Below are 57,671 nucleotides of genomic sequence, written 5' to 3' on the forward strand. Positions count from 1 at the left end.
TTGAAATCGATTTTAATTTCTTTGGCCCAATTCCTTCCACGAAATGTGAAGCCAATGCACTGCCAAATACGACTGCATTTCGATGCGCTAATTCCGACAGGTGATCGGAATAGGCTAAATATCCCATATAACCCCCGGCGAATGTATCTCCGGCACCGGTAGGATCTTCGATTTTATCCACTGGAAAAGCAGGTAAAAAGAAGAATTCATCATTCATTCGCATCATAACACCGTGCTCTCCCTTCTTGACAATAATTACCTTCGGGCCCATCTGCTGAAGAGAAAGCATTGCGGTCACGAGGTTGGTCTTACCGGTAAGTTGTTTGGCTTCCTCATCATTGATGATTAGGCCATCAACCCTGGAAATGACATCTTCTAACGAATCGATACTCCGATCTATCCAATAATTCATAGTGTCTAATGCGACAAATTTGGGTTGGTCTATCTGGTTGAGAACATTCAGCTGTAATTGCGGACCGATGTTTGCCAAAAACACAAATGGCGTTTTGCGAAGAGATTCAGGAATTTTGGGATCGAAATGCTCAAAGACATTCAGGTGAGTAAACAATGTCTCCCGACTTGAAAAATCAAGTGAATATCTGCCGCTCCAACGAAATGTTTCGCCACTCTCTTTTTCTACACCGCTAAAGTCAACATTTCTCTTTTTAAAGAACTCTAAATCTTCTTCTTTGAAATCATCGCCGATGACCCCGACAACATGAACCGGTGAAAAAAAGGAGGCTGCGGCGCTAAAATATGTGGCCGAACCGCCTAATAAATTGTCAAATTTCCCATTTGATGTTTCAACAGTATCATAAGCGAGAGAACCAACAACAAGCAATGAATTCATTTTAACTCCATCATTATAAAATACTTGTACCTAAACAAGCAGATTATTTTCACATTTTTTCCGGTGCAGAAATGCCAAGAATTTCAAGACCGTTTGCCAAAACCGATTTTACGGCAGAAATTAAGGCTAACCGAGCTTTGGAAAGGTCGGCATTGTCTGTAACAACTCGAAAATCGAAATAAAATTTGTGGAAGTTGGCTGATAACTCGGTCAAATATTGCGTTAAATTTTGAGGTTCCAAAGTATCGTGAAGGCGAAGTAGAGTACCAGGATAATCGATCATCTTGCGAATCAAATTCAGTTCGACTTCTTCTTTCAGCAATTCAAATTGAGCTGTTTTGTCGAATATAACTCCTTGATTAAGGGCGAATTTCTCAATATTACAAATGCGGGCATGGGCATATTGAATATAAAATACCGGATTTTCATCTGAGTGTGTCTTCGCCAGGGAAAGATCAAAATTCAAATGTGTGTTCATACCTCGCATTAAGAAAAAATAGCGCGTTACGTCTACACCCACAATATCCATCAATTCATCAAGCGTTACAAAATTTGCCTTGCGTGTGGACATTTTTACTTTCTCATTACCCTCTGTTAGAGTTACAAACTGATGAATGAGGACTTTGACGATGGATGTATCATAGCCGAGAGCTTTCAAGGCTGCAATGACATCCGGATAAGTTGCTATATGGTCTGCACCGAATATGTCCACAACCAGGTCATAATTCCTTTCAAACTTGGTTTTGTGATATGCAATGTCGGGTAATCGATAAGTCGGCTCACCTGTACTTTTTACGATCACACGGTCCTGCTCCAGACCTAACTCAGTTGTTTTTAGCCAGATTGCTCCATCCTTTTCATAAGTCAGGTGTTTTTGTTTGAAATCACTTATTACCTGGTCGATTTCACCGTTTTCATATAAAGATTTTTCATTGTAATAACTATCGAATTCAATGCCCAATCTTTGTAGCGTGTTCTTAATATCTTGAAAAATGGATTGTTCGGCTGTTTCTTTAAAAACTGAATTTTCAGAGTCTTTCCGGATTGAATCACCAAACTTAACTTTTAAGTTTTTTGCAATATCAATGATATAATCGCCTTGATAATGGTCTTCCGGAAAATCGATTTTATCACCCAATAATGCCAGGTAGCGAAGACGAACCGAATCGCCCAACACCCGCATTTGTCTGCCGGCATCATTGAAATAGTATTCTCGATCTATCTCGTAGCCGCATGCAGCTAATATATTGCTAATGGAGTCGCCAAGGCAAGCCTGACGACCATGCCCGATGGTTAGCGGTCCGGTCGGATTTGCACTAACAAACTCGACTAGCGCTTTTTTACCAGCTCCGATTTTGTTGTGCCCGAATTCCTTACCTGCTTTTAATATTTCTTCCAATTTGCAATAGATCCAGTTTGGATTATAGTAGAAATTGATGAATCCAGGCCCGGCAATCTCTGATTTCAAGATGAAATTTTTGTCAAGTTCTAATACTTGGAGTATCGATGTAGCAATTTCTCTTGGATTTTTTTTAAGTTGTTTTGCTAATTTCATTGCCACATTTGTCGCAATATCACCATGTTCCTTAGAGCGAGTCCGTACCAATTCTATTTTTATATCGCTACTATCCGAATTGGATATATTGCGAATCGATTTCTGAATGGCTGTACGTAGATATTCTTCGGCTGTCATTTTTTTTCTATTTTAGTTTACTTTCTTCCTGTGAAGAAACTACTTCCGGCTCTTCGCTAATCTCTTCGAATTTCGCATCTCCCCAAAGAGTTTCAAGACTGTAGAAATCTCTTGTATCTCTGTGAAAAATGTGCACTATCGTATCGATATAATCTAATAAAACCCATTTTGAGTTTGTATAACCTTCCCGGTTTAGAGCCTTCATTTTCCGTTTTTTCATCTTAAATTCAATATGGTCGCAAATGGATTTTACTTGGACTTCAGAATCGGCTGAGCATACTACGAAAAAATCTGTCATGGTCGTAAGTTTACGAAGATCCATGATCAGAATTTTATCAGCTTTTTTCTCTAAAGCATACTTAGCTAACTGTCGTGCCAGTCTCTTTGATTGACGTCTTACTGTAACAGCAGTTTTCATTCTTGAGTTTTTAACAGGTTCTATTTCTATTAAACTTGAATTCATACAGCCTCTGTATTATTGAGCAACATCGGAATAGCCTTTTAAATTAGTATAATCACTTCCCAATACAATTGTAGCTTCTACTGCCAAATCGTCGCTTAAAATGGCATTTACAAGATTATCGGGAATCCCTAAACTTCTGGCTATTTGCAGTGCGTTTTCAGACTTCAAAGAAACCCGGTCAATCACAAACGACGAATCCACATCGAAACTACGATAATTTTCAGTGATCACTACATCAAATCCTTGTGATCGCAAATAATCTGTAAATTGGATGGCGACCCCTGTAACACCACAGCCATTGAGTACTTCTACCCGGATCCTTTTTGTAACCGTTTGCCTTTGTGAAACCGTAGGTTCTTGGGCGAAGATGTTTTTTTTCGCAAAAGTGTATTTCCAGATTATTGAAGCCACAAATCCCAGTATCAGGACGATTAATATTACAATCACCCAATTCAACAATAATTCTGCCAGAGACATTGGCGGTTTGGAAGTACGCTTTCGAGGTGTTCTTTTTTTTAGAGCTTGGTTTTTTGGTTGGATACGAGTTCTTCGCAATATTTAGTCTTTCGCATACATAACTAGTTGAAAGTCAAAAAAAATAACCGAGAGGTTCTCTCGGTTAAAAATAAAGTAGTGAAGGGGGTTTGCAAATCGAATGACAGTATTTCATCAACTGAAATTAATTATCCCGCTTGTGTTCTCCTTTTCATCTAAAAGTATAAGGCATACCATACAGATATTGCCCGGGGTATTGCCGAAATTCAAGCTTAAACTCTGTATTTTCAGATGGAGCATACTTTAGTTGAGCCCCTGAAATGAATAAACCATTATTAAAAGGTAAGTTTGGTCGAAGGCCCAATTTATTATTAGAGCTAAGATTATTATTCATTTGAAGACCCCATTGCAAAGAAACACTCAACGGATTTGAGATTTGATATGTCATGGTATTTAAATACATGGTGCGGCTTAATGAGTTATTACCATAATTCATAAAAGAGACAGAATAACTTTGCGACATGTGGAATCTATCAGGGTTGAATATCGAACCTGAGACCAGTCCTATTGGATTTATCCCAAAGCGCAGAACATCTTTAACATCGATTCCATCCTCCGATTTAAGTTGTGCTGAGGCCATCATAGGTAATAATAAAAGTAAAAAAAGGCATACAAACTTTTTCATAAAACCTCCGGGGATTCAATTAGTAATTATTGTCATTAATCTAATAAATTCTCGGCAAAAGTCAAACGTTATTTAACATAAAATATTTTAATTTACTTATTTTGCAGTTATCCAATTCCTGAATAATATTAAAAAATACATTATTACTAGATTTTCATTCTATCCCGTTCTGTTTTATCTATCGAATTTCAAGAAAAGCACCCTCACGTTTCATCGGTTTTTTAAGATAATTTGCATTCAATTCATTTACATTGTGACCAATTTTATCTATCAGTTGCATAGGAATTAATAATGTCAGGAATTTAATCTCTGTCAAAATCATAAGCTCCATCCCATCAAATAAAAGCCCGAAATAAATCGGGCTTTTAATCCTTACACATTTTTTCTATTTAACGATTACCATCTTTTTGATCTGATTAAAATGACCGGCAGATATTCTATAGAATAAAACTCCAGAAGGTAAATTCTCTGCATCGAAAGTAACAATGTGTCGGCCGGTTTCTTTATGCTGATTCACGAGTGTGGCTATCTCCTGGCCGTTAATATTATAGATTTTCAAAGAAACAAACTCACTGTATGGTAAAGTATACGAAATCGTTGTTACCGGATTAAACGGGTTTGGATAATTATTTGCTAGATGAAATTGTAACGGCAGAATATCGGATTCAGCAACAGAAGTTAAGCTTGCAGCTTCTGCAATTGCAGCCTGGGCGTCGATTTTTCCATAGCCCCAGGTATTACTGCCTCCCACAGGAATTGAGCCAGTAAATGCATCCGTTCTGGAAGTTTTGGCAAAGATACTTGTAATGGTAGATTTTGTCAGGGTCGAATTTGCTTGTAGCATTAAAGCGACAATGCCAGCAGTCATCGGCGACGCCATGGAAGTTCCTTGCTGCATAACATATGGCCAATCATTATCAACTCTTGCAACAATATTCTGTGAGTCTAAAGTAAAATCGAAAGAAGAGCCTCCTGAAGCTAACATGGATCCTGGCGCTGTAATTTCCGGTTTCACCCTTTCATCTGCTGTTGGGCCTCGACTGGAAAAATCAGCAATGTTATGAAGTGTCGCGGAAATACCCAGGGTACTGCTATCAATGTCAGTCCACATAGTTTTGGTGGTATAGGCTCCGGCTGTAATTACACTGTTAGAAGTCCCACCGATCTCGCCAACCGTATAATCCGTGTTGCCATTTTGAAGATCTGGATCTCCCAGGTCTGAAAACGGTAATCCGTTTCCATCCCCGTGGTTCCACATATGAACGGTGGAATTTGCACTTGTTAGTACAAGAACCATCACATGTGTTGTATTATTACTCATTTGCAGCTGGATATTCGGTTTTTGATTCGTAGGCGAACTTGGAACAGCCGCAACTGAAACACTGGCAGTATCTCCATCGGATTCATAAATATTAACGGAACCGAAGACTGCACTGCTTGCGGCAAAATATTCAGAGCTGCCAAGATGCTCGTCTGTGGTGGTGTCTAAAAGGGCTACCGCAACGGAAAAATCACTATTAGGAGAACCCCAAATCTCCACTATTGTTTCTAAAAATCCCGTACCATTATCTGTAAGCTCAACAGCGGTGGCAATGGTGTCACTGCTAAAAGTGTGAGATATATGAAGAGGTGTGCTGCCCTCGTTTCCTGCTGCACCGACTAATATTTTACCTGGACCAGCAAGTGTGTCAAAGGCTTGATCGAGCGATGAAGTGCCATCGTGAGGACCGATATGAGTTCCAAGACTCATATTTATGACTGCGGGTTTGCCCACAGAAGCTGCGTAATTAAAAATGTAAGCTACGCCATCTATGATACCACTGCCACCACCAACGTGGACATACACAATTTCGGCACCTGGCGCCACACCGCCATACATACCACTAGAACCTTTGCCTGAGCCAGCCGCAATGCCAGTAACGTGGGTTGCGTGAGAGGCTTGGTCCGCTTCTGTATCCCCTTGTTGCGATAAAATTTCGGCTGGGTCAGCATACTCAGAGCCATAGGAATAACCGACAGGAGGCGTCCCGGAATCGTCTGCCTGATCCCAGACACGTGTGAGGCGGAGATTGCCATTTTGATCCTGAAGAGTCGGATGAGTAAAATCCAAACCACCATCTATAACTCCTACAATGACTCCTTCACCAGTGTAAGATTGGGGTAAACCAATTCCATTATGGACCAAATCTACTTTGGTGTCGGCCCTAGCTGAATCTAATTTTGTCTTAACCGGTGTATCGATCTCGATAAAATCCAATCCTCTTATTTTTCCTAATTGCGATAGTGATCGAACCGGAATTTCAGCCGTCCAGATATTCCCGATTTTGCTATTGATGGTAATTCCCAAATCTGACAAATTGGCTTCGTTAAGGCCAGAATTTACTAACATCAAACTTCGCACAATGAGGTCATTATTTATTTTTTTGACCAAAAATTCTTTCATCACACTTTTGGAAAATGTCAAAGGCCGTTTATAAAGCTGGGCCTTTTTTATATTCGATTCGACATGTGTGAGGAATCGTTTTGTTACGGCAGAATATCGATCCTGTGTTTGCCCTTTCGAAGCAAATACCATGCACAAACTAAATATTAGGATAAACTTGATTGTTTTCATGCGATCTCCTTTAGAATTGATGAAATTTGAACGAGCTTCTGAATAATAGGGTAAGTGATAATTTTATTTCTTTTTAATCGGCACATCTATCTCGATATAATTAACGCCTTTTATACTCCCAAGTGACTCCAGGGAAGTTAGGGGGATTACGACTGTCCAACGTTGGTCTAATTTTGTATTTACATTAATTTTCAGCGGTTTTAAATCCGATTCCTTAAATGTCAGTTCGACAACAATATTTCCATGAATCACATAAACGCCATTTTCGTTTTTTATGAGAAAATCTTTTTGGATTTTGTCTGATGGAGTAGGGTTTTTGGCTTGATTTTTAGCCTCAATTTCCAATTGCTTCAATAAATGCTGGGTAAAAGGCGAAAACAATGCTTTTTGGCTGGCACAATTTATCTGAAATGAAATAACAAGCATTAAGGGCAGGACAATCGTTGGTTTGTTGAATAAAAGACGCATAAATTTTAACCTTTGTATTTTGTGATTTATTTTTTATGTTAAGGATTTCCAAACCGGTCGATATAAGCAAGTAAGTTTTGGAAAGGCATTTAATTATAGAAAAAAATTCATAAAAGCAAGAATTTTTTAATATTAGGTGAATGTATTTCCGATGTTATAAAATATCAAATTTTAGTTTTGATTAAGAGAATTCTATCAAATCCATTGACTTCGCTGAAAAAAAAGGATATACTAACCAATTATGCTTTTTTTTACAAAAACAAATTTCTTAAGACGATTGATTTTAGTTTCAGTTTTGCTGGTAATCTTTTCTACTGTTATTTTGCCAGTTCGAGCTGATGACATAAATTTGTCCAGTGAAATAATAGCAAGTGAGGCTAAAGAATCGCCAAAATTAGATGGATATCTCAATGAAGTTGCCTGGAAAAATTCTCGTGTTATCGATCAATTCTTTCAGCGGGAACCCAATGAAGGTGCCGTTGCAACAGAACGTACGGAAGTACGAATTATTACTGACGATTATAACTTATATATCGGAGTTATTTGTTATGATTCAGCTCCGGGAAGCATTATTGCTAAAGAAATGGAACGCGATTCCGAACTGGGCCGGGACGATAATTTTTCCATCATTTTAGATACCTTCAACGATAAACGTAGTGGTTATTACTTTGCCATTAATCCTAATGGCGCCAAGTTCGATGCACAGGTTGGATCAAGTGGTCGGAGAGGGATGAATAAGGACTGGGATGGTGTATGGGATGTTCGGACACAAATCACCGATAAAGGGTGGAGCGCCGAGATTGTCATTCCTTTTAAAACGTTGCGATTTAAAAAACAAGATAAACAAACATGGGGTGTGAATTTTCGCCGCGAAATCGCCCGCAAAAATGAAGAAATACTATGGCAGGGCTGGCGACGAAACGAGGGTATATTTCAACTGGGTGCTGCTGGCGAACTGCAAATGCCGTCCAAGATTAAACAAGAGCGTAACTTTATGGTTCTTCCATACTTATCTTCAGGATATGAAAAAGGTTTTTCTCAATATGATTTTGAAACCGGTGGAACGGGTAAAATAGGTTTTGATGCGAAATATACACTAACCCCAACATTAACTTCTGATTTTACCGTCAATACAGATTTTGCCCAGGTTGAAGCTGATCAGGAAAGAATTAACTTAACACGCTACAGCTTGTTCTTCCCGGAAAAACGCGATTTCTTTCTCGAAAATGCTTCCAATTTTACCATGGGGAGCCGCTTCCGCGCTTTGGCTTTTTACAGCCGTAGAATCGGCATTGGTGAAGATCGAGAGCCGGTTTCAATCCTTGCTGGCGGACGAATTACCGGTAAAGTAGGAAATAACGACATTGGACTACTTTCCATTCGAACGCGTGATACCGGTGAAACCCCAGGCACACAGTACAATGTGGCTCGTTTCAAGAAAAATATATTCGAACAGTCCCATTTCGGCATGATTTATACGCACAAATCACCCGGAAGTGAATCATCCACTAACCAGGTTGTGGGATTCGATCTGAGTATGAGAACACGTAAATTCCGTGGCAATCGAAATCTGAATTTTTCATCCTATTATATGCAGAGTTTTTCACCGAAAACAAATTCTCTAAGCAATGCTTTAAACTTAAGTTTAAGTTATCCTAACGACCTGGTGAATGCAAATCTCTCCTATGCCCAGATAGGCGAAGATTTTAATCCGGAGTTGGGTTATGTGCGTAGAACCGGGGCTCGCATGTGGTTCGGATTTTTTAACCTGGCGCCGCGACCCAAGATGTTCAACCTGCGCAAAATACAACTCAATTTCCGCGCTTTTTATAATACAGATTATGATGGTATGTTGGATTCTGGCGGAATTACATTTCGTCCTATTGGTTTGGTTTTTCAAAGCGGCGATGAATTTGAGTTTAATATTGAAACAAAGAACGATTACCTGGATTCTTCTTTTGATATTTTTCAGGATATCGAAATTGCACCTGGTAGATATGATGCGCTTAGCTACCAATTAAAATTTGAAACGAATCGCAGTCGGCTGGTTTCTACAGAAATCAGTTATGATTTTGGTGAATTTTTTTCAGGAGATCAAAAGGGGATCAACCTGAAAACCCGATTTCGCCTCAACCGGCATCTGTCGATCAGTGGAGAATATCGCTATACAAAAACAGATTTACGGGAAGGAAGCTTTAAGACCCGGGAACTTGTTTCTCGAATGAACATCGCATTCAACACTCGCCTTACAGCCCGGTTTTTTCTGCAATGGAACAATAACGATGATGAAATCAGCATGAATTTCCGTGTCCGCTGGATTCCAAACCTGGGTAGTGATTTTTACCTGGTGTATAATGAAATTCAAGACACCGCACTAAGGGGAATTCACACAAAACACAGGGTATTGCTTACCAAGTTTAGCTATTGGTTTAGTTTGTAGATTTGTTTTTTATGGAGAAATTAAAGAGTGCATCTACCGCGTTGATGCATACATTTCTTGTCTGAGAACCAAATCCTTGGGACGATAATTCTTGAATACTACAGGAAAATATATTTTAGCGCTATCTTTTATTAAAAAAAAGTAATTAAATTTTAATTTAGGTCAAAAACTAATTTAATACCCATTTCAACTTTTTTTAGAAAAGCTTTGTTTATTGACCCAACACATTTAGTTAAAAATGATTTATCTAAGGTGATAATCTGCGAAATGTTGACCACGGATGTTTTAGATAAATTTGAATCATTTTTATGTAAAAGTACATTCCCAGGAGCTTCTGCTAATTTCAAATTAGAACTAATAATCACACAGATTATTGTATTTATTTTACTTCTTGTAAAAGAATCTGATTGGATTATTAAGACTGGTCTTCTATAGCCAGGTTCCGAAGCAACTGAACTTGGAAGTGATGCCCACCATATTTCACCCCTGACCATTACCAGTTTTCCTTTTCAAGGGTCTTAACTTGCAACCGGGTTATAATGGGGTCCATATCACTTGATTCTTTTGTGTATACTTGATTTAATTTTTCAGTAATATCAGCAGGGATGTGGTTTTCTAAATATTCTTGAATAGCACGACAAAACAAGCTACTCCTTGAGATGCCAAGTTTTTTGGCGGTTTCTTCAGCTTTTTTGAATAATGCATCTGAAATTGATATCGCAGTTTTCATGCATCAAGTATAACAATAGTATAACTCATTGTCAAGGAAATTCAAAAAAAGATCATATACGTGGGTAGTATATGAAGACTGTAGATTTTGGAGATATACAATGATGTTTGATATTTAATAATTCTTTCGCGTAGATTTTGTTTTAATTTATCCAATGATTATCTAGTGTTTGATCGAAAACTCAACAACTAGTGTCATTCCGGTAATCTTTTGAGCCGGAATCTAATCATTCCAAGCATTTAGATTCACGCTAAAAGCATGCGGGAATGACAGAATGGGTGCTTTTCGTTCAGACACTATCTAACCATTAATATTCAAAAAAAATATGCTTGCTTTTAATCTGATTGTTCATATATTACACTAAATTCACAATCATCAACAACATATAAAAAACCATGAAAAATTTTACTGCTAATTCCTCCTTTTATTATTTTTATTTTAGGTTTCCCTGATTGGGAGTAGATTAGTGGTTTATTTATTATAAGAACCCTCCCAATCGATTTCGTTGGGAGGGTTTTTTATTTTAATACACGGATAATCGTATGAATGAAAATCTAATTGTTCGGGGCGTTCGTGGCGCCAATTGTGTGAGGGAGAATACCACCGCGTGCATCCATGATTCCACACGGGAGTTGCTGCAGGCGATGTTGAAAGCCAACGAGGTCGAAATGGATAGCATCGTCTCTCTCTTTTTTACCCTAACGGCAGATTTGAATGCGGCTTTCCCTGCGGAAGCAGCCAGAAGGTTAGGTTTGAAATTTACCCCCCTGCTTTGCACCCAAGAGATTGATGTACCAGGAAGCTTAGCGAAGGTGGTTCGAATTTTAATGCTGATCAATACAAATAAATCCCTGGAAGACATTAACCATGTCTTTTTAGGAGAGGCCAAGGTTTTACGGGATGATTTATAATTTAGGAGGTAAAATGATCGTTGTGATTAAGAATGAAGAAGGAGACAAAGTCGTCTCATCTGTAGTTGAACAGATCAAAAAAATGGGATTTCAGGCCCATATTTCCAGGGGCACGGAAAAAACCACCATCGGTGTGATTGGCGATGACCGTTATATAGCGAAAGACAAAATTGCTGCCCTGGATGGTGTCGAAGCCGTTATTCCGGTATTGAAACCCTTCAAATTAACCTCGCGGGAATTTCAACCGGATACGACTTGCATAAAAATTGATGATGTGGTTTTTGGCGAAGAGTTTGTGACGATTGCAGGCCCTTGCTCGGTTGAGTCCAGGGAGCAAATCCTCGAGTGTGCCCATTTCTTGAAAGAGCAAGGTGTAAATGTACTGCGCGGCGGTGCCTTTAAACCGCGAACTTCGCCATACAGCTTCCAGGGTTTGGGAGAGCAGGCATTGGAGCTTTTGGCGCAAGCTAAAGAAATCACTAAACTTCCATTGTGTACTGAGGTATTAGCGCCCCAGGATGTGGGACTTATTGCTAAATATGTTGATATTATTCAGATCGGTGCTCGGAATATGCAGAACTTTCCTTTGCTGCGTGCGGTGGGACAATGTGAAAGACCAGTTTTATTAAAACGAGGAATGATGTCAACCATAGAAGAATTTCTTCTTGCAGCAGAATACATTATGAATGAGGGCAATAAACAAGTTATCTTGTGTGAACGTGGTATTCGCACGTTTGAAAATTATACCAGGAATACTTTGGACCTGGGGGCTGTGGCATTGATTAAGGAATTGTCCCATTTACCCATTATCGTCGATCCCAGCCACGCAACCGGTAAACGTTCCCTGGTAGCGCCACTGTCAAAAGCAGCGTTGGCCTTAGGTGCGGACGGTGTGATGGTGGAAGTTCATCCGAATCCGGCGGAGGCGTTGTCGGACGGCGCCCAGAGCTTGCACTTCGAGGAATTCGAAACCATGATGAATGAATTGAAGACAATCTCTCGTGCGCTGAAGAACGAAGAAGTGGCAAAAGAGAAATTCGCAGTATGAGGAGAAATTTTTGACCAACCAATCACAATCCTATCGTGCTGCGTACCAGGGTATTGACGGCGCTTACAGCCAGGAAGCTATCCACCAGTATTTCAAAAAACAAGTGCATACCATAGGCTGCTCAACTTTCGAAGAGGTCGTAAGAACCGTTGAATCCGGGAAAGCGGAATATGCTTTTATGCCGGCTGAAAATTCAATAGCCGGAACGATTGTTCAAACATTTGATTTATTGCTGGAATCAACATTAAGTATCATCGGGGAATTTTATCTCCCGATTCACCATAATTTGATGGCGTTGCCGGAAACCCATTTAAAAGATATCGAATCGGTTTATTCTCATCCACAAGCGCTGGCCCAATGTGCAGAATCCATCAAGAGATTTGGCTTAAAGCCCATTGTCGATTGGGATACCGCAGGAAGCGCAAAGCGAATTCGAGAAGAAAGCTTACAAAAGGCGGCGGCAATCGCCGGTAATTATGCGGCCGAGGTGTATGAACTTCAGCTATTGGCTTCGAATATTGAAGATATAGATCACAATACAACCCGGTTTTTTATTTTAAGCAAGCAAACTTCCAAACGCAGCAAACGCAATAAAACCTCAATCCTTTTTACTACACGCCATGCACCAGGTGCCTTGGTCGCATCGATGAAGGAGTTTTCCGATCGCAAGATCAATTTAACTAAAATCGAGTCCCGGCCGGATCGCAAGCATCCCTGGCACTATATCTTCTATCTTGATTTTGAAGGCCATATTGAAGATCCGTCTGTCGAAAAAGCCATGCTTAATATCCTCAAACGTGCTCAGATGGTCAAGATACTCGGCAGCTATCCTTGTGGAGATCAGCATGAAGGCTGATGAAAAAACAGCTGTTCTTATCGGTTTGGGACAGATCGGAGGATCGTTGGCATTAGCGCTTAAAAAAGCCGGTTATTTCAAAACGGTTGGCGGATTTGATGTTAATTCCGACAGATTACAAAAGGCTGGCGATTTCCTGGATTGCATGTATTCGAATTTGGATGAGGCCTTATCTGCCGGTGATTTGATTATCCTGGCAGCGCCGGTTTTGGAAAATATCCTAATCCTGGGAAAGGGCTTTCAAACCTATCCGGATAAACTGTACACTGATGTCGGAAGTACCAAAACTCAAATGATGGAAGAGAGCCGCAAAAAACCCGGAATACGGTTTATTGGCGGGCATCCGTTTTCAGGCACGGAGAAGGAAGGGGATTCCGGCTGGGACTCAAACCTGTTTTCCGGGAAACCCTATTTCTGGGTTCAGGAGAATAGCCAATCTATTGATGACCAGAGTTGCATCATCAATATGATTAAAGCAATCGGGGCTATTCCAAAAGCAATCGATCCCGAAGAACATGACCGGGCGCTAGCTTTAACCAGCCATCTACCCATATTGATTTCCCTGGGTTTGGCCGGAATGCTCGATGAAGATGTTTACAGTTCGGATTTTATTGGCAGCGGATTCCTTTCCACGACCCGCATAGCTGGCGGATCTGCCGAGTTAGGCAGGGATATTTTGATCAGCAATCGCGAGGCAGTTTTGAATGAAATGACACGGTTTAATGAGAATCTTGCTAAATTGGTTGAAAGTCTGGAAAATTCTAACGAAAATCAACTGTTGGAACTCATGGTTAAATTTAAGCAAAGATATTCAGCAATCTCTCATTAAATCATTAATTGTATTTTTTTATGATTAAGATCAAATCGCCAAATACAATATCCGGTAAAATTTTTGTTCCGGGTGATAAATCCATCTCGCACCGGGGTTTGATTCTGGCGTCGATGGCTGAGGGGATATCTGAAATTTATGGTCTGTCATCGGGGAATGATGTGCAAACTACCCAAAGTCTCATGAAAAAATTAGGCGTCGAAATAATTCAGATGGATGAAGACCTGATGGTTATTACTAGCAGGGGATGGGCAGGTCTGAAAGCATCCGATGCTATTCTTGACTGCGAAAATTCAGGTACATCCGCCCGGCTTTTGACCGCCATATTAGCCGGTCATAGCTTTTCATCTGTGATCGACGGGGATGAATCCTTGCGCCAACGCCCGATGGGACGGGTTGTGGAGCCATTGAGATTGATGGGCGCTGATATTACCAGTCAGAACTCGAATGATCTTCTGCCATTGGAAATTCAAGGAAAACAATTACACGGTATCGATTATCTAATGCCGATTGCGAGTGCGCAGGTGAAATCGGCAATTCTTCTTGCCGGATTGAATGCCGAAGGTGAAACAAGTGTAACAGAACCATTCCCAAGCCGGGATCACACCGAACGATTTTTCTCCTGGCTGAATTTGCCGTTGGAACGGAATCGACTAACCTATAAAATTTCACCATCGAAAGTGCCGGCTTTTTCACTTAAAATTCCGGGTGATTTTTCATCGGCGGCTTATTTTGTAGCGCTAGGACTCATTCACCCGAATGCAGAAATTACTATTAGCGATGTAAATCTCAATCCCACACGAGCGGCTTTATTGGATGTCCTGCGACGCATGGGTGGGTATATCAGTCTCACAGTCCTGGAAGATAAACCGGAATTGGTGGGGGAAATTACGGTTCGATCATCCGAATTAAAAAATACCACCGTTGATGTTTCGGAAATTCCGGCTATGATCGATGAACTGCCATTGTTGGCCGTGGTTGCAACCCAGGCTGAAGGCACATTAAAGCTTACCGGGGCACAAGAACTCCGGGTCAAAGAATCGGATCGGATTAGCGCTCTTGTGCCGCAGCTTCGGAAAATGGGAGCCAATATAGATGAGTTGCCGGACGGTTTTATTGTTGAAGGGTTAACGCCATTAAAAGGAGCGAAACTGGAAGCCTGTAAAGATCATCGCATCGCGATGTCCCTGGCTATAGCCGCTACAATTGCAGAAGGGAAATCGAAACTTGCTGGTGATGAGTGGGTAAAAATTTCCTTCCCGGACTTTTTTAAAATCCTGAAACAAATTGGCAATAAATGATTTATTTTAGACAGGATTTACGGGATAGCAAAGATATAGAGAATTCTGAAAAATACCTATAATGATGTCATTTCGAGGAGTTCACGACGAGAAATCTTTTGGCCGCTACAAAGATGACATTCTCTTAATTCTTCAGAAGTTTCATATTACAAATCGTGTTTATCATGTTAATCCTGTCCGGATTTTAAATAAATTGCAATGAAACATCTTGGCCTCCTGGGATACCCGCTTTCGCACAGCCACTCACCGGCAATGATAAACCGTTTGGCAAAGGCTAAAAATTGGGATTGCAGCTATCAGCCATATTCTATTGAACCGGAATATTTAAAAGAATTTATTTCTGAAGTTCGTCATCGGCCAATTTCGGGATTTAATGTGACGATTCCCCACAAACAAACCATCCTTTCTTTTTGCGACGAATTTTCTCCGGAGGTGCAAGCGATTCGAGCCGTCAATACGATCTGTAACCACAATGGAAAATTAATCGCACACAACACCGATGTCTTTGGTTTTAACTATGGATTGGAGCAACTGACAAAGGAGTTCACCTCGATCAAAAGAGCGGTACTATTAGGCGCGGGTGGGGCTGCCCGTGCCGCTGCTTTCGCCCTGGCAAAAATGGGGTGCAATAAGTTAATTATCGCTTCTCGAACAGATCATCGAAAGATCGAATGGCAAAGAGATTTTGTCGCAATCTTTTCCATGACAAACATTTCATTTTGTCCGTTGGATCAAGCCGAATTAGAAAAACATGTCCAGGATGCCAATATGGTTGTACAAACGACACCCGTCGGCATGTTTCCGGAAGAAGATGAAGCAGTGTCTTTTCCATTTCATGTGCTAACTCAAGATCAATTGGTATTTGATTTGATTTATAATCCGCCGAAAACAAAATTTCTTTACCAGGCAGAAAAACAAGGCACAAAGATTCAAAATGGATTGACTATGCTGGCTGCGCAAGCGGCAAAGTCATTGGAAATTTGGGGATTTGAAGTTGAGGTGGAGGAAGTTGTAGAATCCTTAGAAAAGGTACTTAACTAAAAAGATAGTGTTCTTGAGAAAATCTTGTGACTTTATGACAAGGTGATTATCTTATCAGAGTTAAAGACAATTAGAAGAAATGGTGTTATGCAATTATCATAAGATTCTTTTTTGATCAGTGGAAAACTGTGTCAATCCGTGGCTAAATGTTTTTTTCTCTCGGGATGATGTCCACTTATCACGAAACGTTATTCAATCAAATAGAAAAATTAAGGCATAAACCAAAACCATGTTAACTTACCACACTGCAGGCCATTCGCATGGAGAACTTCTTATCGGAATTTTACAGGGATTCCCTGCTCATGTTCCTATCGATGAAGAATTTATCAACAAAACTTTAGAGCGCCGGCAAGGCGGTTATGGCCGCAGTAAACGCATGAGCATCGAAAAGGACAGGATTGAGTTTGTCGCTGGTGTTTGGAAAGGTGAAACAACCGGAGCGCCGATCGGCTTGCTCATAAAAAACAAAGCGAGCAAATCCCAGGATCAAGTTCGCCCACGCACTATTCCCAGGCCGGGTCACGCTGATTTGGCCGGGGCGTGGAAATATGGTTGGGAACATGACTTTAATCCGGTCATCGAACGTTCCAGCGCTCGTGAGACAGCCATGCGGGTGGCTATTGGTTCCATCTGCCAACTATTGTTAAAAGGATTTGGAATTGAACTCCTCGGCCATGTTAAACAATTGGGATCCGTGTCCCCGGATATACCCGACCTCAACCTATCCCAAATGCGCAATCTTGTCGAAGTCTCGCCATTCTATTGCTGCGATCCACAGGCTGACCAAAAGATGAAAGAGCTAATCGACAGCAAAACCGAAGAAGGCAACAGTCTCGGCGGCATTGTTGAAGTACTTGTAGAAAATGTCCCGCCTGGTTTGGGTGGGTTTAAGCATTTGGAGTTCCGCCTCGACGCGCAAATTGCCCAGGCATTGATGAGCATCCCTTCGGTTAAAGCGGTTGAAATTGGTGAGGGATTGGCAGGGGCTGATAAACCCGGTAGTGAAGTTCATGATGAAATCAAAATACAAAATGGAAAAATTCAACGAAGCACGAATAATTCCGGCGGCATAGAAGGCGGTATGACCAATGGACAGCGAATCATTGTCCGCGCCTATCACAAGCCAATCCCGACGATGATTCGCGGCATAGCGAGTATTGATTTGCTTGACGGCTCGGCCACGAAAGCGCCCTACATTCGCTCAGATGTCGTAGTGATCCCGGCAGCATCGGTTGTTGCCGAAGCAATGGTTGCATTTATTCTAACCAAAGCGCTGCTGGACAAATTTGGTCACGATCATTTTGGCGACATTCGTGAAAATTTGCAAAAGTACCTGAAAAGAATTAAATACTATGGTTGATTAACCTGAGAAATTCATGAACCGCTAAGACGCGAAGACCGCCAAGAAAATAAGTAACACCCTGAGCGGAGTCGAAGGGTGATCAACCTTCGACAACCTTAAGGATCGTATAGAATTTAGGAGATCATAAAATGGCAGTAACAACATTTGCAGCAGGATGTTTTTGGGGCGTTGAGGCAGCCTTCCGTGATGTGGATGGCGTCCTCTCAGCAGAAGTTGGATATACCGGCGGCGAGACAGAAAATCCGACTTATCAAGATGTATGTTCCGGCACAACAGGACATGCGGAAGTCGTCCTGGTTGAATATGATTCCGGAAAAGTGACTTATGAGCAATTGTTAGATGTCTTCTGGAAAAATCATGATCCAACCACCCTGAATCGACAAGGACCCGATAGAGGTTCTCAATACCGTTCAGCCATCTTTTATCACTCCCCGGAGCAGAAAGAGGCAGCGATTTCTTCTAAAGAAAACCTGGGCAAATCCGGTAGTTTTAAAGATCCCATCGTAACTGAAATCGCACCGGCTTCAGAATTTTATCGTGCAGAAGAATATCATCAGCGCTATTTCGAAAAGCATGGCATTGCGCATTGTCGAATTTAGTGAACGGATCAAAGGGATATAACATGGAATAGGTGAACGACCCTGGAATCGGTTGGGAATGAGTAACAAAGTAAAATTTTGAAACTTCTGAAAAATAACTGTCATTTCGATGAATCCCTTCGGCTCGCTCAGGATAAACTCCGCGAGGAGAATTCTTGCCTTCCTCCAGTCTTTTTGGCCTTGATTAAAAGATTTCTCGTCGTAAAATTCTCGAAATGACAACCAGAAAGTTGTTTGTAGAAGGATTGGATTAAGATAGGTTTCAGAATAGTTAATCCTCAATAAAGGTACGATATTAGCCCCGCGATTCATCGCGGGGATTTTGAATGTCTTAAAATTCATAGTCCCAGCGGGATGAAATAAGGAAAAAGATTCAAAACCATTGAATGTGACCAAAGAAATGTCATGATTTAATTATATGTTCTCATTCGTCCTTAACAGGACTTTTGATCTTTTGGGGTATCAATGCCTACCAATAAATTGATGGGTTAGTAAACATTCATCCCTGGCGGGATTAAATAAGGAAAAAGCTGACATTATGGATAGCGAAAAACTAATGCCAATTCATCCGGGGGAGATTTTACTTGAGGAATTCTTGAAACCTATGGGCATCAGTCAGTACAGATTGGCAAAAGATATCAGCGTACCTGCCAGGCGGATCAATGAAATTGTGCAGGGTAAACGTGCCATTACTCCGGATACTGCACTGAGACTTTCAAAGTTCTTTGGCCTGTCGGAAAGGTTCTGGATTAACTTACAGGCAAGATTTGATCTCGAACTCGAAAAGGATAGACTCAAAAATCGCCTGGAAAAAGAAGTTCAAGTTTATACTTCAGCATAGATTTTATAGGTATTGAAGAAAAACAGTGTGACAACATAAATGGTTTTGGCTGAATCCATTTTTCTTTTGATTTTCCCAAACAATTGAGCATATTTCACCAACAGATCTTTAGTTAAAAGTGTTGTTTTTTATGCACTATAAATCAAATGGTTGCTATATAAACTAACTTTTGGGGACATATATGAAAACTTCAAGATATCAGGCAGTTACGATTATTTACGATGTGGGAGAAAAACCGGGCAGCGCCATTGCCTCCGTGCGGATATTGTGAAAAAGGTGAAAACACAAAATATACCCAGGTTGATAGAGAGAAAGTGGCTTGCTTTTGGAATGGAGATGAGTTAGATGATTTGCTGAAATAAAAAACAAACGCTTGCCGTTCGTTGTGCAAGACATAGTTGAGACAATAAATGCTACGGGTTTATTTATGCGGAATAAAACAGTAGAATTTAGGCAGAATAAATTTTGGTTTTAGCTGAACTATAAATTTATGGAAATCTTATTAGCAGGGCCAGGGACAGGCAAAACAACAAAAGTAAAAACCATAATCCGCGAAGATTATGCCCATGCTAATAAGATATTAGTTTTATCTTTTACTAATGCCACAATCAACGACTTGAAAAAAAGTTTTAAAGACTTTAAGAATGTTGATTGCTACACCCTTCATAGCTACGCGTTGAAAATCAATCACTTACCTCGCCTTCATGTCTTGGATGATTTTTCCGAGGTCCCGATAGTTGAACAATACACCACGAAGTTAAATATTCCTTTTGTTGATTTATGTAAGTTTTTACAATGTATTAGATTTCCAGAAATGATCAAACAATGCATTGAATTTGTAAAAACAAATTCAGCGTATGCAACAGAAAATATTGGTCAATTAGATTTACTAATTGTTGATGAATTCCAAGACTTCAATGAAGTTGAGCGCGAACTAGTTTATTTATTATCAAGTTTTGCAAATAATACATTAATACTAGGAGACGACGACCAATCTATATACGGATTTAAAGATGCTGATCCAGATGGAATTATTTCTTTATATCAGAAAAAAGATATCGAAAAAATTCCCTTTGATAATATCTGCTATAGATGTCCCGACATTATTGTTGAATACTGCTCAAAATTAATAAAACATAACCAACATCGAGTGGAGAAAAAATGGAAGAAGTCTAATAGAAGTGGTGCAATTATTTTTGAACAAAAATTAACTCAAAAGGAAACTCATGAATATATCACCACAGAAATCAAATCAATCAAAGACACTACACCCCAAAGTAGCATTTTAATTTTAAGTCCTGTCGGTTTCTACATTGCCCAATTAAAGGAAACTCTCGATGCTGAAAATATTGAATATATCGATTTCTGGTCTACAATAATCCATCCCGAGTTGCGCCAAAAAATTTGGTGGTTAAAAGCACTATATGGAAAACATAAAATCTTATTCTTGCTTCTTTTGGGTAAGACCTTGAAACTTCACACAAAAACATCCTTTATAAAAATGTTAGATGATTTCTTTAGAAAAGGATTCGAGGAAGAATTATTAATTCAAGAAATAACAAAATTTTACCCGAACCCTTTTTCTGATTATTTGTCAAGTCCTATTCCTATTTCAGCCTTCTTCGAGCGCCATAAAGATTTTCAAGAATTGAAGGAGTATATTGATGAAGATAATATTATCGAATCTCTAAATACTCTTGAGAAATCAATAAATCCTTCACACTCCTTCAAAAATGATGTGGTAAACATTATGTCTATTCACAAATCCAAAGGTCTTCAGGCAGACTATGTATTTATCATAGGTTTAAACGAAGGGATTATTCCAAATATGGTGCGAGGAATCGATACCATTGAAGCACAAAGACGACTATTGTTTGTAGGAATGACAAGAGTAAAAGAAAAATTATATATGGTGTCAACCGTAGAATGGGAAGGTAAATACGTCAACAGAGTAGATAAAACTCAATTTAAGTATAAGTATTGGAAAAAAGTGTATTATGGGAAAACAACCAGATTCGTAGGAGAAATGCGATAAGCCTCTAACTAAGGTAAATGAAGAGAAGAAGAAAGATTGGATGGGAGAAAAATACAACAAATTTGGAGTACTATCACATGCTATTTCAGCAACTGATAAGTTAATACGTTTATTGATTTTGTTGGTTGCTGTTGTTTTGGTTATTGGTTTGACTGTATTTGTTTTGATTAATTATAGCATTCCAGATGCCTTAAAAATAACCATATCCGGGACAACCTTAAGAATTTGAGATAAAGAAACTTTAGAAAATATTCTTGTAGACCCAAGAGGGTGGACAAACTCAGGCATAAAAGTCAGTGCTGGTGACGAAATAACTTTTAACGCCACAGGAAGTATTAATGTAGCTATGGGGTATATGATAATCGCACAAGAGTATTTCGCTAATAAACAATTAACAAAACCAAATGGTAGTGTTGAAGTGTTTTCAACAGAAGAAATCAAAAATAGTCTTTTACCTTTTCCTTGGAATGGACCTACAGGAATTGACCTGCGTGACATGAATAATCCTGATACAATAAACAGAATTCGAACTGAAAAGAAAAAGCTAGTTTATCCCAAAGGCTCTGTTGGACAACTCTTGTTTTTAGTGTACCCCCATTCTTCAACGCCGGACCTGAGAACTGATATTTCACAATATCAACTTATGGCATATCATGGCCCGAACACTACAATGTCCGCGCTAAATGATGGTTTCCTTTGCTTTATCGTAAATGACGTTATCACCTTGAAAGAAGAACCAACTGTATTAAATTGGCAAGACAATATAGGATATTTTGCAGTTCGAATGTTAATTAAATTAAAGGATTAACTTTATTCCCACATCGTAGATTCTTTCCATACTTCTCACTCTCGAATCATCATTTGGAAACGGCTCATGGCTAAAAAGTTATGCACCCTTTTTCCCGCTTATTTTCCATCTTTGTCCTGGCGGCAATACCTAGCCTAACTAAAAATCGAAAAAAACAATACAAATTCGTGGTAATTTTATTCTTGATAAATGTAATCCAATGGCTTATTTTAAGTCATGCATGTTACGATCATAGAATTGCCGGAATATATTAGAAAAGTAGAGAAATTACTGGATGAAGAAGAACGGAACAGTCTTATCTTTTATCTATCGACGCATCCAAAATCAGGAGTCATTATTCAAGGAAGCGGCGGTGTTAGAAAAATAAGATGGGCACGAAAAGGACGTGGTAAAAGCGGGGGCGTGCGGGTCATATACTTTTTCTATGATAAAGAAACACCATTATTCATGCTGACCATATTCGGGAAAAATGAGAAAGATAATTTGAATAAAGCTGAACGAAATGAGTTGGCAAAATTGGTTAAAATATTGGTAGACACACATAAAAGGAACAAGTCATGAGCGAAGCATTTGAAAGTGTTAAAAAAGGGCTAGCTGAGGCAATAGAATTTGCTGAAGGTAAAGATATCGGCGCAAAGGTATTTAAACCTACAGAAATAGATGTAAAGAAATTGCGTAAAAAAGTAGGAATGACTCAAGTAGATTTTGCTGCAACTTTCGGAATCAGTGTCGGAACTTTGAGACATTGGGAAAGGGGAGACCGTTCACCACGAGGCCCTGCGCTGGTTTTATTAAATTTAGTCAACAAAGATGCTCAAAAGATCTTGAATGTTCTGTATGGATAAATTGTCCGAATCATGGCTAGAAAGTTATGCACCCTTTTTCCCGCTTATTTTCCATCATTGTCCTGGTGGCAAAAAAAGGCTGCGTCTGATTGTGTGGTATTGCTGGATAGCCCATCCTATTCGCACCGCTCGCATATTAATCGCACAAATGTTAAAACCGTGGATGGCAAGAAACTGCTGACCGTGCCGGTTTTACGCTCGGAGAGCCAATCGTCGCCAATTGGTGATATTCTTATCGATCCTAATAGCAATTGGTATCGGACCCATAGGGCCAGTCTAATTTCCAATTATAGAAATGCACCATACTTCGATTTTTACTTTCCCTATTTGGAAGAACATTATTCGAATTCCTGGCAGCGATTGATCGATTTAAACCTGGCCGGCATCAAATTAATTGACAACCTGCTGCGCTGGAAAACTGACACTGTGTTTTCTTCTACGCTTTCAACCAGCGGCACCCGGGAGGGAAGAGTCATGCAGTTACTGAGTCAATTTGATTGTGATACATATGTGATAGAATCCCAGGCGAAACCTTATTTTGATGGCTCTATTCTGGAACTTCATGGCTACAAAATCGAAGAAATACCAGCTTTGGAAACCATGTACGAACAACAATTTTCCGGCTTCATTGCCAATTTGTCTATTTTGGATTTGATTCTGAATGAAGGGCCCTATTCTGTGAAGTACTTAAAATCCGTCGAATAGACAAATTCCAAAAAACAAATTCCCAATATCAAATAACTTGCTATTTATGATTTCATTTTTACCTTGCTGTATCAGCCATTATCGCAATTCTCTCTACGAAATTTTACCGCGAAGGCGCAAAGACCGCAAAGAAACAAAGAGTAAGACATAAAAATGTTTTGGAAACTAAGCAACTACAGTTTAAATGATAAATACTTAAAATTTGTCACTTTTCATCTTGGCGGTCTTTGCGTCTTCGCGGTTCATGAATTATCCAGGTTAATTATTTATTTATATAAAAATTGGGAGTATAGTCTTATGAAAATACCAAAATATGTATTTGTCATACTGACAGTTGCCCTGGTGGGTTGCGGCGGTCAGAAAAAGTATGATGTTGTGATTCGTAACGGCAATGTTTATGACGGCAGTGGTGACGCTGCCTATCTCGCTGATCTGGCCATAAAAGCGGATACGATTGCGTTTATCGGTGAGATTGAAGCAAACGCCGGCAAGACGGAGATTGACGCCAGCGGTATGGCGGTCTCGCCGGGTTTTATCAATATGCTAAGCTGGGCTACAACTTCTTTGATTGAGGATGGAAATTCCCAGGGCGACATCAGGCAGGGAGTGACCCTGGAGGTTTTCGGTGAGGGTTGGTCCATGGGACCTCTGAACGAGAAGATGAAGGAGGAACGGAAAAGCAGCCAGGGAGACATAAAATACGATATCGAATGGACAACTTTGGGTGAATACCTAGAATACCTGGAAAAACGGGGAATTTCGACAAATATCGCTTCCTTTGTCGGCGCTACCACTGTTCGAATTCATGAAATTGGTTTTGAAGATCGGCCGCCTACTGATGAAGAATTGCAGCGCATGAAAGATTTGGTCCGCCAGGCGATGGAAGAAGGAGCGGTTGGAGTCGGATCTTCTCTTATTTATCCGCCGGCGTTTTATGCAAAAACCGATGAACTCATCGAGTTGTGTAAAGTGGCTGCCGAGTATGGCGGCATGTATATCTCCCACATGCGCAATGAAGGCAATCAATTGTTGGAAGCGGTCGATGAATTGCTCACCATCGCCCGGGAGGCAAATATTCCTGCTGAAATTTACCATTTGAAAGCGGCCGGTGATGCGAACTGGCCAAAGATGGATCAGGTTATCAAAAAAGTTGAGGCTGCACAAAAAGAGGGATTGAAAATTACGGCTGATATGTATACTTATGTGGCCGGCGCTACGGGTTTAAGCGCCACCATGCCGCCCTGGGTGCAGGAAGGCGGGTTTGATGCCTGGATAGAAAGATTAAAAGATACGAATACCCGCAATCGTGTAATTCGCGAAATGATCACGCCAACGGATGAATGGGAAAACCTGCTCATGCTGGCGGGATCGGCTGATAAAGTGTTGTTGGTTGGCTTCAAAAGCGAAGGTCTTAAACCCCTGACTGGCAAGACGCTTGCTGAAGTTGCCGAAATGCGGCAAAAATCACCGGAGGAAACTGCCATAGAGCTGGTTATTGAGGACAGCAGTCGTGTTGAAGCGGTCTATTTCCTGATGACAGAAGACAACATCAAAAAGCAGATCGCTTTACCGTGGGTTGCGTTCGACTCCGATGCCGGGTCTTTGGCGCCGGAAGGTGTTTTTCTGAAATCGAATCCACACCCCCGGGCATATGGCAATTTTGCCCGCCTGCTTGGCAAGTATGTGCGCGATGAAAAAGTGATACCCTTACAAGAAGCTATCCGGCGTTTGACATCCTTTCCCGCCGGGAACTTAAAAATTAAGAATAGGGGTCTGTTAAAAGCAGGCTACTTTGCTGATGTGGTTATTTTTGATCCGGCAAAAATTCAGGATCATGCGACCTTTGAGAAGCCTCATCAATACTCCACCGGTGTTCACCATGTTTTTGTCAATGGGGAACAGGTGTTAAAAGACGGTGAGCATACAGGCGCTAAACCCGGAAGAGTTGTAAGAGGTCCGGGATGGAAGGGATGGGATTAAAGTGCATATGTGATTAACCTAGTTAATGAGTTAAGTTTTTTCTAAAGATAGGTTTATTGCATAAATTGAGAGATACTAGATGCATGATACCGGATACTTGATGACCAATGACGGGATGAAATAATTTGAAGTTTTAAGCTTAAAAATATGATTCATAAATTATCCAGGTTAGTTAAAAATCTCCTCGAACCAATCCACAATAACCGGGTAAATCGATTCACTCACCCGCATTCCTTCTTTGGTCAGGGACAAAGTATGGATATCGATCTTGATCCACTTTTGCCAGTCAGGGCCAAATTGCCCGGAAAGTTCTTTTTTCCAATCCGAAACTGAGATATCAAAACGATCTTTTAAATCTGTAAAGCTGAATCCTTTTACCTGGCGCAACTGCAGGAAAATCCATTCTTGCAGGTTCATTATCTCCGTTAAATGCTCAGTCTTTGCTACCGGAATTTCATCACCTTCCAGGTTCCGGAGGTATTTTAAAAAATGGTTCACATTCCAAAATCGCCGCTGGCCATCGAATGAGTGTGCCGACGGTCCAACACCCAGGTACGGGACCAGATCCCAATAATTTGAATTGTGCTTGCTTTTAAAACCAGGCAGGGAGAAGTTAGAAATTTCGTAGCGTTGAAATAAACTATTTTCCATTTCATCAACTGCATATTCATAAAACCATTCCTCGGTTTCTTCCTCAACAGGATTTAGGGTGCCGTTTTGTTTTTGTTTGAAGAAAGGCGTTCCTTTTTCATAGGTCAGGTTGTAGAGAGAAATGTGTTGAACGTTCAATTCAATTGCTTTTCGAAGGCTATGCCGCCAATCTTGTTTGGATTGACCGGGAATACCAAACATTAAATCCAAACTGATATTCATAAAACCAGCTTTTTGTGCCAGCCGGATTGCTGAGATTGCCTGTGATGCGTCATGAATTCGATCAGCAGATTTTAGAACATCATCTTGAAATGCCTGCACACCAAAGCTAGCCCGATTGATTCCCATTTGTTGATAAGCTAGCAGATCTTCCAACGTTGTGGTCCCCGGGTTTATTTCGATACTGCATTCGGCTAATGTGCTTGTGTCGAATTTTGTTGAGATGGTTTTGAGAATTTTTCCTAACTGGCTGGTTTTAAGAATAGATGGAGTCCCACCGCCAAAGTAGATGGTTTTGATTTTTTGCTTACCCCAATTTTCATCTGCCCGCAGTTCGATTTCCCGGATTAAGGCATTTGTAAATCGTTCATAAACGCTGCTGCTGGTTTTACGATAAACCGTAAAGAAATCACAATAACCGCAGATGTGATCGCAGAATGGGATATGCAGGTAGAGGCCGATTTCAGTGGCATTCATTTTTTCATCGGCAATTAAGTTAGAACTGCTATCGAATAATATTCGCTATCCGTCCCCAGCGAATCATTTTAAATAGCTGGTAAAATTTGGCGGTCTTATCCCATGAGAAATAGATGATCAGCGCTTCTCCAACGATGTTTTCTTCAGGGAGAAATCCCCAGTAACGGCTGTCAAGACTGTTGTCGCGGTTATCCCCCATCATAAAGTAATGATTTTCAGGCACAACCACTGGACCGTAATTATCTTTGTTTCCGGCTCCAGCCGGTTTAATTCCGGCTTCCGGATAATTGGGGGGTAGGGTATTAGATAACAGCTTTGAATGTGGCGGGTATTCAACATACTTGCCATTGATGTAGATTTTCTTATTCTTGATTTCTAAAGTATCTCCGCCAACGGCAATGCAGCGTTTGATATAATCCTGATCCGGGTTTTCCGGGTATTTAAACACAACAACATCACCCCGCTCGGGGTCTTTAAATCCAGGTAATCGTACCCAGGGGATTCTAACATTGATAAATGGTATCTTATCCGGAGTTCTTACACCATAGATAAATTTATTAACCAGGAGGAAATCACCGACCAATAAAGTGTCTTCCATAGATCCGGTTGGAATTCGAAATGCTTGCACTACAAAAATTCTTAAAATTAAAGCTGCTACCAAAGCGAATAAAATCGCTTCGCTATATTCTCTAAATATATTTTTGTTTTTTGGCTTTTGCTTTTTGGATGGATCGGTAGTCTGTATAATCGATTTTCGATTCATTCTGTACCTTATTAATATTAATTGTCCACTTGTAAAACCGCAAGAAACGCTTCTTGTGGTATCTCAACACGACCCACCTGCTTCATACGCTTTTTGCCTTCTTTCTGTTTCTCTAAGAGTTTTCTCTTTCTTGATATATCGCCGCCATAACACTTTGCAGTAACATTTTTCCGCAAAGGTCTTATGCTTTCCCGAGATATGATTTTGCTGCCGATAGCTGCCTGGATCACAACTTCATATAGCTGACGCGGGATCAGCTTACGAAGTTTTTCGCAAAGTTTGCGTCCCCAGGTATAAGCTTTCTCACTATGAACAATGATCGACAATGCATCAACAGGTTCTCCATTGACGAGAATATCTAATTTAACCAGATTACCCGGACGAAACTCTAAAAAATTATAATCAAATGATGCATACCCTCTCGTCAGAGATTTTAATTTATCATAAAAATCAAACACGATTTCTGCAAGCGGAAAATGATAATTTAAATCGACTCGATTTTTATCAATATAAGTCGTGTTTATATAATTACCCCGTCTACCCATTGCCAGTTTCATTATAGCGCCGATATACTCACTCGGAGTAATGATTTGCGAATCGATATAGGGCTCTTCCACAGAACTGATTTCACCCGCTGAAATAAACTCAGCCGGGTTGTCTACCGTTAATACTTTTCCGGCAGTCGTTAAAACCTTATATTCCACGTTTGGAACTGTAGTAATCAGGTCGATATCATATTCCCGTTCAAGCCTCTCCTGGATAATTTCCATATGAAGCATGCCGAGAAACCCACAGCGAAATCCAAATCCCAGGGCTACCGAGGTTTCCGGTTCAAATGACAAAGATGCATCGTTGAGTTGTAATTTTTCTAATGCCGCTTTTAACTCCTGGTAGTCGTCGCTGGCTGAGGGGAAAAGTCCGCTAAACACCATCGATTTTGCTTCTTGATAGCCCGGGAGCGGTTTGTTCGCAGGTCTGTTTGCGAGTGTAATTGTATCCCCGACTTTCGTATCCCGCACTTCTTTTACACCGGCAATAATATAACCGACTTCACCTTGAGATAATACAGGTTGAGGCACTTTCCGTATTTTTAAGTGGCCGACTTCTTGAACTTCAAAAGACCGACCTGTGGAAATAAATTGAATCCAGTCGCCGGCTTTTAGTTTACCATCAACCACCCGAACCAGGGCAACTGCGCCGCGATAGGCATCAAAATAGGAATCAAAAATCATGGCACGCAAGGGATCATTAATAATGCCACCTGGTGGAGGAATTTTTTCTACGATTGTTTCAAGCAATCCAACCATACCCACGCCGGTCTTGGCACTTGCCATGATAATTTCATCATCGGAACATCCGAGCAGGTCAATAATTTGCCTTTTGGTTTGTTCCGGTTCGGCGCTTTGCAGATCAATTTTGTTGATAATCGGAATAATAACCAGATCATTTTCCAATGCCTTATAAAGGTTACTAACTGTTTGGGCTTCAATGCCTTGTGTGGCATCCACAATGAGAAGAGCGCCTTCGCACGCGGCCAAACTGCGAGAGACTTCATAAGAAAAATCTACATGGCCCGGTGTATCGATTAAATTAAGGATATATTTTTCACCCTTTGAATTTTGATAATTCATCGTCACCGCATGGGATTTAATCGTAATCCCTTTCTCTTTTTCCAGATCCATGCTATCCAGAATCTGTGATGTCATCTCCCGACCGGTAACGGTTTTGGTCATTTCCAATAATCGATCCGCTAGAGTAGATTTACCATGATCGATATGAGCAATGATAGAAAAATTTCGAATATTTTGTGCTTGTACCACTTTTTTACTTCTTTTTGATTTTAATCTTCTAAAACAATTATCGGATAAATTAGAGGGAAAATATACTAACGGCGATGTTGCAATTCAATATAATTTAGCCTATTATAAATGGAAGAATTTCAATTTTTAAATGAACATGGCTTTCTTAACTATATGTTATCTAAATGCTTAGATAAGCGCTGTCTTTGATATTTATATATCAAAAAAAAATAAAGGATTCCAAATTTAAATAAATTATTTCATTAGAAAAGTTCAAAGTTGAGCCGATAATTTGACAATATATTATAAACCTTTGCGATGTATCGGCTCAAACCGACAAGGAATGGAGTGTAAAAAGCTTGAAATCCGAATATCGAAAAAATAAAGAAATTTAAATGACAAAATTCTAATGCATTAATTAAAGAAGGACTGTTTTAATAATAGAGTACCATTTCACAACAAAACTTAACTCTAAATATTAAATATTTGACTATTAAAAGATGTAAAAGAAATGACGAGTAAAAAGCAACGATCTGACAAAAATAGGAGAAAAAATTCCACACCGCTTTTTGGCCGGTATACTTTAAGTGGCAGGCGGATGAAAGCCCGCAGGGAGAAAGAAGAAGAAGAAAATTATTATGTGGATCGATATGAATACAAATACCTGATTTTGATTGTAGCAATTGTTACACTTTCCATATCGGATGCCTATTTTACCTTAAATCTTTTAGAAGGCGGTGGAATTGAATTGAATCCTTTTATGGCAATCTTAATCTCTGCAAACTCAAATTTATTTTTAGTCATTAAAATTTCCCTAACGGCTGGTTGTGTTTTGTTTTTTTTGAGTCACAAAAATTTCCGTGTTTTTGGGCGATTACGAATCGTAAATATGATGTATACCGTATTCATCCTTTATGTGGTTTTGATCGTTTATGAGGTTTATTTGATATTAACTTATTTATAACTTATTAAACCTATATTGTAACGAAAATCCATCAAATTCATCAAAATGCCTTCCGTATCTGTAATTGTCCCAACCTATAATCGTGAACACTTTTTACAAGAATGTATTGAGTCAGTTTTGAGTCAAACATTCAAGGACTTTGAATTGATTGTAGTCGATGACGGATCAACAGATCAAACGGAGGATATTTTAAAACAATATGAAGGTAAACTCCACTATAAAAAGCAAGAACAAAAAGGACCTTCGAGCGCCCGGAACACCGGCATTCAATATTCCGCCGGCGAATGGATCTGCTTCCTGGATTCCGACGACCTTTGGCTGCCTGGGAAATTAGCGGCTCAGATGAAGTTTTTCGCAGAAACCCGGGATATTAAGGTCTGCTATACAGAGGAGATTTGGTATCGAAAAAATAATCGTGTAAATCCAGCAAAAAAACATCAAAAATATTCGGGCTGGATTTATCAAAAAATGTTGCCGTTGTGTATCATCAGTCCATCTTCGGTGATGATCCACCATTCAGTATTAGACTTAATAGGCACATTTGATGAGGAATTACCGGCATGTGAAGATTATGATCTCTGGCTGAGAATAGGTGCTGGTTATCCAATTTACTTGCTGCAAGAACAGTTAATCATTAAAAGAAACGGGCATTCCGGTCAGCAATCGCAAAAATATTGGGGCATGGATCGTTTTAGGATTCTATCTCTGGTGAAAATAATGGAATGTGGAGAACTATCTAAAGAAAATTATCAAGCTACGGTAAAAATTCTAGAAGAAAAATGTCGCATATTAGCCAATGGATCTAAAAAGCGAGGTAAGGTTAGGGAAGCGAATGATTATATTGCATTGGCACAAAAATATACTAGTGGCACCGGGGAGACACTGTCTATTTAAAAAATCAAGTAGTTGTCAAAAAGCTGTCAGAAATAGAATTTAATGATTCTATTTTGGTTAAGATTGAAATGATTGATCTTGTTGTCTATATTATAAATTCATTTTTCATAAACGTAAGGAGACGAAATGGAATTTAGTATTGAATATTGCGGTGTTTGAGACTATTACCCCAATGCTGCCAGTTTGGCGGATTATTTGAAAAAAGAATACAATACTGAACCCAAGTTAATTGAAAGCAGTGGCGGCGTATTTGAGGTTAAAGCGAACGGCCAACTCATCTTTTCAAAGAAACAGTTGGGGCGTTTTCCTGACCATGATGAATTAAAAACGAGTATTGATAGTCTATAAAATTATGGCGGAACATTGCAGTACAAAAAATTAGGAAAATCTGATTTAGAGGTTTCCACGATTTGCTTTGGTTGTGGTGCGGCAGGCAAAATGGGTTGGGGGGATGATGTGACTGATGAAAACTCAATTGCGTCCATTCATCGTGCGCTTGACCTGGGAATTAATTTCTTTGACACCGCAGATGTATATGGAAATGGTTATTCTGAGGAAGTACTTGCAAATGCTTTAGGATCGCGTAGTAATGAAGTTACCATTGCGACTAAAGTTGGAAATCGTAGGAATGAAAAAGGCGAAATGTATGGAGATTTGAGTCGTAATTACATTCTGCAATCTGTAGATGATAGTCTCAAACGGTTAAAGCGGGATGTCATCGATTTGTACCAGGTTCATCGACCCGATGACAATACTCCCATTCAGGAAACTATGGAAACCCTGCTTCACTGTGTTGAAAATGGAAAAATTCGATACATAGGACTTTCGAACCAGACATCAGAGCAAATTCAAGAATATTTAAATTATGGGAAAATCGTATCACTTCAACCGCCGTTAAGTTTGCTTTATCGTTATGTTGAAGTTGAGTTATTGCCCTTTTGCCAGGAAAACCAAATAGGTGTTATTCCTTATAATCCTTTAGGTAGAGGGCTATTAGCCGGAAAATATACTACACCGGTTCAGTTCCCGGAAAAGGATTTTAGGCGTAATTATTTTCTTTTTGCAAATGGCGCTTTTGAGCACAATATTAAAATCGTTCAGACACTAAAACGCTATGCTGAAGTTTTGAATTGTACCGTTGCGCAATTGGCGATTGCCTGGGTTCTGGCTCATATTTCTGTAACGTCAGCGATTGTCGGGGCAAAACGTCCATCGCAAATTGAAGAAACATCAGCAGCATTTGAAATAAAATTAACGCATGAAGAGTTAAAGAAAATTGATCGGATTTTAATGAATCCTGACTATAATAGTATGTAAATCAACATGAGGATTAGATGACGGAAACGGCTTTATTTAGAAAAGGTTTTGGATTAAAGAAAGAAGTTAAGAGTGATATTAAGCAGGACTATCACAGCGAGTTAATAACATTCTTGATCTCTCATGGCAATGAATTTAAAATTACTGACAATCATATTTTTTTGGCAAAGGACTTTGGCTTCTGTTATGGAGTTGACCGGGCTGTGGAATACGCTTATCAAACCCGGCTTAAATTTCCTGACCGGAAAATATATTTAGTAGGGGAAATAATCCATAATCCTTTTGTAAACAACCAGATCACCCAAATGGGTATCGAAATATTGGATGGTTTGCAACGAAAATCGGCTGATTATTCTTTCCTAAATGCTGATGATGTCGTATTAATACCGGCATTTGGTGTCCAGGATAATACCCTGGTAAAACTTAAAGAACAAAATTGTATTTTAGTCGATACAACTTGTGGTTCGGTACTTTCAGTTTGGAAACGCGTCGAACAATATGCACGGGATGGATTTACGGCAATTGTTCATGGAAAATATGATCATGAGGAAACACTAGCGACATGTTCTCAGGTGACTAAATATCCTGGTGGAAAGTTCGTCGTCGTTTATGATAAATCAGAAGCTCAATTAATTTGTGATTTTGTCGAAGACAAGTGTAATGCAGAACTATTAAAGGAAAAATTAGCAAAAACCAGCTCACCGAATTTTGATCCTGAAAAAGATTTGCAAAAAGTAGGATGCGCAAATCAAACAACAATGCTAAGTTCAGAGTCCCTTGAGATTGCTAATGATGTTGAACAGTCATTCGTGAAGCGATATGGTTTGGAAGAAGCAAAGGAAAGATTCAGAAGTTTTGATACCATTTGCAGTGCAACACAAGACCGCCAAGATGCGATTATTGAGTTACTCAAAACAAAATCTTTGGATTTAATGCTGATTATCGGTGGTTATAACAGCAGCAATACCGGCCATCTCGTGGAAATCGCCAGCCAATACATTCCTTCGTTTCATATTGAAGGCAGCATCTCTTTACTCAGTGCCACAGAAATTGAACACAAGCTGCCGTTTAAAAAAGATATCGTAATCGAAACGAATTGGCTTAAGAAAGGACCTCTAAGAATAGGGTTTACTGCAGGAGCATCAACACCAAACAGCCGGATAGGAGAGGTTCTTTATCGGTTCTTAAGTTTTCGAAATGTTTTAGCCGAATCAATAAATTCGTTAATCTTTGAAAAAGCAATTGTGAACTAGCTATTGATGAATAAAACCATAAACCAATTAGTTTTTAAAAATGATGTCAATATCTTCTGGAACTTGACATCATTTCAAATATTTAATACCTTAGTATACGAATTTTTTAATCTGATTTATCTTAGAAAGGAAAAAACATGATAACAATTTCCGACAAAGCCCGTGACGAGCTTAAGCGAATAATGAAATCAGAAAGCAAAGAAGGCCATGGCATAAAGATAGCTGTTAAAGGTGGAGGATGTTCCGGATTGAGCTATTTTATGGATTTGGTCCCCAAAGCCGAAGAAAGCGACATGAAATTGGAAGACAATGGAATTCAATTGTTTGTTGATCTGGGAAGCACACTTTATTTAGACGGAACTGTCCTTGAGTTTTCGGATGGATTGAATGGGACAGGGTTTGTATTCAATAACCCAAATGCGACCAGAACATGCGGTTGCGGGCAATCCTTTTCTGCGTAACCCGGAGATTAAATGCAAAGAGTCGGCTCAGTTCCCAAAACTCAAACCATTGATATAGCTGAATTTTTCGACGGTGGAATTATTCGTGAAAAAAGTTTTCGTGAGAAGGTAGATGGGTTTGATTGGATATCCTATCAAGATAAGAAAGTTGTGATCAAGGGATGCGACAAAGTACCCGTACCAACATGGGCTTATCTTTCTCTAGTTGCACACTTGGCGCCCTATGCAAGCCGTATTTTTTGGGGTGAACCATGCAGTGCGGTTTTAGTGTACAAAAAGAATTCCAAATAGTTTATTCTGCCAATAACTAAATTGTCAAAATGCTGCGCTTAACGAAAAAAATCGAATATGGTTTAATCGCTCTTAAGCACATAAGCTGCAAATCGAAAGACAATATTTATAACGCTAAAGAGATTGCAGAATGTGCACAAATACCAAAAGAATTGCTGGCTAAAGTTCTTCAGCAATTAACCCGCGCAGAAATCATAAGATCCGTACAAGGCCCCCGGGGTGGATATGTATTAATCTGTGCGCTTCAAGAAATCTCCCTTGCTAAATTCATAACCGTTCTTGAAGGAGAATACGGTCTGGTTCAATGTGCATCAGAAACCAAAGACAATTGCTATTTGATTGATTGCTGCAATATCCGATCACCGCTTTTGAAGATTAATCAACAGTTAAAAATATTTCTCGATAATATTACTTTAAGCGAAATCCTTTTAACGGAATTGGAATTACCTGTAGCAGTTGTCAAATCCTAAAATATGTATTGATCTAAATAATTTTTATTAGAGAGCAACCCTGTTGGGATTATATCGTATCTGATTTACTTTTAATCATTTGAATTCAAATCTACTAACAATTTTTGGGTGTTAAATGGATATTCGTGAAAGCACTTACATGGCGCTGGAATCGATGCGCGCCAATAAATTTCGTGCATTTCTTACCATGCTTGGAATAATCATAGGTGTGTGGGCGATTATCGGTGTTCAAACTTTTATTTCAGGTCTAAATCGTTCCGTCGAAGAGCAACTTTCAGTGTTAGGAGCCGGAACATTTTATGTTCAGAAATTCGGAGCCCTCTCTTCCCCACATGATGACAAATACCGAAATCGCAAAGATATTACCTTCGCCCAGGTTCAAGCAGTTCAAAATAAAGCAACTTTGGTCTCCATTGTTTCTCCGACAGTTGTATCATTCGGGAATGTAGTCAAAAATAGAGACAAAAAAACCAACCCGGATGTATTATTTTATGGCGCTAATGAATTTTGGCAAGTGGCAAATTCTTACTATGTTGAAGATGGCCGGTTCTTAACTGCCCAAGATGTCCAACGGCGCTCCAATGTTTGTGCACTGGGCCAGGATGTTGTGGAGAAGCTATTCCCGTTTACAGATCCAATCGGACGAGAAGTTAGACTGGAAGGAAGAAGGTTCACCGTAACGGGTATTTTTGAAGAAAAAGGACAGGTGTTTGGTCAAAGTCAAGATAATTACGTCGTTCTTCCTATAACTACATTTGAGAAATATTTTGGCAAGAAGCGATCGGTTGAATTTGCTGTAAAAGCTAAAAATCCAAAAGAAATGGTTGCAGCAATCGATCAAGTAACGGGTATTCTGCGTGCCGAACGAAAGGTTTCTCCCGGCAAAGAAAATGACTTTGAAATATTAACCAGAGATTCCCTGCTCGAAACATGGAATAGCATAACCAATAATGTTTTCCTGGGCGCTTTGATAATTGCTGGGATGGCTTTGTTGGCCGGCGGTATAGGAAACATGAATATTATGCTTGTCTCAGTTACGGAACGCACCAAAGAAATTGGGATTCGAAAAGCGGTTGGCGCCACGCGAAGGGAAATCTTGGGACAATTCATAACAGAGGCTATCATTCTATGTGGAGTAGGTGGAATTATTGGAGTTATTTTTGGAGTGGTTAGTGGAAATTTAGTGGGGATGCTTATTAATTGGCCGACAACGCTTCCGGTCGTTGCAGCTTTGGTTGGTTTCTTGTTTTCGAGTGCAGTTGGATTGATTTCTGGCATTTATCCGGCAGTAAAAGCAAGTAGATTAAATCCAATTGAGGCATTGCGCTACGAGTAGTTTTCTTTTCGGGGAATTTTTTCTTAATCTCACGACCATCATTTATTCTAGTTTTTCACCTAAATCATTTGTAATTTAGTTGCCTTAAGGGTTGTGAGAAAACCGGATTGCCTTTGAATAATAAATTTCCCGGAATTTAAATTAAAAATCAAATTACTGATGGCTATTTCGAATAATTTCGAGTCAAAACCAACGTTCCTTCGTAACGAAATCAATACTCACCTGGCTCAGACCATAAGCAAAGAATTTCCGTTTACCTTGTATGAACCTATGCGGTATATGATGGCAGCCGGTGGTAAAAGACTCCGACCCATTTTTTTATTGCTTGCGTGTGAAGCTGCAGGCGGCAAGTGGGAAGAGGGTTTGGATGCAGCGGTAGCGATAGAATTATTGCATAACTTTACCCTGATTCATGATGACGTTATGGATCAAGACGATACCCGCCGTGGGCGGAAGACAGTCCACAAGAAATGGGACGTAAATGTTGCCATATTAGCAGGAGATGGCTTGATAGCTCTTGCTTATAAATCTTTGCTTCGAACCCATTGTAATGATTTAAGCCGGCTTGGTTCTCTTTTTTCAAATACCCTGCTGGAAGTCTGTGAAGGCCAGGCTTTTGATAAAGAGTTCGAATCGGAGGTAGATGTCTCCTTAGACGATTATTTCAAAATGATCAAAAAAAAGACGGCAAGCTTGTTTGCGATGTGTGCTGAATTAGGCGCGATTATCGGCGGAGGTACGGAAAAAACGATCTCTGAATTAAGAACATTTGGATTAAACCTGGGAGTTGGTTTTCAAATCCAGGATGATCTATTGGATGTTATGGCTAATGAAGAACTTACCGGTAAAACTTGGGGCAGTGATATCCGGCAAAAAAAGAAAACTATGTTGTTAATCCATGCCCGTAGTGAAGCTTCTCATTCTGACCGTGAAGTTATTGAAGAAATTTTGGCCAAACCGGAAGTGGACAGGCAAGATGTCCTTTTGATGAAAGATGTTTTTCAAAAGGCGGGTACTTTGTCATTGTCTTCACAAATGCTTGACAAACATTTTAATCTTGCCAGAAAAAGCTTGAATGAAATTGAGAAAAGCGAAGGCCGGTTGGCGCTTGAGTATTTTTTAGAATCCGTTATCAACAGAACACACTGAATGTACTTTATCTTTCGGTGTTATTCTTTGTTGAATTATTCAGCAAGTATGTTATTAGGAGGCTCATTTTACCAATTTCAATTCAATCCCATAACAAATGATTTTCTGTATTTGAGTTCATATTCATATTAATAGTATGCGAGCCCTATATGTGCTACTAGTAGTTTTTGTACTGTGGGTTGACCCTTGGCCTAAATTCAAATGAGCCGTATGTTAAAAACTTAGATAAAAAATAATTTTTGAGATAGAAATTATGTTAGCGAATCCAGAGGAATTGGGATTTAATCCTCAAGATCAGAAAATTTGGAATAATCTTTTTTTGAATGTTCCACTTGATTGGAAAACTGCCGAAGCAACAAAAGATATGAAGGATTGTTTACAATTTTTCGAGATGCATAATGTGAAATCCGTACTTGATGTGGGCTGTGGTATAGGAATTTGGGCGATGTTTTTAAGCAAAGCGGGTTTTGAGGTTAAAGGATATGATTTCTCATCGAATGCCATAAAGTTTGCTTCGAGATGGGCAGCTGAGGACAGTGTCCAAATCGAATACAAATGTTGTCCAATTACAGGTAATCCCTTCCCTCGTGAAAAGTTTGATGGTGTTATTGCAGCAAAAGTCCTGGATAATATTTCAAAAGACGAATTAGAAATTGCAATAGCCAAAATCTTCAAATGTTTAAAAGACAAGGATCTATTATTTTGCCTTTTTAATCCATACATGACTCCTGAAGAGATAAAGGAGAAGGAAAAAAGTGACAACCCAACGAAAGGGATAACGCTTACAATTTATACTGATGTTGAATTGAGAAATCTGTTTCCTCGATTTAAATTGCTGGATTTTAAGGTATATGAATATGGATTTAGGGGCCTTTTCCTTAAGAAGTTCTAAAAATATATGACTTAAAATTATTTTGTTTTAAAGTACAAGAAACGCAGCGGTACTTAGTAATGAATTGTACATTCAATGTGGTAATAAGTTGTGTTTCATTACCCTATTGAGATGTTAACCGCATTACATTTAATGAAGTACATTTTTGGATCATGAATAAAAAAAATATGACAACACAAATCAATTTGTGCTTAGTACATGCAATACAAATTTTGGATAGCATCAACTGTGTTGATGCGATAGTGTTAGCGTAAACAAACAAAGCCCGTCCGATTTCTAGAACGGGCTTTGTAATTAATGGCTTGTTTAACTATTCTTCTTGCATAAACGGATATTTGAAGTCCTTTGGCGGGACAAAGTTTTCTTTAATGGTGCGGGTTGAAACCCAGCGGATGAGATTGAAGATCGAACCGGCCTTGTCATTGGTGCCGGATGCCCTTGCACCGCCGAATGGCTGCTGCCCCACCACGGCGCCAGTGGGTTTGTCGTTGATGTAGAAATTTCCGGCAGCATTGCGCAAGATCTTGCTCGCTTGAATTACCGCATAACGATCCTGCGAGAAAATGGCGCCAGTCAATGCGTACGGTGAAGTTTCATCACAAAGCTGCAAAGTTTGTTCATATTGATTGTCCGGATAGACATAGACGGTCAACACCGGGCCAAATATTTCTTCTTCCATTGTTTTGAATTTCGGCGTTTTAGTCTGGATGATTGTGGGTTGGATAAAATATCCTTTGGAATCATCGTACTCTCCACCGTGCAGGATTTCTGCGTCGCTGGCATTCTTTGCGTAATCGATATATTCAGTAATATCCCTGAAAGAATTTTTGTCGATAACCGCATTCATGAAATTGGTGAAATCGGTAACGTCGCCCATCTTGATTTCTTTGATCATCGCAAGCAAGAATTCTTTTATAGAAGGCCACAGGCTTTCCGGAACATACATCCGAGAAGCGGCCGAGCATTTTTGTCCCTGGTATTCGAATGCTCCGCGAATTGCTGCGGTTGCGACTGCCTTTGTGTCGGCGCTTGAATGTACAAAGAGGAAATTTTTACCGCCGGTTTCACCGACAATACGGGGATAGCTTTTATATTTTTCGATATTGCCGCCAACAGTTTTCCACATTCCCTGGAACGTTGCCGTACTGCCAGTGAAGTGCACTCCAGCCAGCCTGGGATGATTCATCGCCGGATCGCCGATTGCGCTGCCCGGTCCAGGCACCATGTTGATAACGCCGGCCGGCATTCCAGCTTCTTTCAGCCATTCCATGATATAATAAGCGCTGTAAACAGAACTGGATGCGGGTTTCCAAACCACGACATTACCCATCAAAGCCGGGGCCGTGGGCAAATTTGCGGCAATCGATGTGAAATTAAATGGAGTGACTGCGAAAACGAAACCTTCCAGCGGCCGGTATTCCAACTGGTTCCAAATCGAGCCTTCTGAAGTGACCTGCTGCCCATAAAGCTGTTGCATGTAATAAACATTAAATCGCAAAAAATCGACGATTTCACAAGCTGCGTCAATTTCTGCTTGAAAGACATTTTTACTTTGACCAAGCATAGTAGATGCATTTAATAATTGGCGATAAGGACCGGCAAGCAATTCTGCGGCTTTCAAAAAAATGGCTGCGCGAGCTTCCCAGGGTGTTTCAGCCCATTGCTTACGAGCTTCTAATGCAGCTTCTATAGCTTGATGAACATATTTTTCATCACCTTTATGATATTGGCCAAGCAGGTGCTTATGATCGTGGGGACAACGGCAGTCTGCCAAATTTCCGGATTTAACATCTTCACCGCCAATTACCATGGGTATTTCGATTTCCTTTGACAACATGTCGTCCAGTGTGTTCTTTAACTCGGCTTTTTCACTGCTACCCGGATTGTAATCGTATATCGGTTCGTTGATTGGATAGGGTACGTCAAAAATTCCGTTGGGCATGGAATCCTCCAGGTTATGTAAGGTTTAAGATTTATCGAATTTGAGCAGAGTGAATATAGAATAAAAATGGTCTGTGATCAAAGAGAAAATTCAATTTTGGCAGCGTTCTCAAACTTCCGGTTAAAGAAACATGAATGTTGTATTGTTAGTCTTAATTTTTGAAATACAATTAATAAAAATTAGTTGGTGTATGTTAGGTGAATAGTTTATCTTAAAATTTTTCAAACAAGAAGTATTTTTTCTTTGGAGAATAGTTCGTGCAAGACTTTGTGTTCCGCCAGGCAATTCTATCGTTTACTTTGCGCAGATTTTGGAATGTAGTTAAATCTTTAAGTTCCTTTTTTCTTTCTATCATTATGCGCAAACCTATTATTTGGGGTATTCCGCCAGTACTTACAGTAGAACCCACAAATATCTGCAATCTCAAATGTCCACTATGTGTGACTGGCAATGACACGATGTTAAGATCGGCTGGGCGCATGTCTTTTGATACTTTTCGAAATATTATCGATGATATCGGCGATAAAATATGGTATGTAATTTTATATCATCAAGGCGAACCTTATATCAATAAAGACTTTTTGCGATGTGTAGGATATGCCAAAGAAAAAGGGCTTTACACCGAGACCAGTACAAATGTGCATTACTTAAATCCCCAAAATGCGGAACTCACCGTTCAATCCGGATTGGATGCAGTCATCGTTTCTGTAGACGGTACAACCCAGGAAAGTTATGAGCGGTATCGGGTAAATGGTAAGCTGGATAAAGTTAAAGAGGGCATTCGTAATCTGGTTGCGGCTAAGAAAAAATTAGGCAGTAAAACTCCTTATATTCTATTACAATTTCTTGTCATGAAGCACAATGAACATGAAATTCCCGAGATCGAGGCGTTGGCTAGAGAGCTTGGAGTAGATCGACTGCTGAAAAAGAATATCCAAGTTGAGAATTACCAGGAAGCCCTTGAATGGCTGCCAGAGAAAGAAAAATATCAACGTTATTCTGTAACAGATTCAGACATACAAGTACGGAAAGGTGGTAAAGGAGTATGTCCCAGGCCCTGGTTGTCTACCCTCATGAATTGGGATGGCGGCATCGTCCCTTGTTGTTTTGATAAAAATGGCAAACATTCGATGGGTCATGCCAAGGATCATGATTTTGAAGATATTTGGGTTAACGGTGATTATAAAGAATTTCGGAAAAATATGCTAACCAACCGAAAGTCGATCGATATTTGCAAGAATTGTAACCAGGGTTTTGGGGTTTGGATTTAGAGGTCTGATAATTCTATAATTTTGATGTACGGGGCTTTCAAGCCTTCCGTGCAATTATTACATATCTCGATGGATTTACGGTCGTTCATGACCAATTTGCGAAATGCATTGTACTTGCCATTTTTCCAAACTTGGGTAAAGTTGGTTGGTTCACGAAAGATATTTGCAAACGCATGTTCAGCATCCTTATCGAAACAACATGGCGCCACGGAGCCATCCCAATTAATCGTCGAGTTCAGCCACAGACGCTTACACCAGTTTTTGATATTCCCATTCATTTCGAAACCATCGCCATTACGTTTGTAACGCTGCAGGTCATCTCGATCTGGCAGGAAGGTTTTTGCCTGGCTATTTGAATAAACCTGGGCTGTTTTGAATGAGATCCGGTTCACTATTATTCTGTTTGGCGATTTCTATAAGACGATCCATCTCTCCTTGATTGTGTTTAAATACAATGAATTGCAGCTCCACGTGCGGTGTTTTACTGCCCAAACGTTCCTTTGCCTGGCTGATGCGTTGTAAAGTTTCAAACACCAGCTTGAAGTTGCCGCCAACCCGGTACTTTTCGTAGGTTTCCTGGTTGGTGCCATCCATTGAAAAAATGAGTACATCAAGACCAAGATTGCACCAATTCCTCGGCAGCTTCCTCAGTACGGATGAAATGCCCGTTTGTGGAGGTTTGTGTCATGATCCCTTTTGAATTCGCATACTTAACGAAATCTAGGAATGAGTGGTTAATGAGGGGTTCACCCTGGTTCCACAATTGTACCTGTAATACATAATCGCCAACATCGTCGATCAATTTTTTAAAATTAGCGAAATTCAATTTACCTAGCGCCCGGGTCATTTCGCCGTTACCGGATGGACACATAGGGCACTTCAAATTGCAGATATTGGTTGGTTCAACCATCAAATAAATCGGGTAACCCCACACGATTTGTTTGCGCAGTATTTTAGAAAGAAACATGGAAGTGAATAATTTGATGACATTAACGATCCGTTTTCGAGTAATTTTAATCTGTATGATTTGTAGCGATTTGATCAGAGATTTTATGGGTAGAAACCATGATCTGCTTACGAAATCTACTCGCTTTTATTAAATCCCGAGTTGAGGAAACCACATCTTTAAGTTCTTTGAAATGTTCTTTTTTCTTCGAAATAAAATAAACCCCGGCTAAGGCCGGAATAATCGAGCCGAGTGCAAATAAAAACAATGATGTTGCAACAGCCTGGGCGGCATTGATGCCATAACTATTAAAGAAAAAAACAGCCAACCCCTCTCGCACACCTAATCCGGAAATGCTGATCGGAATCATTCCTGAACCCCATAGGTAAATCGAAGTATGTGCGGTTGGCCACAATGAAATGGCATTTACTTTGTTGAGCAATATATAATATTGACCTGCCATGAGAGCAAATGTGATTAACGAAAAAACCAGGGTAAAGCTAAGCATTGTGTAATAATTAGTTTCTTTTTCTTGAAATCGCTTCAAGATGCGCAGTTTGGGGATAAGGAGAATGGTTATCATCAGGACAATTAAGAGAGCAACACAATAGGGTGTTAGCTGAGGAAAAGTAAGCGGCAAAACGATTAAGATAAGGAAAAGTTTTATGAAAGTTAAAACGAGTTTTTCCAAACCAAATGCAGCTACTTTTCCTTTCTTTTTACCTGGAAGTAAAAATATTTTGCTTATTTCTGCATGACCGCCAGGCAGCATGAGTCGAAATGTAAACCCTGCCAAGAATGATGGAATGACATCTTCTTTGGCAAAATGATCGGAATTGCAGTTTAAAAGATATTTCCAGCGCAAATACTGTATATATAAACTCAAGAGGCTAAGGAATCCAATCAGCAATATAGTTCCAAATGTTAGTTGTGCAAAATATTCTAAGAATATCTCGTGATCGACTAAAAATAAAATCCAGGTTACAAGTGTAAGTCCTAATGTGACTTTAACAAAATAGATTAATTTTCTTTTAAGTATTTGTTTCATGAAGTTATTTCCATTTGTATACCTGTAATCCACCGAGGATAGTAAGGAATATAATGTATCCCGGGTAAATGATTTGCATAAATAATAAATACGGTATCAATTGTTTCTGTTTAAAAATGATTGCTGCATTGTATAAGCAAGTGAATTCTAATATAAACTTCAAGCATAAAAATGCAAGCCATAATAGAAATTGATGCGGGAAAATGATTGGAAAGAGTAAGAATAGAACGTGATAAGCAAATAATCCTATTGGAAGCAGCATGGATGAAGGGGATCTTATAAATGTTTTACTGTTTTTTCGAATTTGTTGATTCAGGAATTCTTTTTTGCTTTTTAGAGGTTGTGTCAATACAAATGTCTCGGGATCCGCACAGTAATCAATTTTGCCTGCTTTAGTTCTAAAGCGATCGGTAAGGTGAATGTCATCGCCACTGCGAAATTTTTTCAATGAATTGAACCCCCCCACACTTTCGAGTGTAATGGATCGGTATGCCATATTCCGACCGATACTGCTAAAAGCATAGCCCATTTTTGTTAACGCAGCGACAACAATGGCAGAGAAAAGATTATCGAATTCCTGGAGTCTATGGAAAAAACCTTTGCCGGAAACTAGGAGAGAATGGCCTAAAACCATTGTAACCCCCGCTTCAAAATAGGGCATCATTTTTCGTAACCAGTCCTTTGGCAAGATGCAATCCGAGTCGGTCGTGAAAATGATCTCACCAGATGAAATCGACACTCCTTCTTGAAGCGCGTTCAATTTTCCTCGTAATTCTGAACTTTTATTCTGTAATTGCAGCAAGCGCCAATTTGAATGTCGCTGACAAAAACTTTGAATAATTTCTGCCGTTCTATCCGAAGAACAGTCATCCACAAGAATAATTTCAAACTTGTCTTTTTCGTATTCGAGTTTTTCAAGGCTTTCCAAACAAAGAAAAATTCGTGATTCTTCGTTTCGGGCAGCAATAATTATACTTATTTTGGGTTGAAATTGGTTAGCAGGTTTTTTGTTTAACCTTTTTAACCCGGTATAAACAATACCCAAGAGAGAGAAGTATAGAAGATTTGAGCCAATAAATAGGTAGAGGAGAAGATTAATTTCAATAATCAAGTTTAAATCCGAAGTGCAATATGGTGGATTTAGAAATTGAATTGAATGTTTTAATTTCTAGGTGGGAGATCGAAAAATCTAAAAACAAGTCGTTGAATAATTCCAACTGGCTGTAAAATTCCAGGTGATTTTCGGTCGTTATAATGCCTTCAAGAAAATCGCGGGTTTGTCTAGATGCGATTTGATTTCCCAGTAAAGTATCATGTCCAATCAGGATATCACCGCCAATATTTTCATTCAGAAAATTATCACCATGTTTCACTTTTCGCCACTTTATGCCAGTTTTAAATCGATAGTGCCATTCCTTCTGTAAATCTGTGTATAACACTTGCGAATTAGGCCCTGTACTGAATCCAAGGGATCTGCCGTCATGTATATACCGGTTAATTTTGAATCTATGGGTATAAACCCAGGGCATAATTGCTATGTATTCAAAACGCAATGACAGGTTGTTTAAGTGAAAAGGATCGGCTAGGTGCAAGCCAAATTGGAAGCCATGTTTATTTCCAAACCAATCCGTAAATAGTTTACTTGTAGAGAGCTCATCGATAAAGACAGTACCGTAAACTTTGCCACCGCGGAAAAGCCGCGCTTCGATGTCCAGGGCTATTGTTTCATTATCGCGGTCACGCAAATAATGCTCAGTCGCCCGATAAAAGTTAAAAGGGACCAGGTATGCCCATTCAACAGAACGGTTGCCGTAAATGATCAATTCGCTAAGCCCAATTGAAACCCGTGAAGATGGTGAAAACTCAAAACGATGCGCTGCAATCCACTTTTCAGGATAAACGGGTTGTCCATCAATTGAATCAGAGTTGGCTTGTGAAAGTAGTTTTCCATGCATAAAGGTAAAACTCCCCCATTTCCAATGTTTACTGATACTAATATAAGGAAACTGTTCAACATTATCTGACAGGATGAGCTGGCTAAATTCACCAAGTCCCCATGTAGTTGATTGATGCGCAAACCTGAAATCCATTATGGGAGAACTATAAGCCAGTTCGCCGCCACTACGATCAAAAAATGTTGCTCCGTCGTTTGGAGACTGGTTCCATGCTCCTTTCATAATCGGGTCTTGCAGACGATACACTTTGTCGCCGTTTAAAGCCATCTGAGTTACTTCCAGCGCAATAGAGAATCTTTCGCCTATACTGCCACGAAGCTTAAATGTTTGGGCATTGTTAGTACGATAAACATCGTCATCGCGACGGTCATAGGTAAAATCCTGGATGAAATCGAAATAAAAACTATTTGTTGAATCCTCCCAAAGAACAACATGGTTTTCTTCTTCGGGTTGATTTTTCTGAAAGAACCGATTGAAGTCAGATTTGAATTGCTTTAGATTTGATAAAGGACTATACCAGTTTGACGTTTCCGAAGTATATTTATATTTTAGCAACCGGTTTATCTCAAAACGAAAATCAAGCAAAAAATTGTCGAGTCGGTTTAAGTCAATGTTGGTAAGTTCTTCACGCTTTGAATTGATTTCAGTTAATATTGTACTGATGCGACCGCGGTCGAAAGGCTTGACTGCATCTCGAATGTTAGCAATAACGCCTAAAGTTTCCATCCGATCCAGGAAAGAATAAACCGGATGATTGATGGGGACACGCCCCGGGTTATCAGCCCAGAGAATTTTGGCGTTTAAAGCGACCAGGAGTATGGGGAAAAAATATTTATATTTCATCAGTATTTGAAGACTCAAAATGGCCTATTGTATTAATTACTAAAAAGCCCTGGGAATTCTTTCCCTTTAATTCGAGCAAAAAATTGACTCCATATCGTTTTATTGATTCGAATTGATGGTCTCACTCTGAATATTTTTAGTTTTTTGTTGATATCCGGCTCAGTAGAGTAAAATCCAAATGAAAATATGAAATCCGAGTTTGGATCTACCCAACCAATTATACGGCCAAACCTCATGTCATTAATTATAATTTGATTGCCTTTTTGTGCAACTGAATATTTGTTTTTTGTAAATCGAAGCAGTCTTTGTAGTTTTTTATCTTTCAAATAGGGTTCCAATAAGTTTTTATTTTTTGCAACTAGGTAGAATTGAATGTTCTTTTCACGATCAAAGAGAGAGTAATATCCTTCCCAATAAAAATCATCTTCTTCTGCCACACATCGCCAAAGAATATTATTGAAAAAAGTTGGAATTGTTAAAATGTTTGAATATTTAATGCCTTGCTGCCGTAAGGATGACTCAAAAACCGAGGTTATATACACCTTATTGACAATCGTCAAAAATAGGTACAGGGAACTGATTGAGATTCCAAGAACAAGCACCTTTTTCCGAATTGAAGAGGATCGTTTTAGAAATAATACTAAAAGTAAACATAAAAGAAATGGTATAGTATAGGCCGGATCGATGACTGAGATGGCATTAAACGCCACCGGGTAGGAAGAGAACGGTTGAAATAATTGGGTTCCGTATGTGGTAAAGCAATCCAGAAATGGATGCGTGATCAAGCACCAGAATGTTAAGTGCAGCCAATCCTTAAACTTTACATTTTGTTGGCGATGAATTTTTTGAATCATATAAGCAAGAATAGGTGAGAATACTATGGCGAAGACGATAGAATGGCTAAATCCACGGTGATAAGCAACCTGGTATGCAGCATCCAGGAAGGGATTTAAAACCATATCCAGATCAGGAATTGTTCCAGCAAGCGCTCCCCAATAAACAGCCTTGTTACCGATCTTTTTACCAAGAACCAGCTCACCAACTGCTCCACCAAGAGTGATTTGTGTGATGGAATCCAAATTCTACCGATTCTTGAAAAGACTATTCGGCTGGAGTTGAATGACGGATTTAATTAAGGTTAGCCCTTGAACCCAGTGTTCACCTTAATTCCATAGGGATATAATCTCTTTTGTCTTCACCGAGGTAGATTTGTCTCGGTCTGGAAATTGCTTGTTCTTTATCGGTTACCAATTCTTGCCACTGAGCGAGCCATCCCGGGGTTCTTCCAATTGCAAAAAGCACCGGAAATATTGTTACAGGCAGGTTCATGGCTTCGTAAATGATGCCCGAATAAAAATCAACGTTTGGATAAAGCTTGCGAGATATAAAATAGTCATCTTGTAAGGCAATTCGTTCCAATTCGTTAGCGATATCAATGATTTCATTTTTGCCTGTCACTTCGAAGACTTCATCGGCGATTTGTTTAATAATTTTGCCGCGAGGATCGTAATTTTTATATACGCGATGTCCAAAACCCATTAACCTGAATTCGCCTTCTTTGGCTCGTTTTACATATTCCGGTACTTTGTCTTTTGAGCCAATTTCTCGCAACATTCGCAAAACTTGTTCGTTTGCCCCGCCATGTAATGGACCGTAAAGTCCTGCAGCAGCAGCAGCAGTCGCACAATAGGGATCTGCTTCCGAGCTACCAACCGTTCGCATGGCGGTTGTGCCACAATTTTGTTCATGATCCGCATGTAGAATAAAAAGGACATCCATCGCCTTTTCAATTACCGGTGTTGGTTTATATCTTAACTCAGTCATCTTGAACATCATATTGAGGAAATTTCCTGTATAACTTAGTTCGTTATCCGGTAAAATATAAGGAAGACCCCTGCTGTGTCGATATGCAAATGCAGCTAAAGTCGGCATTTTTGCAATCAGGCGATAGATTTGCTTTTCCCTGGATTTAGGATTTGCAATTTGTTTCGAATTTGGATAGAATGTGGATAGCGCTGCAACCGTACTAACCAGAATCCCCATTGGATGGGCGTCATATCGGAAACCATCAATATGTTTTTTAACATTTTCATGGAGAATGGTATGATTGGTAATATTCCATGTCCATTCCTCCAATTGTTTCTGATTTGGGAGTTCGCCATGAATAATCAAGTAGGCTGTTTCTAAAAATGTACTTTTTTCAGCGAGTTGTTCAATGGGATAACCCCGGTAACGCAATATGCCTTTATCGCCGTCAATATCTGTAATAGTGCTCTTGCAAGCAGCTGTGTTTTTAAACCCAGGATCATAAGTCATTAAACCAAAATCTTCATCATTCACTTTAATCTGGCGTAAATCCATGGCATTTATTGTTTCATGCTCGATTGGAATTTCGTAGGTTTTCCCAGTTCGATTATCAGTTATTGTCAAAGAATTTTTACTCATTACCCGTCCTTTAATTATGCAAATTACATTTTGATGGTTGAGAAGTTACAAATTAGTCTGAGCATCAATTAATTTCAACAAATTCGGGTGAAATTGAGCAGGCTAATAAACTTATTAAATGACGGACTTTCGTTCCGGAGGTGATGCTGTTAACATGATAATTTGTGTCTAAACGAAAGCATTCTTTCTTGTCATTCCCGTACTTTGAGACTGTGTGAAAACTCAAAATCTTCCGAAGAATACAGAATATGCGATTAATGTTATCACGATCGGTTACAATATCTCAAAGATGGGGATCATTGGCGAATTGAACGCTTCGCGCCATAGCGGTCCCATTTTGTCTCCTTATGGGTCATTTTGACATCTAATGATTTAAAATTGAAAACAAGGTAAAGGATGAATTCGATGTCTAGAAGTTTTATCACTGAAAACCACATTAAAGAGTCAATTGATTTTTCGGAAGTAATGGAACAGGCTTCTGCCAAAGAGAAAAGACTCAATGAGCAATTAAAATCTCTGGATCAATCTCAACAAGAAGATTTGAACTTTCTTAGACTCAATAACCATCGAATGCGCAGGGTCTTAAAAACATATTCAGTCTCACCTGAGTTAAGGTATGGTGTTGAACAAATAAGAGAGCCCCAGACATGGTTAGTCCTTTCAGAGGATTTCTGTGGCGATTCTGCACAATCGCTCCCGATCATCTCAAAGATGGCCGAATTAAACCCAATGATTTCACTAAGAATTTTATCAAGAGACGATCATCTGGATCTAATGGATCGGTATTTAACCAGTGGAAAGCGGGGCATTCCTAAACTTATTGTAATTGATAAGAATTTTAATGAAATTTTTAACTGGGGACCACGGCCTAAGGAAGCGGCTAAAGTATTCATTGGCTCTTTAGAATCCGGAAAGGATAAAGACGAAGCTTATAAAGATTTACATACCTGGTACGCTAAAGATCGAGGGAAAGCCATCGAGGCGGAATTTATAGAAGTTTTGTCGCAAATAATTGTTGAAAAAGAGGGTGTACTTGCGGCATAAATCAATACAAATATCCTGTGTAAAGTCTGTGTAACTATTTTGAGCTGGAGGATAGAAATTTATCATTTCATAAAGTGGATTATAAAGCGTAAATCCTAAAATATATTTTGCCCAACTGTCCTTTGGATTCCTTATTTCAAATTTTAATGCCGTGTCTTTGAACGAAATAATTGTTATATGATGTACTCTGTCTTCATTCTCACTTAATTCAAAATCCTCCACCAAAAAAAAACATCAAGTAGTTTTTCCCTCGTATCCCTTCCGTGTCTTTGTGCCTCTGTGGTTCTCTATTTTTATCTGTGCAAGTCGGTGGCCACAATATGTTGTCGAAAAGCGGCAAGTGAGCCCCTGTAGATTATTTTAGCAATCAAATATTATTTGTTGCATTTACGAACTTATCCAATACATTAATTCTAAAAGTAAAAATTTATCACATGTCTTTCATCAGGTGTAACTTCTGAAAAATAGAGTATGTCATTTCGACGAAGCGAAGCGAGGAGAAACCTTACTCTAGCTTTGGCATATATCAAAAGATTTCTCGTCGTAAACTCCTCGAAATGACAGCTTAAAATTCACTTATATAGTAATTTCCAAACTGGTAGGTTGAAAGAAATTAAAATGTTAGGTTACAAATTTTCCAAATATATTCCTCAAAAAGACAATAAAACTCCCTTTGATAAGCTCTTCGATCTGTTCATGCAAACGTTGGTTTACACTTCCGGGGGGGTTGCAGAAGCATTGCATTGGTTGAATACACTCGATCGGCAATACAAAATTACTGACAACAAATATGGGATGGGTGACTTCATCCAGGATTTGAAGGATAAGGGATACGTAAAAGAAGACGCCCCGGGTAGTGAGAAATTTATTATTACGGCAAGATCGGAACAGACGATACGTCGCAGGTCGTTGGAGGAAATATTCGGAAAACTAAAGAAAACTCAACTTGGTAATCATTCCACAAACTTTACCGGAATGGGTGATGAACCCACTTCGGAACACAGAGAATTTCGATTTGGTGATTCCCTCGATCAAATTGCCATGACTGAATCCCTGAAGAATGCCCAGATTAATCATGGCATTAATGATTTTAAACTCACTGAAGATGATCTTGAAGTCGTCGAAAACGAATTTAAAGCCCAAACCTCAACCGTATTGATGATTGATATTTCGCATTCGATGATTTTATATGGAGAAGATCGAATTACCCCGGCAAAAAAAGTTGCCATGGCATTATCTGAATTGATTACAACAAAATATCCCAAAGACACGCTTGATGTGATTGTTTTTGGCAACGATGCCTGGCAAATTGAAATCAAAGATTTACCTTATTTGAAAGTCGGTCCTTACCACACAAATACAGTTGCCGGTTTGGAGTTATCGATGGATATTCTACGGCGTCGGCGTAATCCCAATAAACAGGTTTTTATGATAACCGATGGCAAACCCACATGTATTAAAGAAGGGTTACGCTATTATAAAAATCCATTTGGTCTCGACCGCAAGATTGTGAACAAAACACTAAATTTGGCCGGACAATGCAGACGATTAAATGTTGTAATCACAACTTTTATGCTTGCTCGTGAGCCGTTTTTGCAGCAGTTTGTCCGGGAGTTTACCCGGGTAAACAGTGGCCGTGCATTTTATACGAGTTTAAAGGGGCTTGGAGAATATATTTTTGAAGATTACGTTCGAAACCGGCGCAGCAGGGTTAGATAATAATATTCATTCAATAAAACGGAATTTTGTATGTCAGAAAATGTTTTGAAAATAAATACTTTTGGTGAATTGAAATCCTCAGGTTATTCACGTACATTAATTAAAGATGAGTTACGAACAAATCTCATTAAGAAATTATCCACTAAAGAAAAAATATTTAAAGAAATTATCGGGTTTGACGAAACAGTCATTCCCGATATTCAAAGGGCGATTTTATCTCGTCACAATATTATTCTCTTAGGTTTAAGAGGCCAGGCAAAAACAAAAATTGCTCGTTTGATGGTGAATCTTTTGGATGAATATATCCCTATTGTGAAGGGTTCCGAGCTCAACGACGACCCATTTGCCCCGGTTTCACAGTTTGCTCGAGAACTTCTTGTCGAGCAAGGCGATGATACGCGTATCGATTGGTTGCATTATTCCCAGCGTTATACTGAAAAATTAGCAACTCCGGATGTTTCAATTGCTGATTTGATAGGAGATGTGGATCCTATTAAAGCTGCCTCTTTGAAACTTCATTACTCCGATGAGCGCGTTATCCATTTTGGATTAATCCCGAGGTCCCATCGCTGTATTTTTGTGATCAATGAATTGCCGGATCTGCAGGCAAGAATCCAGGTAGCTTTATTTAATATTTTGCAGGAAAGCGATGTTCAAATTCGCGGATTTAAAATAAGATTGCCCCTTGATATGCAATTCATATTTACTGCAAATCCGGAAGATTATACCAATCGCGGCGCTATTGTTACACCCTTAAAGGATCGTTTGGAAAGTCAGATTTTAACTCATTATCCCAAATCGATTTCCATTGCAAAGCAGATCACCCGGCAAGAAGCACGGTTACATGAAGAACAGAAAATATTGGTTGATGTTCCAGAACTGGCAGAGAATTTGATCGAACAGATTGCATTTGAAGCCAGGAAAAGTGAATATGTCGATCCGAAGAGCGGCGTCTCGGCGCGACTAACTATTACGGCATATGAAAACCTGGTTAGTTCCGCGGAAAGGCGTGCAATTTTGTGTGGTGAAGAAAAAACGGTTGTAAGGATATCTGATTTTTGGGGTGTAGTTTCTGCCATAACCGGTAAGATCGAACTCGTGTATGAAGGGGAATTGGAAGGTCCGGCAAAAGTCGCACAGTATTTGATAGGCAAATCGATTCGAACCCTCTTTCCTAACTATTTTCCGGATCCTGAAAAACATCGACGTAACCCGCAGACCAGTCCGTTTAAAAGTATTATCGAATGGTTTGGACAAGGAAACGAGTTGGATATTTTAAATGATTGTTCACAAAGTGAATATATTAAGACATTGGAAAAAATTCCGGGGCTTAAAAAAATTGTCGACCGTTTTCAATCCAATTCTAAACCTGAACACCGCTACTTACACATGGAATATATTCTCCATGGTCTGGCAGAGTTTTCATTTTTAAGCAAGAACCAATTGGAAAGAGGATTGCAATTTAAGGATTTGATCAGCAGTATGCTGCCACTATCTGATGAGGAGGACAAAGATCCATTCCTGGATGAAGAAAGGGTTAATTAAATTAGGGCAGGAGCAGTTACGGAATTTCTGCTTTATCTTTCATTTGTTTTAATAATAATTCGATTTTCAATTCCCTGGCCCATATGTTCAAATAATTGTAATCTATGTTTTTAAATTGAACCTCATAAACCCGCATTGCATCTGTAAATTGTTTTTCACTTCCATCTGTAAGCTTTGCACATCGAAGTTTTGCTAATATTGTATCTTCGGGTCTTGAGATTTTTAATTCAACTCCGGTAAATTCTTCCAAATATCTTCTTGAAAATCTAGATTGATCAAATGGATCATTTGTTAAAATCCAAAAATCTACTTTATCTCCATCTTGTATATCGAGCAAATTAAACATAGTGTGATTGTCAATTGCTTCATAAATGCTGTCTTCATCCAAGTAATATTCAGGGGACGGAAAAATCTTTTTCAATTGTTTTACCACTTTTTTATTAATCGCAATTACTATATCAATATCGTGGGTAGATCGAGGTCTCCTTGCAGGCTGGAACAATTGAACCCGTAAACATATATTCTATGCGTATATTTTTAAGGGCAGAAATAACTTTTCTCAATAATTCCTGTTGTGACATTTATCTAACCGTCTCATGAGTAATTGCTTAAATTCTACTTCCGAAAGATCGGGGAATTGTTTTCGAAGTCCATAAATAAATAACTCTTTACTAAACTCAGACAATTCAAATGCTTTCATCAATCTTTTTTCAGGTCCCATATTGCGAAGTGTTTGAATATAGATTTTATGATTCGGGTATTTTTTAGGATTCATTATTTATTTCATCTTCAATAATCAAATTAACATGCGGCTAGCAAAAATCTATCGATAATATTAAGAAGTGTCAATAATTATTCCAAATTAGATTTCTCAAATTAATTGCAGTCTTGTATTTTAATATTCTCATTCATATTTTAATTGACTGTGTTTCATTTTTGATTTCATTCTAAAAGTGGGATACCGATCTCATCACTTTCATAAGTAAAGTATATGTTTTAGGCGTCAATTTTTTTTGGAAAAGCGATGGAATCGGTTTTTAGAATAGATTAATTTTTAAGTTAGATTAGAATTAACAATATCCCAGGTTTATCATGGCTGATCAGTCTGAAGTAAAATTTTCGATTCAAAACCAAACAGCGATTGTTACATTAAATCGTCCTGAGATTCATAATGCTGTGAATGAAGCAGTGATGGATCAATTGGAGTCTATATTATCTGAGATTGAGCAGGATAAGGAAATTCGTTCGATGATTCTAACCGGCAGTGGAGACAAAACCTTTTGCGCCGGGGGAGATCTGGCTTTTTTTGCAGAACTTACAACGCGCATGGAAGGCCAACAGGTTTCCGAAAGAATGCAGGCAATATTGGACCGGATTTGGAACAGTAACAAAGTATCAATTGCTGCTGTTAATGGACAAGCGCTTGGCGGCGGTTGTGAAATTCTTACAGCTTGTCATTTCCGTATCGCGGCGAAGCATGCCACTCTCTGTTATCGACAGGCTAAAAATGGAATCATTACCGGTTGGGGTGGTGGCGTTCGACTTTTTCAATTGATTGGCCGGCAGCGTGGATTGCGGCTTCTGTTAACCTCGGAATCGGTTAATGTTGAACAAGCCTACAAAATGGGTCTCGTAGATTTCATCGTTGATTCCGATCAATTGCTTCCAGCTAGCATGGAATTTGCTGAGAAGATTCAACGAAATTCTCGGGAAACAAATTCAGCATTTTTGCAGATTGCCCGCTCTTTTGGCAATACTGAATTAGAGCAGACTAAGAGTCTCGAAAAAGAGGCATTTTTAGATCTTTGGGTTAGTAATGAATTCAGACAATTTTTGAAAAGGTTTGTGAAAGAGTAGATAATAAATATTTACTAAAATGCAAATTGGTTCGTCCATCATGAAGGCCTGAAATCCCTTGCTTTTACGGTCTTTGAATCTTACTTTAACCCCTACTTTACACATTGAATACAATATAATACGAATAGTAAAACGAGTAATATATGTCAGAAGAGATTCTAACATTAGAGCCGAAGATTCCTTCTCGATATGAATCCTACAAAATGTTTAATCGCATCGCAGTTCGTTATGATTTTTTGAATCATTTTCTTTCTGCGGGACAAGATTATCGCTGGCGCAAGAAAGCGGTCAAATTATTAAAGAATGTTCCTAATCAAAAAATACTAGACCTGGCTTGTGGAACCGGTGATATCGCACTCACAGCATTAAAGCATAATCCTAATGTGGATTTCTGTATTGGGGTTGATCCGGCTATCGATATGCTGGCGATCGGTGAAGAAAAAAACCGCGAAAGAAATTTAGAGGGTCGCTTTGAATTAATTCAGGGTGATGGCGCTGAAATACCAATTGCTTCCAATTCATTGGATGCAGTCTTAATGGCATTCGGTATTCGAAATGTAGAGAATTTTGAAAAATGTCTTTTGGAGATGTACCGTGTATTAAAGCCTGGTGGAAGAGTAATTATTTTGGAATTCTCGTTACCTGAAAATTTTATGATCAAAATTCTTTACTTGTTTTATTTTAGATATATACTTCCGCATCTGGGTGGTTTCATTTCGGGCGATAAAAGTGCGTACAAATATTTAAACCGAACAGTTGAAACTTTTTCATATGGAGAAGCATTTTGTGAAAAACTAGAAGAAGTAGATTTTATCCACATTCACATGTCCAAGCTTAGTTTTGGCATTTCAACAATATATGTGGGAGATAAATGAAAAAATTTATGTTGAAACAAAAAAGTAAAGAATTATGACTACAATTAGTTTAGATGAAATTGCAAGAGATTTAAAAAAATTTTTTAAACGAGTTCAAAAAGGAGAATCTTTTTTCGTTACTAAAAATGACCAAACTATAGCTGAAATTCAACCTATACATTCAAATTCAGATAAATCACGTCCTTATGGATTATGCTCAGGAGAATTTGTTGTGCCAGATGATTTTGACGATGAATTGCCTGAAGAGATAATTAGACTATTTGAAAAATAAATGAAGTATTTATTGGACACTCATATTTTTCTTTGGTTCATTAGCGGAGATAAAAGGTTGCCAATTCATATGAAGCGAGGAATATGTGAAGCTAATAATGAAGTTTATTTGAGCGTTGTGTCTATTTGGGAATCAATTATAAAACAAAAACTAGGTAAGTTAATATTGCCAAAGCCAGCTTCTGTTTATTTACCAAAACAGCGTGAAAAACATTCAATTTCCAGTTTACCTTTGACTGAACCAAGTGTTGCTAAATTGGATGAATTACCCCAAATCCACAAGGATCCATTTGATCGTATTTTAATTTGCCAGTCTATTCAATTTAATTTAACAATTATGACAGTTGATAAAATGATTAAGTTATATACAGACAAAACATTCTGAGATCATCTATTAATTCATCATATTATTATGTCTATATCCAATCCGGAAATAAATACTCCCTTTAAGTATCTGTCAGACGAAGCCATTGAAACACAAATTCGTCAAACACTTCAAATAGCTCAAAGCAATGGCAATGGCAGGGATTTGCCGGTCCCCGTTATTATCACTTTGGAATTTGATAAAATCGATATTTTATCCTGGCTGCAAAGCGTGAATCAAACGCCAAAAGTATATTGGTGCAGTAGAGATAATGGTTTTGAGATCGGAGGCATTGGCTCAACCATAACAGTAACTACCCAAGATCCGGAATTGCTTCCAAAGAAGCTTGCTCTCATCGAAGAGATGATCCACAACAGCCCTGAAAACTCTAAGATCGGATTTATTGGCGGAACAAATTTTGATTTAACTTCAAAGAAAAACTCAAACTGGCAGAATTTTCCGACACTTTGGTTTGTGCTTCCGGAAGTATTTATTCATCGCCAGAATGATAGCTATTTTATCAGTATTTCTTCATTATTTGACAATGGAAGAAGTATTGCAGACTTGAAGTTAGATTTGATGAATAAAATAAAAAGCTTGGATTTTTCAAATGGCAAGGTGGTTGAAGCATCTTGGCCGAAAGTACTTTCCAGAACTAATTATCCTGAATGGCCGGAATGGCAAACGAATGTTCAAGAATCCCTCAAAAAAATTAAGGATCGAGAGATTGAGAAGGTAGTTTTAGCAAGAAGAACAGATTTGAAATTCTCTCATCAAATCAGTTGGGAAAAGGTCGTAAGGGCTTTTAAGAAACGGAATAAGAATTGTTTTATTTACTGTTTCCAGCCTATCGATGGTGTGAACTTCCTTGGAGCAACTCCGGAGAGATTATTCAAGACAAAGGGTCGAACACTGTTAAGTGAAGCGGTTTCGGGAACCATCCCGCGGTCAGAATCACCTGTTGAAGATATGGAATCCGGAAACTATTTACTCAACAGTGAAAAAAATCTC

Annotated in this window: 60 protein-coding genes and 1 pseudogene (1 of these 61 running past the window's edge); 38 read left to right on the top strand and 23 right to left on the bottom strand. The window is 39.1% G+C overall.

Features of this window, described 5'->3' with window-relative positions:
• The 7 genes from IIC38_02985 to IIC38_03015 form a co-directional block, all read right to left on the bottom strand.
• On the bottom strand, positions 1 to 850 hold an 850-nt coding region (locus IIC38_02985; protein MCH8124912.1), incomplete at its 3' end, for a sugar kinase.
• Positions 851 to 899: 49 nt separating this feature from the next.
• Positions 900 to 2,543, bottom strand: coding sequence for an arginine--tRNA ligase (locus IIC38_02990; GenBank protein MCH8124913.1), 1,644 nt, complete (start codon positions 2,541 to 2,543; stop codon positions 900 to 902).
• A gap of 7 nt (positions 2,544 to 2,550) precedes the next feature.
• Entirely contained in the window at positions 2,551 to 2,961 is a 411-nt protein-coding gene (rsfS, locus tag IIC38_02995; protein ID MCH8124914.1) for a ribosome silencing factor, read from the bottom strand.
• Between the two features lie 57 nt (positions 2,962 to 3,018).
• Positions 3,019 to 3,561, bottom strand: a complete 543-nt coding sequence (locus IIC38_03000) for a LytR C-terminal domain-containing protein (GenBank protein MCH8124915.1) — start codon at positions 3,559 to 3,561, stop codon at positions 3,019 to 3,021.
• Positions 3,562 to 3,712: 151 nt separating this feature from the next.
• On the bottom strand, positions 3,713 to 4,186 hold the full coding sequence (locus IIC38_03005; protein MCH8124916.1) for a hypothetical protein: 474 nt from the start codon (positions 4,184 to 4,186) through the stop codon (positions 3,713 to 3,715).
• A 385-nt stretch (positions 4,187 to 4,571) separates the two neighbouring features.
• Positions 4,572 to 6,800, bottom strand: coding sequence for a S8 family peptidase (locus IIC38_03010; GenBank protein MCH8124917.1), 2,229 nt, complete (start codon positions 6,798 to 6,800; stop codon positions 4,572 to 4,574).
• Between the two features lie 63 nt (positions 6,801 to 6,863).
• Positions 6,864 to 7,268, bottom strand: a complete 405-nt coding sequence (locus IIC38_03015) for a hypothetical protein (protein MCH8124918.1) — start codon at positions 7,266 to 7,268, stop codon at positions 6,864 to 6,866.
• Positions 7,269 to 7,509: 241 nt separating this feature from the next.
• Between IIC38_03015 and IIC38_03020 the strand changes: the two genes are divergently transcribed.
• On the top strand, positions 7,510 to 9,708 hold the full coding sequence (locus IIC38_03020) for a carbohydrate binding family 9 domain-containing protein (protein MCH8124919.1): 2,199 nt from the start codon (positions 7,510 to 7,512) through the stop codon (positions 9,706 to 9,708).
• A gap of 152 nt (positions 9,709 to 9,860) precedes the next feature.
• Here IIC38_03020 and IIC38_03025 read toward each other — a convergent pair whose 3' ends face one another.
• Both IIC38_03025 and IIC38_03030 read right to left on the bottom strand, forming a co-directional pair.
• The gene (locus IIC38_03025; GenBank protein MCH8124920.1) at positions 9,861 to 10,202 is read right to left on the bottom strand and encodes a type II toxin-antitoxin system PemK/MazF family toxin; all 342 of its coding nucleotides are present in this window, start codon (positions 10,200 to 10,202) and stop codon (positions 9,861 to 9,863) included.
• Entirely contained in the window at positions 10,202 to 10,438 is a 237-nt protein-coding gene (locus IIC38_03030) for a ChpI protein (protein ID MCH8124921.1), read from the bottom strand. The genes IIC38_03025 and IIC38_03030 overlap by 1 nt, the downstream gene beginning before the upstream one ends.
• 542 nt (positions 10,439 to 10,980) lie before the next feature.
• Between IIC38_03030 and aroH the strand changes: the two genes are divergently transcribed.
• The 16 genes from aroH to IIC38_03110 all read left to right on the top strand — a co-directional run bounded on the left by aroH (position 10,981) and on the right by IIC38_03110 (position 25,600).
• Positions 10,981 to 11,349: a chorismate mutase gene (gene aroH / locus IIC38_03035; protein ID MCH8124922.1), complete on the top strand. Its 369-nt coding sequence runs from the start codon at positions 10,981 to 10,983 to the stop codon at positions 11,347 to 11,349.
• Between the two features lie 13 nt (positions 11,350 to 11,362).
• On the top strand, positions 11,363 to 12,397 hold the full coding sequence (gene aroF / locus IIC38_03040; GenBank protein MCH8124923.1) for a 3-deoxy-7-phosphoheptulonate synthase: 1,035 nt from the start codon (positions 11,363 to 11,365) through the stop codon (positions 12,395 to 12,397).
• 10 nt (positions 12,398 to 12,407) lie between these two features.
• Positions 12,408 to 13,253 (top strand): prephenate dehydratase, encoded by an 846-nt coding sequence (gene pheA, locus IIC38_03045; protein ID MCH8124924.1) that lies wholly within the window; start codon positions 12,408 to 12,410, stop codon positions 13,251 to 13,253.
• Positions 13,243 to 14,082 carry a prephenate dehydrogenase/arogenate dehydrogenase family protein gene (locus IIC38_03050; protein MCH8124925.1) on the top strand — a complete coding sequence of 280 codons (840 nt, stop codon included), beginning with the start codon at positions 13,243 to 13,245 and terminating at the stop codon, positions 14,080 to 14,082. The genes pheA and IIC38_03050 overlap by 11 nt, the downstream gene beginning before the upstream one ends.
• 20 nt (positions 14,083 to 14,102) lie before the next feature.
• A complete protein-coding gene (aroA, locus tag IIC38_03055; GenBank protein ID MCH8124926.1) occupies positions 14,103 to 15,383 on the top strand; it encodes a 3-phosphoshikimate 1-carboxyvinyltransferase in 1,281 nt (426 codons plus the stop codon).
• A 198-nt stretch (positions 15,384 to 15,581) separates the two neighbouring features.
• On the top strand, positions 15,582 to 16,424 hold the full coding sequence (gene aroE / locus IIC38_03060; protein MCH8124927.1) for a shikimate dehydrogenase: 843 nt from the start codon (positions 15,582 to 15,584) through the stop codon (positions 16,422 to 16,424).
• A gap of 229 nt (positions 16,425 to 16,653) precedes the next feature.
• Positions 16,654 to 17,784, top strand: a complete 1,131-nt coding sequence (gene aroC / locus IIC38_03065) for a chorismate synthase (protein ID MCH8124928.1) — start codon at positions 16,654 to 16,656, stop codon at positions 17,782 to 17,784.
• A gap of 131 nt (positions 17,785 to 17,915) precedes the next feature.
• Complete coding sequence (gene msrA / locus IIC38_03070; protein ID MCH8124929.1) at positions 17,916 to 18,386, top strand: peptide-methionine (S)-S-oxide reductase MsrA; 471 nt, start codon at positions 17,916 to 17,918, stop codon at positions 18,384 to 18,386.
• 538 nt (positions 18,387 to 18,924) lie between these two features.
• Positions 18,925 to 19,227 carry a HigA family addiction module antidote protein gene (locus IIC38_03075; GenBank protein ID MCH8124930.1) on the top strand — a complete coding sequence of 101 codons (303 nt, stop codon included), beginning with the start codon at positions 18,925 to 18,927 and terminating at the stop codon, positions 19,225 to 19,227.
• A gap of 490 nt (positions 19,228 to 19,717) precedes the next feature.
• On the top strand, positions 19,718 to 21,262 hold the full coding sequence (locus tag IIC38_03080) for an ATP-dependent helicase (protein MCH8124931.1): 1,545 nt from the start codon (positions 19,718 to 19,720) through the stop codon (positions 21,260 to 21,262).
• Between the two features lie 40 nt (positions 21,263 to 21,302).
• Complete coding sequence (locus IIC38_03085; protein MCH8124932.1) at positions 21,303 to 21,491, top strand: hypothetical protein; 189 nt, start codon at positions 21,303 to 21,305, stop codon at positions 21,489 to 21,491.
• Between the two features lie 117 nt (positions 21,492 to 21,608).
• Entirely contained in the window at positions 21,609 to 22,070 is a 462-nt protein-coding gene (locus tag IIC38_03090) for a hypothetical protein (GenBank protein ID MCH8124933.1), read from the top strand.
• A 216-nt stretch (positions 22,071 to 22,286) separates the two neighbouring features.
• Positions 22,287 to 22,631 (top strand): type II toxin-antitoxin system RelE/ParE family toxin, encoded by a 345-nt coding sequence (locus tag IIC38_03095; protein ID MCH8124934.1) that lies wholly within the window; start codon positions 22,287 to 22,289, stop codon positions 22,629 to 22,631.
• Complete coding sequence (locus IIC38_03100) at positions 22,628 to 22,915, top strand: helix-turn-helix domain-containing protein (protein ID MCH8124935.1); 288 nt, start codon at positions 22,628 to 22,630, stop codon at positions 22,913 to 22,915. Before IIC38_03095 ends, IIC38_03100 begins: the two co-directional genes overlap by 4 nt.
• A 12-nt stretch (positions 22,916 to 22,927) precedes the next feature.
• Positions 22,928 to 23,620, top strand: a complete 693-nt coding sequence (locus IIC38_03105; protein MCH8124936.1) for a WbqC family protein — start codon at positions 22,928 to 22,930, stop codon at positions 23,618 to 23,620.
• Between the two features lie 297 nt (positions 23,621 to 23,917).
• Positions 23,918 to 25,600, top strand: coding sequence for a D-aminoacylase (locus tag IIC38_03110; GenBank protein ID MCH8124937.1), 1,683 nt, complete (start codon positions 23,918 to 23,920; stop codon positions 25,598 to 25,600).
• Positions 25,601 to 25,768: 168 nt separating this feature from the next.
• Here the strand turns inward: IIC38_03110 and hemW are convergent, their stop codons facing one another.
• Genes hemW through lepA form a run of 3 tightly spaced genes read right to left on the bottom strand, consistent with a single transcriptional unit; the run spans position 25,769 to position 29,530 of the window.
• Positions 25,769 to 26,947 (bottom strand): radical SAM family heme chaperone HemW, encoded by a 1,179-nt coding sequence (hemW, locus tag IIC38_03115; protein ID MCH8124938.1) that lies wholly within the window; start codon positions 26,945 to 26,947, stop codon positions 25,769 to 25,771.
• A gap of 28 nt (positions 26,948 to 26,975) precedes the next feature.
• Positions 26,976 to 27,710 carry a signal peptidase I gene (lepB, locus tag IIC38_03120; protein ID MCH8124939.1) on the bottom strand — a complete coding sequence of 245 codons (735 nt, stop codon included), beginning with the start codon at positions 27,708 to 27,710 and terminating at the stop codon, positions 26,976 to 26,978.
• Positions 27,711 to 27,727: 17 nt separating this feature from the next.
• Complete coding sequence (gene lepA / locus IIC38_03125) at positions 27,728 to 29,530, bottom strand: elongation factor 4 (protein ID MCH8124940.1); 1,803 nt, start codon at positions 29,528 to 29,530, stop codon at positions 27,728 to 27,730.
• A 490-nt stretch (positions 29,531 to 30,020) separates the two neighbouring features.
• Here lepA and IIC38_03130 point away from each other — a divergent pair, with 490 nt between their 5' ends.
• The 11 genes from IIC38_03130 (at position 30,021) to IIC38_03180 (ending at position 38,536) form a co-directional block, all read left to right on the top strand.
• Positions 30,021 to 30,473, top strand: coding sequence for a hypothetical protein (locus tag IIC38_03130; protein MCH8124941.1), 453 nt, complete (start codon positions 30,021 to 30,023; stop codon positions 30,471 to 30,473).
• A 45-nt stretch (positions 30,474 to 30,518) separates the two neighbouring features.
• Positions 30,519 to 31,367 (top strand): glycosyltransferase, encoded by an 849-nt coding sequence (locus IIC38_03135; protein ID MCH8124942.1) that lies wholly within the window; start codon positions 30,519 to 30,521, stop codon positions 31,365 to 31,367.
• Positions 31,368 to 31,550: 183 nt separating this feature from the next.
• Complete coding sequence (locus IIC38_03140) at positions 31,551 to 31,715, top strand: Rdx family protein (protein MCH8124943.1); 165 nt, start codon at positions 31,551 to 31,553, stop codon at positions 31,713 to 31,715.
• Positions 31,716 to 31,730: 15 nt separating this feature from the next.
• Positions 31,731 to 32,684, top strand: a complete 954-nt coding sequence (locus IIC38_03145; protein ID MCH8124944.1) for an aldo/keto reductase — start codon at positions 31,731 to 31,733, stop codon at positions 32,682 to 32,684.
• A 17-nt stretch (positions 32,685 to 32,701) separates the two neighbouring features.
• Complete coding sequence (locus tag IIC38_03150) at positions 32,702 to 33,937, top strand: 4-hydroxy-3-methylbut-2-enyl diphosphate reductase (GenBank protein MCH8124945.1); 1,236 nt, start codon at positions 32,702 to 32,704, stop codon at positions 33,935 to 33,937.
• Positions 33,938 to 34,074: 137 nt separating this feature from the next.
• Positions 34,075 to 34,398, top strand: coding sequence for an iron-sulfur cluster assembly accessory protein (locus IIC38_03155; protein ID MCH8124946.1), 324 nt, complete (start codon positions 34,075 to 34,077; stop codon positions 34,396 to 34,398).
• A 12-nt stretch (positions 34,399 to 34,410) separates the two neighbouring features.
• The gene (locus IIC38_03160) at positions 34,411 to 34,689 is read left to right on the top strand and encodes a DUF2480 family protein (GenBank protein ID MCH8124947.1); all 279 of its coding nucleotides are present in this window, start codon (positions 34,411 to 34,413) and stop codon (positions 34,687 to 34,689) included.
• 29 nt (positions 34,690 to 34,718) lie between these two features.
• Positions 34,719 to 35,159: an Rrf2 family transcriptional regulator gene (locus IIC38_03165; protein MCH8124948.1), complete on the top strand. Its 441-nt coding sequence runs from the start codon at positions 34,719 to 34,721 to the stop codon at positions 35,157 to 35,159.
• 115 nt (positions 35,160 to 35,274) lie between these two features.
• Positions 35,275 to 36,495 carry an ABC transporter permease gene (locus IIC38_03170; GenBank protein MCH8124949.1) on the top strand — a complete coding sequence of 407 codons (1,221 nt, stop codon included), beginning with the start codon at positions 35,275 to 35,277 and terminating at the stop codon, positions 36,493 to 36,495.
• Between the two features lie 159 nt (positions 36,496 to 36,654).
• The gene (locus tag IIC38_03175; GenBank protein MCH8124950.1) at positions 36,655 to 37,644 is read left to right on the top strand and encodes a polyprenyl synthetase family protein; all 990 of its coding nucleotides are present in this window, start codon (positions 36,655 to 36,657) and stop codon (positions 37,642 to 37,644) included.
• A gap of 319 nt (positions 37,645 to 37,963) precedes the next feature.
• A complete protein-coding gene (locus tag IIC38_03180) occupies positions 37,964 to 38,536 on the top strand; it encodes a methyltransferase domain-containing protein (GenBank protein MCH8124951.1) in 573 nt (190 codons plus the stop codon).
• A 310-nt stretch (positions 38,537 to 38,846) separates the two neighbouring features.
• Here the strand turns inward: IIC38_03180 and pruA are convergent, their stop codons facing one another.
• A complete protein-coding gene (gene pruA / locus IIC38_03185; GenBank protein MCH8124952.1) occupies positions 38,847 to 40,478 on the bottom strand; it encodes an L-glutamate gamma-semialdehyde dehydrogenase in 1,632 nt (543 codons plus the stop codon).
• 257 nt (positions 40,479 to 40,735) lie between these two features.
• Here pruA and IIC38_03190 point away from each other — a divergent pair, with 257 nt between their 5' ends.
• On the top strand, positions 40,736 to 41,749 hold the full coding sequence (locus IIC38_03190) for an SPASM domain-containing protein (protein MCH8124953.1): 1,014 nt from the start codon (positions 40,736 to 40,738) through the stop codon (positions 41,747 to 41,749).
• Here the strand turns inward: IIC38_03190 and IIC38_03195 are convergent.
• The 8 genes from IIC38_03195 to IIC38_03230 form a co-directional block, all read right to left on the bottom strand.
• On the bottom strand, positions 41,746 to 42,141 hold the full coding sequence (locus tag IIC38_03195; GenBank protein ID MCH8124954.1) for an SPASM domain-containing protein: 396 nt from the start codon (positions 42,139 to 42,141) through the stop codon (positions 41,746 to 41,748). The two genes, IIC38_03190 and IIC38_03195, sit on opposite strands and share 4 nt — an antisense overlap.
• Positions 42,098 to 42,343 carry a hypothetical protein gene (locus IIC38_03200; GenBank protein ID MCH8124955.1) on the bottom strand — a complete coding sequence of 82 codons (246 nt, stop codon included), beginning with the start codon at positions 42,341 to 42,343 and terminating at the stop codon, positions 42,098 to 42,100. The genes IIC38_03195 and IIC38_03200 overlap by 44 nt, the downstream gene beginning before the upstream one ends.
• Positions 42,344 to 42,359: 16 nt before the next feature.
• Positions 42,360 to 42,620 (bottom strand): hypothetical protein, encoded by a 261-nt coding sequence (locus IIC38_03205; protein ID MCH8124956.1) that lies wholly within the window; start codon positions 42,618 to 42,620, stop codon positions 42,360 to 42,362.
• A gap of 142 nt (positions 42,621 to 42,762) precedes the next feature.
• Positions 42,763 to 43,743 (bottom strand): flippase-like domain-containing protein, encoded by a 981-nt coding sequence (locus IIC38_03210; protein MCH8124957.1) that lies wholly within the window; start codon positions 43,741 to 43,743, stop codon positions 42,763 to 42,765.
• A 4-nt stretch (positions 43,744 to 43,747) separates the two neighbouring features.
• Complete coding sequence (locus tag IIC38_03215; GenBank protein MCH8124958.1) at positions 43,748 to 44,854, bottom strand: glycosyltransferase; 1,107 nt, start codon at positions 44,852 to 44,854, stop codon at positions 43,748 to 43,750.
• Entirely contained in the window at positions 44,844 to 46,541 is a 1,698-nt protein-coding gene (locus IIC38_03220) for a hypothetical protein (protein MCH8124959.1), read from the bottom strand. The genes IIC38_03215 and IIC38_03220 overlap by 11 nt, the downstream gene beginning before the upstream one ends.
• A 32-nt stretch (positions 46,542 to 46,573) precedes the next feature.
• The gene (locus tag IIC38_03225) at positions 46,574 to 47,620 is read right to left on the bottom strand and encodes a metal-dependent hydrolase (protein ID MCH8124960.1); all 1,047 of its coding nucleotides are present in this window, start codon (positions 47,618 to 47,620) and stop codon (positions 46,574 to 46,576) included.
• A 79-nt stretch (positions 47,621 to 47,699) separates the two neighbouring features.
• Entirely contained in the window at positions 47,700 to 48,986 is a 1,287-nt protein-coding gene (locus tag IIC38_03230) for a citrate synthase (GenBank protein MCH8124961.1), read from the bottom strand.
• Between the two features lie 264 nt (positions 48,987 to 49,250).
• On the opposite strand from IIC38_03230, the pseudogene IIC38_03235 reads away from it, so the two are divergent.
• The 4 genes and pseudogenes from IIC38_03235 to IIC38_03250 all read left to right on the top strand — a co-directional run bounded on the left by IIC38_03235 (position 49,251) and on the right by IIC38_03250 (position 53,294).
• Positions 49,251 to 49,313, top strand: a pseudogene (locus IIC38_03235) (pyridoxamine 5'-phosphate oxidase).
• Between the two features lie 78 nt (positions 49,314 to 49,391).
• Positions 49,392 to 50,030, top strand: coding sequence for a thioredoxin family protein (locus IIC38_03240; protein MCH8124962.1), 639 nt, complete (start codon positions 49,392 to 49,394; stop codon positions 50,028 to 50,030).
• A gap of 618 nt (positions 50,031 to 50,648) precedes the next feature.
• Entirely contained in the window at positions 50,649 to 51,749 is a 1,101-nt protein-coding gene (locus tag IIC38_03245) for a hypothetical protein (GenBank protein ID MCH8124963.1), read from the top strand.
• A gap of 30 nt (positions 51,750 to 51,779) precedes the next feature.
• The gene (locus IIC38_03250) at positions 51,780 to 53,294 is read left to right on the top strand and encodes a magnesium chelatase (GenBank protein ID MCH8124964.1); all 1,515 of its coding nucleotides are present in this window, start codon (positions 51,780 to 51,782) and stop codon (positions 53,292 to 53,294) included.
• Positions 53,295 to 53,310: 16 nt separating this feature from the next.
• Here IIC38_03250 and IIC38_03255 read toward each other — a convergent pair whose 3' ends face one another.
• Positions 53,311 to 53,715, bottom strand: coding sequence for a hypothetical protein (locus IIC38_03255; GenBank protein MCH8124965.1), 405 nt, complete (start codon positions 53,713 to 53,715; stop codon positions 53,311 to 53,313).
• 138 nt (positions 53,716 to 53,853) lie between these two features.
• Positions 53,854 to 54,069, bottom strand: coding sequence for a hypothetical protein (locus tag IIC38_03260; protein ID MCH8124966.1), 216 nt, complete (start codon positions 54,067 to 54,069; stop codon positions 53,854 to 53,856).
• Between the two features lie 317 nt (positions 54,070 to 54,386).
• Here IIC38_03260 and IIC38_03265 point away from each other — a divergent pair, with 317 nt between their 5' ends.
• The 5 genes from IIC38_03265 to IIC38_03285 all read left to right on the top strand — a co-directional run.
• On the top strand, positions 54,387 to 55,151 hold the full coding sequence (locus tag IIC38_03265; GenBank protein ID MCH8124967.1) for an enoyl-CoA hydratase/isomerase family protein: 765 nt from the start codon (positions 54,387 to 54,389) through the stop codon (positions 55,149 to 55,151).
• Between the two features lie 143 nt (positions 55,152 to 55,294).
• Positions 55,295 to 56,026, top strand: a complete 732-nt coding sequence (gene ubiE / locus IIC38_03270) for a bifunctional demethylmenaquinone methyltransferase/2-methoxy-6-polyprenyl-1,4-benzoquinol methylase UbiE (GenBank protein ID MCH8124968.1) — start codon at positions 55,295 to 55,297, stop codon at positions 56,024 to 56,026.
• 34 nt (positions 56,027 to 56,060) lie between these two features.
• Entirely contained in the window at positions 56,061 to 56,297 is a 237-nt protein-coding gene (locus IIC38_03275; protein MCH8124969.1) for a type II toxin-antitoxin system Phd/YefM family antitoxin, read from the top strand.
• Positions 56,298 to 56,681, top strand: coding sequence for a type II toxin-antitoxin system VapC family toxin (locus IIC38_03280; protein ID MCH8124970.1), 384 nt, complete (start codon positions 56,298 to 56,300; stop codon positions 56,679 to 56,681).
• Between the two features lie 27 nt (positions 56,682 to 56,708).
• Positions 56,709 to 57,671, top strand: partial view of an isochorismate synthase gene (locus tag IIC38_03285; GenBank protein ID MCH8124971.1) — the 5' portion only. The gene runs 456 nt beyond the window's last position; only the first 963 of its 1,419 coding nucleotides appear in the window; the start codon lies at positions 56,709 to 56,711; the stop codon falls past the right edge of the window.

The organism is candidate division KSB1 bacterium, from assembly GCA_022566355.1.
In the GTDB taxonomy this organism is placed as follows: Bacteria; Zhuqueibacterota; JdFR-76; order JdFR-76; family DREG01; genus JADFJB01.

Bases quoted from the DNA above. Each gene is read 5' to 3' on its own strand.
- IIC38_03200 (MCH8124955.1), bottom strand. From the start codon at position 42,343: ATGGATGGCACCAACCAGGAAACCTACGAAAAGTACCGGGTTGGCGGC.
- IIC38_03170 (MCH8124949.1), top strand. From the start codon at position 35,275: ATGGATATTCGTGAAAGCACTTACATGGCGCTGGAATCGATGCGCGCC.
- IIC38_03080 (MCH8124931.1), top strand. From the start codon at position 19,718: ATGGAAATCTTATTAGCAGGGCCAGGGACAGGCAAAACAACAAAAGTA.
- IIC38_03205 (MCH8124956.1), bottom strand. From the start codon at position 42,620: ATGTGTCCATCCGGTAACGGCGAAATGACCCGGGCGCTAGGTAAATTG.
- aroH (MCH8124922.1), top strand. From the start codon at position 10,981: ATGAATGAAAATCTAATTGTTCGGGGCGTTCGTGGCGCCAATTGTGTG.
- aroF (MCH8124923.1), top strand. From the start codon at position 11,363: ATGATCGTTGTGATTAAGAATGAAGAAGGAGACAAAGTCGTCTCATCT.
- IIC38_03075 (MCH8124930.1), top strand. From the start codon at position 18,925: ATGGATAGCGAAAAACTAATGCCAATTCATCCGGGGGAGATTTTACTT.
- IIC38_03025 (MCH8124920.1), bottom strand. From the start codon at position 10,202: ATGGTCAGGGGTGAAATATGGTGGGCATCACTTCCAAGTTCAGTTGCT.
- IIC38_03260 (MCH8124966.1), bottom strand. From the start codon at position 54,069: ATGAATCCTAAAAAATACCCGAATCATAAAATCTATATTCAAACACTT.
- lepB (MCH8124939.1), bottom strand. From the start codon at position 27,710: ATGAATCGAAAATCGATTATACAGACTACCGATCCATCCAAAAAGCAA.
- aroA (MCH8124926.1), top strand. From the start codon at position 14,103: ATGATTAAGATCAAATCGCCAAATACAATATCCGGTAAAATTTTTGTT.
- IIC38_03015 (MCH8124918.1), bottom strand. From the start codon at position 7,268: ATGCGTCTTTTATTCAACAAACCAACGATTGTCCTGCCCTTAATGCTT.
- IIC38_03005 (MCH8124916.1), bottom strand. From the start codon at position 4,186: ATGAAAAAGTTTGTATGCCTTTTTTTACTTTTATTATTACCTATGATG.
- IIC38_03010 (MCH8124917.1), bottom strand. From the start codon at position 6,800: ATGAAAACAATCAAGTTTATCCTAATATTTAGTTTGTGCATGGTATTT.
- IIC38_03160 (MCH8124947.1), top strand. From the start codon at position 34,411: ATGCAAAGAGTCGGCTCAGTTCCCAAAACTCAAACCATTGATATAGCT.
- IIC38_03280 (MCH8124970.1), top strand. From the start codon at position 56,298: ATGAAGTATTTATTGGACACTCATATTTTTCTTTGGTTCATTAGCGGA.
- IIC38_03085 (MCH8124932.1), top strand. From the start codon at position 21,303: ATGGGAGAAAAATACAACAAATTTGGAGTACTATCACATGCTATTTCA.
- rsfS (MCH8124914.1), bottom strand. From the start codon at position 2,961: ATGAAAACTGCTGTTACAGTAAGACGTCAATCAAAGAGACTGGCACGA.
- IIC38_03095 (MCH8124934.1), top strand. From the start codon at position 22,287: ATGCATGTTACGATCATAGAATTGCCGGAATATATTAGAAAAGTAGAG.
- IIC38_03105 (MCH8124936.1), top strand. From the start codon at position 22,928: ATGGCTAGAAAGTTATGCACCCTTTTTCCCGCTTATTTTCCATCATTG.
- ubiE (MCH8124968.1), top strand. From the start codon at position 55,295: ATGTCAGAAGAGATTCTAACATTAGAGCCGAAGATTCCTTCTCGATAT.
- IIC38_03090 (MCH8124933.1), top strand. From the start codon at position 21,609: ATGGGGTATATGATAATCGCACAAGAGTATTTCGCTAATAAACAATTA.
- IIC38_03240 (MCH8124962.1), top strand. From the start codon at position 49,392: ATGTCTAGAAGTTTTATCACTGAAAACCACATTAAAGAGTCAATTGAT.
- IIC38_03155 (MCH8124946.1), top strand. From the start codon at position 34,075: ATGATAACAATTTCCGACAAAGCCCGTGACGAGCTTAAGCGAATAATG.
- IIC38_03250 (MCH8124964.1), top strand. From the start codon at position 51,780: ATGTCAGAAAATGTTTTGAAAATAAATACTTTTGGTGAATTGAAATCC.
- IIC38_03050 (MCH8124925.1), top strand. From the start codon at position 13,243: ATGAAGGCTGATGAAAAAACAGCTGTTCTTATCGGTTTGGGACAGATC.
- IIC38_03130 (MCH8124941.1), top strand. From the start codon at position 30,021: ATGACGAGTAAAAAGCAACGATCTGACAAAAATAGGAGAAAAAATTCC.
- IIC38_03165 (MCH8124948.1), top strand. From the start codon at position 34,719: ATGCTGCGCTTAACGAAAAAAATCGAATATGGTTTAATCGCTCTTAAG.
- hemW (MCH8124938.1), bottom strand. From the start codon at position 26,947: ATGAATGCCACTGAAATCGGCCTCTACCTGCATATCCCATTCTGCGAT.
- IIC38_03275 (MCH8124969.1), top strand. From the start codon at position 56,061: ATGACTACAATTAGTTTAGATGAAATTGCAAGAGATTTAAAAAAATTT.
- IIC38_03150 (MCH8124945.1), top strand. From the start codon at position 32,702: ATGACGGAAACGGCTTTATTTAGAAAAGGTTTTGGATTAAAGAAAGAA.
- IIC38_03110 (MCH8124937.1), top strand. From the start codon at position 23,918: ATGAAAATACCAAAATATGTATTTGTCATACTGACAGTTGCCCTGGTG.
- IIC38_03210 (MCH8124957.1), bottom strand. From the start codon at position 43,743: ATGAAACAAATACTTAAAAGAAAATTAATCTATTTTGTTAAAGTCACA.
- IIC38_03100 (MCH8124935.1), top strand. From the start codon at position 22,628: ATGAGCGAAGCATTTGAAAGTGTTAAAAAAGGGCTAGCTGAGGCAATA.
- IIC38_03265 (MCH8124967.1), top strand. From the start codon at position 54,387: ATGGCTGATCAGTCTGAAGTAAAATTTTCGATTCAAAACCAAACAGCG.
- IIC38_03220 (MCH8124959.1), bottom strand. From the start codon at position 46,541: ATGAAATATAAATATTTTTTCCCCATACTCCTGGTCGCTTTAAACGCC.
- IIC38_03030 (MCH8124921.1), bottom strand. From the start codon at position 10,438: ATGAAAACTGCGATATCAATTTCAGATGCATTATTCAAAAAAGCTGAA.
- msrA (MCH8124929.1), top strand. From the start codon at position 17,916: ATGGCAGTAACAACATTTGCAGCAGGATGTTTTTGGGGCGTTGAGGCA.
- aroE (MCH8124927.1), top strand. From the start codon at position 15,582: ATGAAACATCTTGGCCTCCTGGGATACCCGCTTTCGCACAGCCACTCA.
- IIC38_02990 (MCH8124913.1), bottom strand. From the start codon at position 2,543: ATGACAGCCGAAGAATATCTACGTACAGCCATTCAGAAATCGATTCGC.
- IIC38_03020 (MCH8124919.1), top strand. From the start codon at position 7,510: ATGCTTTTTTTTACAAAAACAAATTTCTTAAGACGATTGATTTTAGTT.
- aroC (MCH8124928.1), top strand. From the start codon at position 16,654: ATGTTAACTTACCACACTGCAGGCCATTCGCATGGAGAACTTCTTATC.
- IIC38_03230 (MCH8124961.1), bottom strand. From the start codon at position 48,986: ATGAGTAAAAATTCTTTGACAATAACTGATAATCGAACTGGGAAAACC.
- pruA (MCH8124952.1), bottom strand. From the start codon at position 40,478: ATGCCCAACGGAATTTTTGACGTACCCTATCCAATCAACGAACCGATA.
- IIC38_03175 (MCH8124950.1), top strand. From the start codon at position 36,655: ATGGCTATTTCGAATAATTTCGAGTCAAAACCAACGTTCCTTCGTAAC.
- IIC38_03135 (MCH8124942.1), top strand. From the start codon at position 30,519: ATGCCTTCCGTATCTGTAATTGTCCCAACCTATAATCGTGAACACTTT.
- IIC38_03245 (MCH8124963.1), top strand. From the start codon at position 50,649: ATGTTAGGTTACAAATTTTCCAAATATATTCCTCAAAAAGACAATAAA.